Origin of the sequence: Brachybacterium sp. (assembly GCF_052095815.1) — a bacterium.
Taxonomy (GTDB): domain Bacteria; phylum Actinomycetota; class Actinomycetes; order Actinomycetales; family Dermabacteraceae; genus Brachybacterium.
Window position 1 is genome coordinate 112,029 of sequence record NZ_JBQDLF010000003.1, and the last position, 50,565, is coordinate 162,593.

Sequence of the window (50,565 nt, forward strand, 5' to 3'; positions counted from 1 at the left end):
GTGCCGGACGGACGTGAGAACACCGACGATTCGGCGGCACGGGATGCAGGATCCCGAACGGCCGTTGAGGATACCCTGTCACGGTGGACTGCCCCTGGTGGTCATCGACGCGCACGTGGCATCCGAGAGGTGCCCCACGAGGAGGAATCGACATGAAGACAGCTGTTGTCGCTCTGGGCAAGATCGGGCTGCCGCTCGCGGTGCAGTTCGCCGATTCCGGCCACGAGGTGGTCGGGGTCGATGTGAACCCGCGCCAGGTCGAGCTGATCAATGCCGCGACCGAGCCGTTCCCGGGTGAGGCGCATCTGCAGGAGAAGCTCTCCGAGCTGGTTCCGGCCGGGAAGCTGAGGGCCACCACCGACTACGCCGAGGCGATCCCTGGCGCGGATGCGGTCGTGATCGTGGTGCCGCTGTTCGTGAACGACACCACCTGGGAGCCCGACTTCGCGTGGATGGATGCCGCGACGCGGTCCCTGGCCGAGCACCTCACCCCCGACACCCTCGTCTCCTACGAGACGACCCTGCCGGTCGGCACGCTGCGCACCCGCTTCGTGCCGATGATCGAGGAGATCTCCGGGCTGAAGGAGTCTGTGGACTTCTTCGCCGTGTTCTCCCCCGAGCGGGTCCTGACCGGGCGCGTGTTCGAGGACCTGCGCAAGTACCCCAAGCTGATCGGCGCGATCAGCGAGGCCGGCACGCAGCGGGCCCGCGAGTTCTACGAGTCCGCGCTCCAGTTCGATGAGCGCCCCGACCTGAACAAGCCCAACGGCGTGTGGGATCTCGGCTCCCCCGAGGCCAGCGAGCTGGCGAAGCTCGCCGAGACCACCTACCGGGATGTGAACATCGGGCTCGCCAACGAGTTCGCGCTGTTCGCGCAGGACAACGGCATCGATGTCTACAAGGTCATCGAGGCGTCGAACTCACAGCCCTACTCCCACATCCACCAGCCCGGCATCGCCGTGGGCGGGCACTGCATCCCGGTCTATCCGCGGCTGTACCTGTCGACCGATCCGCTGGCGGAGACGGTCCGCACCGCCCGCACGCTGAACGCATCGGTCCCGGCGAAGCTCGTGGAGCGGGCCGCGAACCTGCTCGGCTCGCTCACGGGGATGAAGGCCGTGGTGCTCGGCGCGTCGTACCGCACCGGGGTGAAGGAGACCGCGTTCTCCGGTGTGTTCCCCGTGGTCGAGGCGCTGCGTGAGCATGGCGCCGAGGTCGCGGTCCACGACACCTACTACGACGACACCGAGATCGAGGGCTTCGGCTGGGCGCCGTACCACCTCGGCGACGCCGCGGATCTGGTGATCGTCCAGACCAACCACGCCGAGTACAAGGACCTCACCGCAGCGGACGTGCCCGGGATCAAGCTGATCGTGGACGGCCGCAACATCACCACCGCCGAGAACTGGCAGGGCACCCCCCGCCTCGTCCTCGGCGACGGCTCCGCCTCCACCCACCAGCGGACCGACCAGGCCTGAGCCGATGGATGCCACCGACATGATCCTGGCCCTCGGCCCCGGCCTCGGGGTGGGCAGCCGGACCTTCATCATCCAGCTCCTCCTGGTGCTGGGCATCGTGGCGATCGTCGCCTGGCTGTTCATCAAGCGTGGCGCCAAGCAGCTCGCGGTGCGCCGCCTGCTGATCCTCGCCTTCGCCGCATTCGCCGTGGTGACAGTGCTGTTCCCGGGAGCGCTCAGCCGGGTCGCGAATATCGTCGGGGTGGGCCGCGGCGCTGACCTGCTCCTCTATGCGACGGTGCTGGTGCTGCTGGGCTTCCTCGCTCTGCAGGAGGCCCGCACCAAGGCCGCGGAGAAGCGCACCACGCACCTGGCGCGCCGGCTCGCGCTGGACGAGGCTGAGCAGCCCTGGCAGTACCGCGAGCGCGAGCTCCGCACCCCCCGCTCGGAATGAACGGAGAAGAGCGCACCTACCTGCCTTTTCTCGACGTCACCCGGATCCTCGCCGTCCTCGGCGTCGTGGTGATCCATGTCGTCGGCGGAGGGGTCGGGGCCGGTGAGGCGGGCCTCGGGATCGTCGCGCTCGACATGGCGTTCAAGTGCGCCGTGCCGATCTTCTTCATGATGTCCGGGGCGCTGAGCCTCGACCCTCGAGCACATCGCCACGGCCCCGCAGAGTTCCTGCGCCGCCGGATGACACGCGTCGTCCCGGCGCTGGTCGTCTGGTCGGCCTTCTACCTGGTGGTGATCCGCGGGCTGGTGTCGGGGAGCCCGGTCGGCTCCTTCGCGGAGCTGGTCGACCTGATCATCACGGGCGAGACGTACACGCACCTGTACTTCCTCTTCGCGATCGCAGGCCTGTACCTCATCACCCCGTTGCTGGCGTCGTTCCTCGCGGACGATGAGGGTCGGCGAAGCTGGATCGTGGGGCTGTTCGCAGCGAGCTGGACCGTCCTGGTGACGGTCGCCGGGCAGGCGGGAGGACGCGGGTCGATCTCGATGGTCCCGGTCGCCGCCGGCAGCCTCACGTTCTTCCTGCTGTACACCGGGTACTTCGTGCTCGGCCGCGCAGTCCTGGTAAAACCGATCCCCCGCTGGGCGGGGGCCCTCGGCCTGGTGACGGTCCCTGGCTTCATCGCCCTGATCACCTGGCTGTTCGTCGCCAGTCGAGGAGCTGCCCCGACGTGGGTCGCGGTCCTCGCCCCCGTCTACGGGTCGCTGCCCGTCGTCGCCTACTCCGTCGTGCTGATGGCGTCCGTCTCCAGCCTGTGCGCTGGCTGGCGGGTCTCCGAACGCACCGAGCGGAGGCTCCGCACCCTCGGGAACGCGACCTTCGGCATCTTCCTGGTGCACTTCGCGGTGCTCGTCGTGCTGCGCGAGGTGTTCCCGGTGCTCGATGTCTACGATGTCGGCCCGATGGCTCTCACCTGGACGCTCACCGTGCTGCTCTCGACCGTCATCGCGCTGATCGGTCAGCGGACTCCGCTGTTGAGGCGGATCTTCTGATCCTCCGCCCGGCAGATACGCTGGCTTCGTCCCACCACTGCCCAGTGGTGGGGCCTCCAGGTCCGCGCCCCGAGTCCTACTCCAGGAGGAAGCCCGTGCTCTCCATTCGTCGTGGCTTCTCGGTCACCGGGGTCCTCCCCCTTCGCGCATGATCGATCTGCTCTGGTTCTCCTGGGCGGCCGCCTTCGCCCTGGTTCTCGCCTACCTGCCGGGCGTCGTCCTCGCTCGCGCGCTCGGCATCGCGTGGCGCGCCGCCGCAGCCGTCGCACCAGCGGTGACCGCCTGCGTCTTCGGCAGCGGCGCGATCGTCGTCGCATTGATCGGGATGCCGTGGAATCTGGTGTCCGCGCTCCTGATGACGGTGCTCGCCGGCCTCGTGCTCTGGGGACTGCGGCTCGCCATCGAACGATGGCTGCGCTCTGCACGAGCCCGTCACGGCCAGGGGTCGGACCTGCACACCGCACCGGCGGGCACCTCCCGTCCGCTGCTGGTTCGAGGGCCTGTCTCTCTGCTGGTCCTGGCCGCTGCGACGGCTCTCGCCGTGGTCCCGATCCTGGCCTCCTTCGGCTCACCGGGGCAGCCGCTGCAGAGATGGGATGCGCTGTTCCATCTCAGCGCGCTGCAATGGATCCGGGAGACCGGCTACGGCTCGACCCTGAGGTTCGCCTCACTCTCGACGACCGACGGCTCAGGCGGGGTCTACCCCGCGGCGTTCCATGACATCGCGGCACTGGTGCCGCTCGCCCCGACGCCCATCGTCCTGAACGCCGCGACCCTGATGCTCGCCCTGGTGCCCTGGGTCTACGGCATCATGTTCCTGACCCGTATGCTGTGGCCACGACTGAGCTGGGGACCGCTGGCTGCGGGCACGGCCGCCGCGATCGCCCCCGCGGTGCCGCTGAGCGAATGGATCCATCTCGCGGCCATCCCCAACCTCGTCGCCTCCGCCTTCCTGCCGGGCGTGCTCGGGGTGACCGTCGCCGGGTTCCGCGCCCTGCGCTTCCGTCTCTCCGGGCACCACGGAGAGACGGTGCTCCCGCTCGTGGTCGCGGTCGTCCTGGGCGCTGTGGGACTGGGCCTGATGCATCCGAACGTCTTCATCGCGCTGTGCCTGCTGATCACTGCTGCGGCCCTGGCCGGAGCCGTCGAGCAGCGCCGTCGACGCCCGCGCCTCGCACGCTTCAGCGCTGTGGTGGTCCTGCTCGGGCTGCTCCCGGTCCTCGTGATCGCCGTGCTCCCCGCCTCCGGGGTCGCCGGCGACTTCGTCGGGGGGCTGGTGATCTCCCCCCTCCGCGCGGTGGGCGAGATGTCTTCCGGACTGCTGACGGTGTGGGCGATGGCGACCGGGCCGCTGCTGTGGCTGCTCGGTTACCTGGGGGTCTGGGCACATCTGCGGCGAGGCAGCGCGGTGCTGCCGGTGGTGCTGCTGGTGCCGCTGGTGCTGTACATGGACGCCGCGATCGACTCCTCGCTGCGCCTCTCGGCGCTCTGGTACAGCGGTCAGGACCGCATCTCGATGCTGTTCACCCTGGTGGTGTGCCTGCTGGTGGTCCCGGGGCTGGCCCACCTCGACCGTCAAGTGCGCAGGATCGAACGACCTGCCCAGCAGTTCCTGAGGATCCTGGGCCTGGCCGCCTGCGTGCTGCTGGCCGCCTCGACCATCGGGCCGCGCCTGGAGTACGCCGGGCGGAACCTGGATCTGGATATGACCGGGAGAGCCCGCTACTTCGACGCCGAGGAGTACGCGATGCTCCAGGAGGTCGGGGCCATGATGGACACCGACAAGGTGCTGCTGGCCAGTCCCTTCTCCGGCGGCGCTCACCTCTACGGGATGACAGGCCAGACCGTGCGTTTTCCCGCGGCGGGGATGCGCCCCAGTTCGACGGATGAGCAGCGGATGGACGATGTGCTCGCCGCTCCCGAGGATCCAGCCGCCTGTGCGCGGCTCGAAGACGCGAACATCGGCTACGTGTACGCAGATCAGCGACCGTACAACGTGGGCGGCAGGTTCACCCGCCTGGACCAGGCGAGCCCGGCGCTGGGGACGGTGATCGGCCGCACCGACCACTCGATCATGATCGAGATCGACTGCGCGGCCGACTAGTCGTCTAGAAGACCAGTCGTTCGGAAAACCAGTCGTTCGGAAGGCCAGTCGTTCGGAAGACCAGTCGGTCAGAAGAGCGGCGCGAGCGCCGTGACCGCGCGGTCCCCGCTCGCGTCGAGGCTTGCGTCCTGCTCGGTCCAGCGACGCAGCAGTGCGGGATCCGGGCGGTCCTCGCCCGAGAGCGCGGCCCGCATCGCCGCGGCGACCGACTCCGCGTCGTAGGGGGTCGACCAGCCCAGGCCGTTCTCCTCGACCAGGCGGTTGCCGTAGCCGTCACCGGACTGGATCACCGGGATCCCGCAGGCCGTGGCAGCGAACATCTTGGTGGCGACCGCGAAGTCGTAGCCCTGGCCCGGGGTGACCGAGCTCAGGGAGGCGACGGAGCCTCGGATATAGGCGGAGATCTCCTGGGCGGGCAGGCGACGACGGAACTCGACCCCGTCGAGCCCTCGGTCCCGGGCCCGCTGCTCGAGCTCGTCCCGGTGCGCACCCTCGGAGAAGAACAGCATCCGCAGGCCAGGATGATCAGCCCGCACTCGCTCGTACGCGTCCAGGAAGATCCCTGCGCCGTGCCACTCGGACACGGTCCCGGTGTACACGAAGTACGGACCGGGCTCCTCCGCGCTCGGCCCCTCCGGCGTGAAGTCGTCGATGTTGATGCCGTTGCCGACGACTGCCACCGAAGCCCGCGGCCCGATCAGCTCGATGATCCGATCGTGGACGCCCTGCGAGGTGGCCAGCAGCACGCTCGCGCGGCGCCAGACCAGCTTCTCCATGACGCGGACCGCCTTCCGCACGATCCACGGGACACCCTCGACGGTGCCGGTCGCATCCGCCCACACATCGGCGGCGTAGTACGCATAGGGCACCCGTCGCAGCGCGGCTGCGGCCATCACGGCCAGTCCCGTGGTGGGAGGCGGCTCGGAGACGACGCCGGCGAGGTCACGCTGGGCCAGCAGACGGAAGAACAGCGGGATATCGAAGCTCAGGTAGGAGACGTACCCCTTGACATGCCCCTGGCGGTCCCGCTTGACGGGCCAGCGGGAGACCTCGGAGACCCGGTCAGGGATCTGCTTGAGCCCTGGCGCGGTGGTGGTCATCACGCGCACGGTGTGCCCTGCGCGCTCCATCGCCCGCACCAGCGCCTCGTTGCGGGATGCCGCGGGAGTCGGTTCAGGGGCGAACAGCCGGGTGGCGACGACGAACGTGCCTCGAGTCAGGGGGGAGTGCTTCGACACCACGTGGTGACCTTCCGTTCTTGTCATCCGGGTCATCCGGGCCCTCCTGGGCCGGTTCACCGTAGCACCCTCGAACGCGGCTCCGACGGTCGGTGCACGCCGGGCGCGTCTATACAATGAAAGGCGTGTCCGAGCCCGAGATCCTCCTCATCAGCCTCTCCCCCATCCACCGTGATTCACGCGTCCTGCGGCAGCTCTCCGTCGTCGCTGAGTTCGGTCGGGTCACGACGGTCGGCTACGGTCCGACGCCCGAGGGTGCGAGCGAGCACATCGAAGTTCCCGACCATCTGAAGACCCTCCCCCAGGATCTGCCCGGCGTGGCGCTCCTGGCAACGCGGCAGTGGCGCAGGGCAGCGCCCGCCGCCCCCGCCATCCGGTGGACGATGCGTGCGCTCGAGGGTCGCCGATTCGATGCCGTGGTCGCCAACGAGGCGCGGATCCTGGCTCTCGCCGACGCCGTCGCCCATGGTGCGCCGATCTGGGCGGACATGCACGAGTGGGCCCCCGAGGAGCGCACCCATGTGCTGTCCTGGCGACTGCTCGTCGCTCCCCTGATGGACTACCTGTGCCGCACCTATCTGCCGCGCAATGCTGCGGTGACGGCAGTGGGCGGGAGCATCGCCGAGCTCTACCGGGAGCGATACGGGGTCGCCGCCCGCGTGATGCGGAACGCCTCCCGGTGGCAGGAGCTCGCCCCCTCGCCGGTGCTCGAGGACCAGGTGCGCCTGGTGCACTCGGGATCCGCCGTCCCCGGGCGGAACCTCGAGCTCATGCTGGACGTGGTCAAGGCGCTGCCAGCCCGCTTCAGCCTCGACCTCTACCTCGTGCCCGCCAATGACGGTGGTGCGTATATGCGTGCGTTGCACGCACGGGCTGCCGGCGACGCGCGCATCCGCTTCCACGATCCGGTGGCACCGACCGAGCTCCCGGAGGTCCTGAACCAGTACGACCTCGGCGTCTTCTGGATCGAGCCCTTCAACACCAATGCCCGCCTGACGCTGCCCAACAAGCTCTTCGACTTCGTGCAAGGCCGTCTCGGCGTCGCCATCGGCCCGAGCGAGGAGATGGTGCCGGTCGTGCGTGAGCACGGGCTCGGGCCCATCGCCGAGGGCTTCTCCGTCGAGCAATGCAGGGCATCACTGGCATCGATCACCGCGGAGGACCTCCGGGGTTGGAAGAACGCGTCCGACACCGCCTCCCGCGAGCTCAGCTTCGAGAAGGACGCCGAGGTGGCCCGAGACATCATGCGCGGCCTGCTCCAGGGCTGAGCTGACCCCATCCAGGAGAAGACCGTGTCCTCACTCCCCCGCGTCGATCAGATCACCGATTTCCTCCGGAACCGCTCCGTGCAGGTCCTCGGTTCTGCGAGCCCGATCGGAGGTGCAGGGCGTGCAGTGGCCGAGCGCGCTGGCGGCCGCGCCGGGCGCACCTTCACACGCAGTGCGCAGGCCTTCGCCGAACTTGAGGGCGGGCACCAGATCCCGTGGGATGACCTCCTCCCCCTGCTGACCGAGCTGCTGGCCCTGGCCGACAACGCCCTGGCGCGCGGCCGTCACCAGCAGAGTGTGACATGGACGAACCTGGCCATCCTGCTGGCCTATCACCGTTCCACGCATTACGGGCCCCTGCATTCACCGCTCGCGCTGCGCACCGACGAGTTCCTCGCGCCCTTCCGCGACTCCGCCGCCGGCAGGGCGATGCTGCTCGAGGCGGATCCCGCACCGGCCCCCACCGGGGGGACGCCACCACGCAGCAGAGGGGATGGCCAGCCGCTGCGCGTGCTGATCCTGTGCCATTCCTCCTGGACCTTCATCCGCCGCGTCGAGGAGGATCTCCACGAGCACGCGGGCATCGAGTTCCGCACCGTGGACGTCTCGCAGCTGCCGCTCGCGGAGCGCCCCACCCACGGGCTCGTGATGCGCCAGCGGAGCACCTGGAACCGCTCGGGCCGCCTCCATCCGGTGCCCGCCGCACTCGAGGAGCCACTCGCGTGGGCGGACACCGTCTTCGTCGAATGGGGGGTGCAGCCCTTCGCCTGGTTCAGCTTCCTGGATCTCTCGGCCCATCAGGTCAGGACCGTCGCCCGGATCCACCGCTTCGAATGCCTCACCCCGTACCCTCTGCTCGCCCGCGGTGGCGCCTATGACGCGATCGGCTTCGTCTCGCCTCCGCTCCGCACCATGCTGGAGGCCGTTTCCCCGCGCATCCGGCAGGCACCGCAGCGGCCCACCTTCCACAATGTGCACAGCCTCGAGGCCTTCGCCCCGGCAGAGGATCGCCGACGGTTCGAGCTGGTGCAGATCGGCTGGGCCGTCCCGACCAAGGACGTCGCGCTCTCCCTCGAGATGCTCCGCAGGCTCCGCGCCGAGGATCCGAGATACGTCCTGCGACTGGTCGGCCCCACTCTGGAGCAGACCGCCATCGCGAGCACGGCCTCCTGGGCACAGGACATCGCCGCACAGATCGAGGAGCTCGGCGAGGGGGTCATGGTGGACGGATACCGTTCCGATGTGCCCGAGCTCCTGGCTCGGACCGGCTTCATCCTGTCCTCCTCGGTGAGCGAGGGGACGCACGAGTCCGTCGCCGAGGCCGCCGCATCCGGCTGTGTGCCGGTGGTGCGCAACTGGCCCGAGATCGCTCCCTGGGGCGGCGCCGAGATGGTGTATCCCGCGGACTGGATCATCGAGGACGTCGAGTCCGCAGTGGACCGTATCCGATCCCTGAGCACTCCGGGCGCCTTCGACGCCGAGGCGGAGCGGGCCCGCGCCTGGATCCGGAGCTCCCGGCAGCCGGACGCGATCCGCGCCGATTACCTCTCGTTCCTCCAGGGCTAGGAACCGAGCTCCTCCACATAGGGCTGGATCCGCTTCTCGCGGTTCCACCAATCCTCACCCGGAGCCTCGACCGGCCCGCACGCATCGATCCGCCACAACCGGGCGTCGCCGCCCTCGTCGAGGAGCGTGAAGCCGTCGGAGGTGTCCACGGTGTAGAAGCCGGGCATCACCTCATCGCGCTCGCTGTAGTTGTACTCGTAGCTCACGTCCTGGTAGAAGTACCCGATCCCGTAGAACTCCAGGACCTCGCATACCCGTGGGTCGGTCTCGATCTCGTCGAAGTTCTCCATCAGGAAGATGCCGTCCTCATCGACATCACGCACGTTCATCTGGGTGAAGACCGACTCCACCTCCGCTCCGACCGGCAGATAGGCGACCCCGGATGCCGGATCGCCCACCACGACGGAGCCCTCAGGCAGGTCATCGCCGATCCTTTCGAGCAGAGCGGCCTCCTCCGCGGAGGCGACAGGCCGCGGAGACGTGGACCCCACACCGACCTGCCGTGCGCCACCCGTGGTGATGTATCCGGTGCCCAGCAGAGCCGCGCTGATCGCGCCCCAGGCCCAGACCTGTCGCAGCCGTATCGGCACCCTCCTCAGGCCGGACGGCGCGGCAGGCTCCCGCCCATGAGCCCAGAGCACCACCGCCGCGACGGCCAAGGGCAGTATCACCGCCTGGATCGCATAGAGCCGGAAGGTGTCGGCGTACCAGAGACCCGCGAGGGCTGAGAGGACCGGCACCGGGAAGTAGGAGCCGATGATGATCGCGATCTGGAGGGCCCATGCCCACACGATCCAGCGCTGGTCGCGGCGCCGCGAGAGAAGGGCGATGCCCACCAGCAGGAGGGGGATGTAGACCAGCGCAGTGAGGACGCCCGCGGGATTGGAGACGTCGGTCGGCCAGTTCGCGATCATGCTGACGCCCTTGAGCGTGACATCGTTCCATTGCGCGATGCTCTCCCGCATCAGGAAGCTGCGCACCTGATCCGGGACGAGCAGCAGGAGCACCACGACGATCACGACCGCGGCCAGAACGCTCGCCAGGATGGTGCGCGCCCGCGGCGACATGCTGCGTCGCACCACGCTGTGCGCCCTCGTCCCTTCGAGGATCAGCAGGGGAAGTACGATCATGACGAAGCTGAAGAAGACGGAGGGGTGTGTGCGCCCCAGCCCTCCGGCCGCGGCGAGCATGATCGTGAGGTCGAGCAGGAAGGTGGCGGGCCGGCGCCGGAACAGGCCCCAGCGGCAGCGGCGCAGGAACATGATGAGGACGACGAGCAGACCGGGGAGCATGGCCACCGCCAGCTCATTGGGCCAGAAGGACTTCGTGAACGCGAGACCGCCGGGGAAGGCCGGGAGGATGCCGGCGGCGATCGCGCCGACCGCGGTCGCGAGGAGCTGTCGCCGGAACACGATGCGCGCCAACAGGGCGCTGCTGACCACGAAGAGGATCGGCGTCACCAAGTAGGCGACCAGGTTGGCGGCCGGCACGATGCCCACCAGAGGCACGGCCAGGACGGTGATCGCATGCCAGACCGTCGGATAGGTCACGTGCCGCACCTGCACGCCGTAGGTGTAGTCCACGGCGGCGAACATCGAGACCGATCCGGTCTCTCCGATCGAATTGAGCACGTTGTAGTGGTACATGGGGTCCACCCGTGGGTTCGGCACGGCGGGGTCGATCATCAGCATCGTGGGGATCCACATGCTGGCCATGCCCAGCACCAGAGCGCCCGCCAGGATGAGGACGTGGGACCGGGAGAGCTGGAGCAGGTGACGCCTCACGGAGTGCCCGGTGGCATTTCGGCGCCAGCGCGCCTTCCTGCTCAGCAGGTACCGCAGGAGCAGCGCCACGCCCCAGAGCAGGAGCATCAGCACCAGGTAGGACAGGGCGTGGTATCGGAGACCGAGCGTGTGCAGCATGACTCCGCCGATGCCCAGCAGGCTCGCCGTCAGCAACGGCCCTCCGGCGAGCGCGACGCTCAGTCGGGTGCGGAGGATGACCAGCGCACCGACGCCGGGAAGGTAGAGGGCGAGCACGAGGAGCGCCGCGACGGGTAGCAGCGCCATCCAGTCCAGAACGAGCTGCAGAGTCATGCGCCGGGGCCACCCGTCAGCGTCTCCTGGACCGTACCGGCCCTGACGGCCCAGCTCTGCTCATGCCGCACTTCCTGCACCCGCTCGGTGCAGCGCTCGAGTTCCGCGGGATCGCGAAGGAGACGCTCCAGCAGCTCGATGATCGACTCCCTCTCGTAGGCAGCGGTGTACCCGATCTCGAGGCCCTCCACGATCTCGCCCGCGAGCGTGTGCTCAGAGGCGAGGGTCGGCTTGCCATAGCCGAGGTACTCGTACAGCTTCATCGGCACTGCGAATTTCCGATACTCGTTGGGCTCGACGAGCAGGAGGCACGCCGAGACTCCGTCGTAGAGCTCTGCGAGCTCGCCCGCATTGGCATGCACGACGTGCACCCGTTCGGTGAGCAGCGGGAGATAGCGCTCGCGATGCGCCTCCCACGCGGTGGGCGGGACCACCATCGTCAGGCTCACCTTCTCGACCCGCTGCAGTGCGGCCAGGCACTCGTCGATCTCATGGCCCGGCCCGACCCCGCCGATATACAGCAGGTGCAGACCCTGCCCCGGCTCGGCATCCCGGATCTGCGCCCCCGGCGGCAGCTCGGTGCACCGCGATTCCGGCGCGGGGATGACCGGCCCCATCGACTTCGACGGCAGGAAGAAGTGCGCATCGAACGCTCGCAGAGCCAGGAGGTCGAAGCGGTATCCGGCCTGCATCACCAGGCGTCGCAAGGGTGCGACGCTCGCCTGCTTCTCGGGGTAGCGCCAGTACACATCACGATAGAACTGGCCGAAGGGGATGCCAGCTCGTGAGCACCACGCCAGCAGCAGCGCCTCCAGAACCGGGGAGATCCCGTGAAAAGCACTCGTGGACAGCAGATTCGGCTGGGTCGAGTTCTCCGAGTACACGAAGGAGAGTTCCTGCCCTGCCCGGCGGCGACGTCGCAGATCCGCGAAGTCGCGGCGGCGCTGCACAGGATCCCCGGTCATGAGATGGACGCGGTGGCCGTTCGCCTTGAACGCCTCGAGCATCATGTTCGGACGCTGCCGACTCGCGGTCGTCGGTGAGGGGGCGAGGACATAGGGGGCATGGAAGACCATTCGCGGACCGACGGCCGTCGCAAGTGCCCGCTGCGAGAGCGCATCGAGTGCGGCGGCCCACTCCTCCCGGTTCTCTGCGGCGAGGGTCTCCAGATGGGGCAGCACCCAATGGCGCCGCAGCTGAACCCCGACATCCGGGGTCGCGGCCACTGCGACGGCCTCCAGGAGCGCATGGCCGAGGATCTCCCTGTCGCGCCGGCCGCTCGGCACGGTGTCGTGCTCCTCCGCGGCGACGATGAGGTGCGGGATCCCGGAGAGCACCGAGAGGACCTGCGCCGCGCTCGCCGCAGGAAGCTGTGCCTCGGCCACAACCAGGTCGGGACGGAGGAAGCCCTGAGCACGCAACGCGCGGGGCAGCACCCGCCGGAGCACTCCCGGCAGCTGGCCACGGAGGGGGCCGCTCAGCAGCGGAACCTGGACGCCCAGCACCTCGATGCCGGCGTCCGTCGACAGCTGCGGGGCCGAGCGAGCCCGTCGCAGCAGCGGCGCAGCACGCAGATGGAGGACAGCGACCTCGTTGCCCTGGGCCTGCAGCGCGCGGGCCCGCTCGATGACGGACGCCAAGGAGAGCGGCCCGGCGGAGTCCGTTCGAGCAGCAGTGATCATGAGGATGCGCATAGAGCAGCCCTTCTGACGGTTCTTGTCTGTCATGACGCGTGCGCCGCTTCGTGAGGGCGTGCATCGAAACGGCGCGCCGCCACCAGCGCCATGCCGAGCAGGCCGACCAGCAGCAGGGCCATGACCCCACCGACGATTGTCAGGGTAGTGACGAGCGGCAGAGTGGAGAAGTACAGCAGGCTCAGCGGCGCGGCGGCGAACACGATCGAGAATCCGAGCAGCCAGATCTGGTTCTCCGTCACCACGAAGAGCGTCGAGATCGGGGAGGTCACCAACTGCATGGCCAGCCATGGTGTCAGTGCTCGCGCGATCTCGCCGGAGAGATCCCATTGCGATCCGAACACGAGCAGGAAGAACCATGGCGAGACGAGGTAGATCAGCCCGAACGGGACGATGGAGATCAGGATGGCGCGGATCATCGTGGCTTTCACCAGGGGGTACATCTCGCCGGGCTTCACCGTGGACATCTTCTGGAAGAAGACCTGGGAGATCGCGCCGTTCATGAGCCCGATCGGCACCTGCAAGATGCTCCAGGCACGGCTGAACTGGCCCACCGAATCCAGTGCCACCAGGCCGATCATCAGCGGGATCCCGTTCAGCCGGATACCGTCGATCAGTGCGTTGGGCAGATTCAGCAGCGGCATCTTCTTGTAGCGCCGCAGGAGATCCAGGCTGCTCGGGGTGTCCTCCGGGATCGGTGCGAGCAGCTCCTGGGACTTCCGCCGCAGATTGAAGAACGCGAACGCGGGTCCGATCGCCGTGCCGATGATGAGCCCGGGCAGCGTGGTGAAGCCCGCGAGGCCGGCGGTCACCTGCCCACCGCTGGACCCGGCCATCTGCTGGATGCGGTTCCGCGAGATCGTGCGGTAGTCCTTCTTGCGGTTGAACCAGTACTGGAGCACCGTCACCTGAGCCAGGAAGAAGATGGAGAGGCCCACCAAGGGCATCCAGATCGCGAGCTCCCGGCTCCCGTAGATGTCCACGATGAGGTCATGGAGCAGGAACGCCGCAAGAGATGCCCCAGCGGCGAAGAACACGTTCGAGACGGTCCCGATCTTCGCGATGCGGCGCGCCGAGTCGTCGTTGTCAGGCAGCACGATGGTCAGATCCATGCGCAGCGAGGCGATGGTCGCAACGATCGACACGATCGATCCGTAGATCGCGAACTGGCCGAAGGTCTCCGGGGTGAAGAGTCGTGCCGTGATCATCGAGGCGCCCAGCGCGATCATCTGAGCGATCGCGGTCCCCGAGGCGAGCGTGGCGATGTGCCGGAGCGTGGGGTACTTCTGCATCAGACGCTGGAAGCGGTCGACGAGCCAGCCCTTCTTCGCCATCAGGTCGCCCCCTCCACGTCGATCGGCCGGGGCAGGGCCGTCGGTTCTGAACATCGCCATGCTAGGCGACGGTCTCGGTAGGATCAGGACGCCTGCCGCGCACCGAGGGCAGATGTGACCAAGAAGAGACGAGGCCGGGATTGACCACGACGCATGAGAGCGCGCACGTCGCGCTCACCACCGCTCTGCTGGCGATCCCCCCTACCTACTTCGTCACCGCGCACGCCGAGGCACTCCTCCGCCGCCGCGCGCCATATCGCTTCCATGCCGTGCCGCTCGCGGCCTCGATCGAACCGGGAGAGACGGTCATCCCCGCCACGGCCGCCCTCGACCTTCCCGTCTCCTACCGCGCCCGCGCCTCACTCGCCAAGCTGGCGATGCCGCTCCAGACCGCGGTGCTGATGCGACTGCAGCCTGATCTGATCCATCAGCACCATGGGACCTGGAGCAGCGGCGCGATCCGGGCGGCCAGGGCGATGGGCACCCCCCTGGTCACCACCTTGCACGGGACCGATGTCGTCCATGCAGGTCGTGTGGGGCCGCGCGGGCTCCAGCGGGTCCACGCGCGCGAGGTGCGTCGCGCCTTCGAGCATTCGCAGCTGCTGCTCGCTGTGAGCGACCATCAGCGCAGGCTGGCTGTCTCCGCCGGTGCGTCGTCCGAGCATCTCCATGTCCATTACCAGGGCATCGATACCGACTTCTTCACCCCTGCCCCGGCGGCCGACACGGAGGATCGACCCGCGCGCCTCCTCTATGTCGGCGGCCTGATCCCGCAGAAGCGTGTCGACCTCGTGATCCGTGCCTCCCAGGAGCTCTCACGAGATGTTCCCCACGAGCTGGTCATCCTCGGCGAGGGGCCCCTGCGCCGGACGCTCGAGGAACAGGCTGCGGGCAGCGCTCACATCCGCTTCGCAGGGCGCACCGATCGTGACGGGGTGCGCGAGCACATGCGTCGGTCCGACGTGCTCCTCCTGCTGTCCCACAGCGAGGGGGCCGGGCTGGTGATCCTCGAGGCGCAGTCCTGCGGGATGGCCGCGGTCGTCAGCGGCGACGATGGCAAGGCGGAGATGGTGGACGATGGAGTCACCGGAGCGGTCCTCAGCGCAGATCCGCAGCCGGCAGACGTCGCCCAGGCGCTGCGCCAGTGGCTTCCGGACGGGCCGGCGATGCGGGCGCAGATCGGTGAGGCTGCCCGGAGCTTCGTGATCCGTGACCGCAGCGTGGATGCAGGAGCCGCAGCGCTGGCAGAGCACTACGGCACCCTTCTGCGCTGACGCATATGAGCAGCGAGGCCGTCCCGGAACGGATGCGTTCCGGGACGGCCTCGCGGCTATGTGTCGGGTCGACTCAGAGTTCGACGACCTTCGCGTTCTCCGCGCTCTCGAGCACGGCTTCGACGGTGCGGACGGTGTGCAGGCCCTCGCGCATCGTGACGATGTTCGAGGTGTCCCCGTTGATCGCGTCGCGGAAGGCCTGGTGCTCGGTCGCGAGCGGCTCGTGGCGCTGCAGTGCGTAGGTGATCGAGTCACCCTCGCTGACCCCCCGGAACGACGCCATCGACTCCCACATGTTCGTCGCCGCGTCAGCATTCGCATGGAAGGTGAGATCTGCGTTCAAGGTGTCACCCACCAGCGCGCCCTTCTCCCCTGTCACGACGGTGACCCGCTCCTTGAACGGCGTCAGCCAGTTCACCAGGTGATTGGTGATGGTGCCGTCCGCCAGCCGGCCCGCGACCGAGACCATGTCCTCGTCCTCACGGCCCGAGCGACGAGTCGAGGTCGCCGCGACCGAAGCGTACGGCGACTGCGCGACCCAGGCGGTGAGGTCCAGGTCATGGGTGGCGAGGTCCTTCACCACCCCGACGTCCGCGATCCGGGCCGGGAACCCGCCCTGCCGGCGGGTGACGATCTGGTAGATCTCCCCCAGCTGTCCCTCGGCGATCCGCCGACGCATCTCCTGCAGCGCAGGGTTGTACCGCTCGATGTAGCCCACCGCTCCGACCAGGCCAGCCTGCTCGAACGCGGCGGTGATCTCCTCGGCCTCGCCGATGTCGAAGGCCAGCGGCTTCTCCACCAGGGTGTGCACGCCCGCCTCCGCGAGCGCGATCGCGACATCGCGGTGGAACTGGGTGGGCACCGCCACCACTGCATAGTCGATACCGGCGGCGATCAGCGCCTCCACATCCGGGAGCACCTCCAGCCCGGGCGCCGCACCATGGGGATCGCCGTGGGCATCCGCCGCTGCAACCAGCTCCACGCCCTCCAGCGCGCGGAGGTTCCGCGCGTGATGGCGCCCCATCATCCCCAGCCCGATCAGCCCGGCTCGCAGCGGCTTCTTCCTGCCCAGCATGCTCATGCCCCCGCCTTCGCCACAGTGTTCACAGCCGCCACGATCCGCTCCCGATCCAGCTCCGAGATGCTCGGATGCACCGGCAACGACAGCACCTCCTCCGCCAACATCTCCGTCACCGGCAGATCGACCTCAGTCTTGAACGTCTCCAGGCGATGCACCGGGGTCGGGTAGTACACCCCGCAGCCCACCTTGTGCTCCTCCCGCAGAGCAGCCGCGAAGGCATCCCGCTCCGCCGCCGTCGCGCCCTCGATCCGGATCGTGTACTGGTGATACACATGCGTCGCACCCTCACGCACCACCGGCGTCACCACACCGGTCAGATTCGCATCGAAGAACCGTGCGTTCTCCTGCCGCGTCGCCGTCCACGCCGGAAGCTTGCCCAGCTGGACCCGCCCGATGGCCGCATGGATATCCGTCATCCGGTTGTTGAACCCGGCGACCTCGTTCGCGTACTGCTTCTCCATCCCCTGGTTGCGCAGCAGCCTCACCTGACGCGCGATCTCCGGCGTGGCGCAGGAGACCATCCCACCCTCCCCCGAGGTCATGTTCTTCGTGGGATACAGCGAGTACATCCCACCCTGCCCGAAGGTGCCCACCTGGGCACCCTGCCAGGTCGCGCCATGGGCCTGCGCCGCATCCTCGAACACCCACAGACCATGCTTCGCCGCGATCGCCAGGATCTGGTCCATCGGCGCGGGATGCCCATACAGGTGCACCGGCTGGATCCCGACCGTCCGCTCCGTGACCGCCGCCTCGATCGCCGCGGGATCCACCGTGAACGTCTCCGGATCCACATCCACGAACACCGGGACACCGCCCGACACAGCCACCGTGTTCGCCGTCGCCGCGAAGGTGAACGACGGCACGATCACCTCATCACCGGGCTTCAGGCCCAGCGCCAGCATCCCCAGATGCTGACCCGAGGTGCCCGAGTTCACCGCCACCACCTCACGGCCACCCGCCAGCGCGGCGGAGAACTCCTGCTCGAACGCCGCGACCTCCGGTCCCTGCGCCACCATGCCCGAGGCCAGCACGCGATCCACTGCGTCCCGCTCCTCCTGGCCGATGATCGGCTTCGCCGGCGGGATCATCGTGAGTTCGCTGTTCATGCGGGGAGTCCATCCTGTCCATCGGGGTCGGTGAGGGTGGCCGGGCGCGGCGCGTCGGCCAAGGGTGAGGAGGCGAGCAGCAGCCCGCCGGTGGAGTCATCGTGGATGTACCACTCGCCCGTGGTGGGGCATATCCAGGCATCGGTCCCGTCGGAGGAAGGGATCAGCTTCTCGCCGGAGCGGCCCACCCAGCCGAGGCGCCGGGCCGGAACGCCCGCCACCAGCGCGTGCGGGGGGACGTCCTTGACCACGGTGGCGCCCGCGGCGACCATCGCCCAGGCACCGATGGTCACCGGAGCCACGCAGACGGCGCGGGCTCCGATCGAGGCGCCGGTCTCGCAGGTCACGCCGACGGGCTCCCAGTCGGAGGCGGACTTCGGGGTGAGATCCGGGTTGACCGCTCGCGGGAAGTGGTCGTTGGTGAACACTGCGGCGGGGCCGACGAAGACGCCGTCGGCGAGCTTCGCGGGCTCGTACACCAGCGCATAGTTCTGGACCTTGCAGCCGTTGCCCATCTGCACCCCGGAGCCGATGTAGGCACCGCGGCCGATCACGCAGTCCGTCCCGAGCCGGGCGCCCTCGCGCACCTGGGCAAGATGCCAGACGGAGCTGCCGTCGCCGATGGTCGCGTCGTCCGAGATGTCGGCCCCCGGGGCGACCCGGTAGGCAGGGGTATCGCTCATGGAGCCGACGATACCGCGAGCACTGGCCGATGATCGGGAGGAACGCCCTGCGATGCAGCGTGATGGGAGAACGTGCACACGATCCTCACCGCGTTCTCACCTGGCGGGCTGAGTCACCGCGAGGCGCGCAGCTTCTCCCCCTTGGCGAGCGCGACCTCTCGCAGCTCCGCCTGGAAGGCGATCATCCGCTCCCGGAGGCGCTCCGCTTCCTGATCAGCGCCGGCGGCGAGGATCCGGGCCGCGAGCAGTCCGGCGTTGCGCGCTCCGCCGATGGAGACGGTCGCGACCGGCACCCCGGCGGGCATCTGCACGATCGACAGCAGGGAGTCCATGCCGTCGAGATGCTTCAGCGGCACTGGCACCCCGATCACGGGCAGGGGGGTGAGGGAGGCGAGCATGCCGGGCAGGTGGGCGGCGCCGCCTGCTCCGGCGATCACCACCCGCAGCCCGCGCTCGGCGGCGCTGCGGCCCCAGGTGACCATGTCCTCGGGCATCCGGTGGGCGGAGATCACCTCGACGGTGGCTCCGATCTCGAACTCGGCGAGCGCCTCCTCCGCGGCTTTCATCACCGGGTAGTCGGAGTCGGAGCCCATCACGATGCCGACCAGCGGGCGGAGGGTGTTCTCGGTCATCGGGTCTCTCCTGAGGTCTCGACAGTGAGGGGCGCGCCGGTGGCGGGCACTGCGGTGGCGGGCGCGCCTGTGGCAGGCGCTGCGGTGACGGGCGCGGGCCCGTCGATGATCAGTCGTTCGGCCCGGTGGGCGCGCTCGAGCAACTCGTCCGCGTCCGTGCCGGTGAGGGTGACGTGCCCGATCTTGCGACCGGGTCGCACGGACTTGCCGTAGAGGTGGATCTTCAGCTCCGGATCGGCGGCGAGCGCGGCGTGTGCGCCGGGGGCGAGGTCCTCGGCAGCACCGGCGAGCAGGTTCACCATCACCGAGACCGGTGCGACCGGGGTGGTGGCGCCGAGGGGCAGATCGGCGACCGCTCGCAGGTGCTGCTCGAACTGGCCGGTGATGGCGCCGTCCATGGACCAGTGGCCGGTGTTGTGGGGACGCATGGCGAGTTCGTTGACCAGCACCTGACCGTCGGCCGTCTCGAACAGCTCGACAGCGAGCATGCCGGTGACCCGGAGGTCTTCCGCGATGGCGAGCGCGAGGGCCTGGATCTGCTGCTGGCCCTCCGCATCGAGGCCGGGCGCGGGTGCGACCACCTCGTAGCAGACCCCGTCCTTCTGCACCGACTGGACCACGGGGTAGGCCACGGCCTCTCCTCCGGGGCGCCGTGCGACCTGGGCGGAGAGCTCGCGGGTGAAGGGCACCAGCTCCTCGGCGAGCAGTTCGCCGTGCTCGGCGAGCCAGTCCTGGGCCTGGTCGGCGCTCTCGATGATCCTCACCCCGTGGGCGTCGTAGCCGCCGCGGGGGGTCTTGATCACGATCCGGCCATCGCTCTCGGCGAGCGCGTTCTCCAGGTCCGCCACGGAGCTGATCCGCCACCAGCGCGGGCAGGGGTGGCCCAGCGCGGTGAGTCGCTCGCGCATCACCAGCTTGTCCTGGGCGTGGAGGAGAGCCGCAGGGCCGGGCCGGACCGCGGCGAGCCCGGCACCCTCGATGCGTTCGAGGATCTGTGTGGGCACGTGCTCGTGGTCGAAGGTGATCACGTCGACCTCGGCGGCCAGGTCACTGACCGCCTGCTCGTCGTCATGCCGACCGATCCGGACCTCGGCGGCGACGGCCGCAGCGCTCTCCGCAGGGTCAGTGGCCAGCACCGGCGTGGTGAGGCCCAGCTCGATCGCGGGGCCGATAATCATCCGGGCCAGCTGCCCGGCGCCGATGAGGCCGACGCTGCGGGCACCCGTCGGGCTCTCGGGGGTGGCCGCGGCATCGGGGGCGGCTGCCGTAGTGGGAGCAGTGGTCTGCTCTGGGCGGGGCGGGGTGATCGGCACGGCGGCCAGTGTACGAGGTCAGCTGCGTGAGCGCGGGCGGCGCCGGACCACGGACCCCTGGGGGAGGGAATCGAGGTCGTCCCCACCGGAGCGCTGCCGCTGTGCGGCGCTGGGCGTCATGTCGGCGCGGACCCCGCGGGCGGCCTTCGCGAGCCGTCCGCCGCGATGCTCGCGAGGGGCTCTCGCGCCCCGGCCGCTGCGCTTCTCCTCGACGTCGTCCTCGCCGCCATCGTCACCGGGTGCGGAGATCAGGAACACGCCGAAGGTGGTGGGGCTCTCGGTGAGCAGCTCGAGGCGCCCGCCGTCGTCCTCGACCAGGGTGCGTGCGAGCGCGAGCCCCACGCCGGTGCCGCTCGAGCTCCGCCCGGAGACGGCGCGCTCGAAGATCCGGGCGCCGAGCTCGGGATCGATGCCACCACCCTCGTCGGAGACCTCGACCACGGTCGAGTGATCGTTGCGGCGCACCTTCACGGTGGTGCGCCCGGCGCCGTGGGCGAGTGCGTTCTCCACCAGGGTGGCGATCACCTGGGTGAGCGGACCGGTCGATCCCCAGACTGCGGCGCTGCGCGGGACCTGCACCCGCAGCTCCCGGTGGGCACGCCGGTACGCCGGGGACCACTCCTCGCTCTGCTGGGTGAGCACGTTGCGCAGCTCGACCACGCCGGGGGTGCGGCGTTGGGAGGAGCGCGGGGCGTTGATGAGGTCGTGCACCACCTCGGTGAGGCGGTCGATCTGCTCGAGGGAGATGCGGGCCTCCTCGCGCACCCACTCCTCGGAGCTGGTCGCGAGGATCTCGTCCAGGCGCATCGACAGCGCGGTCAGCGGGGTGCGCAGCTGATGGGAGGCGTCGGAGGCCAGCCGGCTCTCCGCCTCGAGGCGTTCGTTGAGCATCGCGCCGGAGCGGGCGAGCTCCTCGGCGACGTCGTCGATCTCGGCGATCCCGGAGGCGTGCCAGGGGCCGCGGGAGCGACCGGAGCCCATCTCTTCGGCGCGCTGGCTCAGCCGGGCCAGCGGCATCGAGATCCGTTGCGCCTGCCACAGCGCCACGGAGACGCCGATGGAGAGCGCTGCGAGTCCGGCGACGGTGATCAGCACCCAGGCGCTGGCGGTGTGCGCGCGCACGTCGGACTCCGGGATGTACACGGCGACCGACTGTCCGGAGGCGCCGTTGGTGGTGACCCTCTCCGACTTGCCCTCCGGGGGGTCACCGGCGGTGTAGGTGGTGCCGTCGTGGGTCACCGTGATCGCGATGTTGAGGTCCGTCTGCGCGTCGACATGGCGCTGGAGCAGCGCATCGTCGATCTCGAGGCCCTCCTGGAGCCGTGCCTCGGTGTCGATGCGCACGAGGTCGACGATCTGGTTAGCCTGGTTGGTGAGGCTCTGCCGTGCCAGCGTCAGCCACGAGTAACCCAGCGGGATGCCGAGCATGAGCACGGCCAGGAGCACGGTGATGATGGTGGCCTGCAGCACTCGCTGCCGCACCGGTCAGCTCTCCGCGCCGGTCTCGAAGCGGAAGCCCACTCCCCTCACCGTGGTGATCCGGCGGGGATCGGTGGCGTCGTCGCCGAGCTTGCGACGCAGCCAGGAGACGTGCATGTCCAGAGTCTTGGTGGAGCCCCACCATTCGGCGCCCCACACCTCGCGCATCAGATCGTCGCGGGTGACGACGCTGCCGGACTCCCGCACCAGCACGGTCAGCAGGTCGTACTCCTTGGCGGAGAGGCTCAGCTCCTCGCCGTCGGCGTAGGCGCGGCGGGCGGAGACATCGAGCATCACCCCGTTGACATCGAAGCTGTCACCGGAGTCCTCCATCGCCTGGGAGCGCCGCATGAGGGCCCGGATACGGGCCTGGAGCTCGCCGAGGCGGAAGGGTTTGGTGACGTAGTCGTCGGCGCCGGCGTCGAGGCCCACCACCGCGTCGACCTCGTCGGCGCGGGCGGTGAGGATCAGGATCGGAGACTCGAGCCCGCCCTTCCGCAGTCGACGGGCGACCTCGAGACCGTCGAGGTCCGGCAGCCCGAGATCGAGGATGACCAGGTCGATCGGCTCGGGTCCCGCCGCGATCGCGAGCGCGTCCATCCCCCGTGATGCGCGGGTCACGGTGTAGCCCTCCCGGTCCAGTGCGCGGGAGAGTGGTTCGGCGATGGCCGAGTCGTCCTCGACGAGTAGCAGTCGTGTCACGCGTTCCATCCTACGACGATGCCGGCAGGGGCCGCCCGACCCGGGGTGCGGGCCGGGCGCCTGGCCATCATCCCAGCTCCCCTCACAGCGCTGTCGCGAGCACGGCGGGCCCGGGTTCCCGCGCCGACCAGGGGCGGCGGCTCACAGGCCCATGTCCAAGGGCGTCGAGCGGTCGCGTCGCATCTCCTGGACGTGCACGTTGCCGATCCCGTGGAGCTCGACCTCTTCACCGTCGGAGAGCGCGAACCCGCCGGGCAGTGCCTGGCTCACCGCCGCGGCAGTGTCCGCATCGACCAGCACGGATCCCGGCCGCGCCACGGACTCCATGCGTGCGGCGAGGTTGACGGTGGGGCCGAACACGTCCCCGTATCGGGAGAACATCGATCCCCAGGCCAGTCCCACCCGCACCGGCGGAAGGTCGGGCGAGGCGGTGATGGTCTCGGCGAGGCTGACTGCGATCTGGGCGCCGTCCTCGGGCGTGTCGGCGAGGAACATGATCTCGTCGCCCACCGTCTTGACCACCCTGCCACCGCCTACAGAGATGAGGTCCCGGCTCACCGACTCGAAGCGGCCGACCATGTCGGCCAGCTCGGCACCGGGCAGATCCTGGGCGAGGCGGGTGAACTGGACCAGGTCCGCGAAGCCGATGGCTCGGTGGAGCGGGAACAGCTCATCGGTGTCGCGGTGCAGGACCTCGCTGCCGGCACGGGCCGCATAGGCGGCGAGCTGCCGCCGGAAGGTGAACATCACCTGAGATTCGAAGACTTCCAGCAGCTCCGGGATCGAGTCGAGCATCTGCTGACGGGCCTGGGCGTCGTCGAGGCCGTCGGCATACTTCGCCTCGTCCACGAGGGCCTCGGTGATCCACATCGCCAGTCGGCCCATGTGGAAGCCCAGTCCGCGGGAGATGCTCGCGAAGGCTCTCTCCGTGATCACCCCCTCCTCGACGATCGCGGCGAGATCACCGATCGCGTAGGCGTCCTCCTCGGTGAAGACGACGGTGTCCTCGTCCACCGGGGTGAAGCCCAGCGAGCGCCAGTACACGGAGGTGAGGCGTTCGGGGATGTCCTGCTGATCGGCGAGATCCCGGCGCGAGTACTTGCGCGGGCCCTGCAGCAGCACCTTCTCGAGGGCGCCGACGCTGCGGCGCACAGCGGCGAAGCGCTTGTTGAGGTCGAGGATCTCCCGATCATCCAGCGAGGCCTGTCCCGAGCCGGACTCCGAGAGGTCCGGCAGCTCCGCAGTCTCCACCGGGACGCTCTCCACGGGGATGTCCTCCAGAGGGATCTTCTCGACCGGCATGTTCTCGACAGGCATGTTCTCCACGGGGGCGCTCTCCACAGGCTGGTTCTCCACAGGCTGGTTCTCCACGGGCTCGTTCTCCACCGGGATGGCTCCTTGCGGCACCGACGAAGGCTCACGGGGAGCGGCGCTCCGCTCCTGTCCCGCGATGCGCTTCAGGTCTTCCATGCCTCCGGTCACGTGACGTGCTCCTCCTGCTCGATGTCCTTCAAGTTCTGACTGTGGTCACGGGGACTGCCCGGGCCTCAGATGCCTCACATCACCGACATCCACGGCCACCTGCCCGACGCCTTTGCGATCGACGACCAGCCTGCCGGAGCCGTCCACCTTCGTGGCGAGGCCGTGCCAGGAGCTCGATCGATCTCCCCCCGTGTCAAGATCCCCCAACGGATCGATGCGCACATGACGCCCCAATGTGAGGCACGTCATAGTGTAGCGGTCGTGGGTCCCTGAGCGGACGCCGTCTCCCCCTGTGGACTCGAGGCGAGCGAGCTCCTGAGCGAGCGCCGTCACCAGCGATCTCTCGAGCCGCTCCCGCAGCTCCTCATCATGCAGGCCATCCGGCAGGTCTTCCGGCAGGACAGTGCTGCCTGACACCCTCGTCGGGCGCAGACCGCCCGCTCCCCGCAGCCAGGCCGCGCCGGGCACGACGGTGCCGTCCTGCTGACGCACCGGCCCGCGCAGGTTCAGACCGATGCCGACCAGCACCGATTGCGCCCCGCGCCCTTCGACCAGGATCCCCCCGAGCTTCCGACCATCCGCCGTGTGCAGGTCATTGGGCCACTTGAGGCCGATCTCCTCAGTCGCCCGCAGGCCGAGCACCTCGCTGAGGGCGGAGACCGCGGCCAGCCCGGCTGCCAGTGGGAACCACCCGCGGGCGGCGGGTGCCAGGTCGCTGCGGTGGGCGTAGGTGAGGGACAGGCTGGACCCCTCGGGGCTCGCGAAGGCTCGGCCGAGACGCCCCCGGCCGGCCGTCTGCCGGCGGGCGGTGAGCGCGAAGGGCGGCGCCAGCCCCTCGGTCAGGCGGCGCGCCGCCTCGTCCTGGGTCGAGGTGACCGTGCCCTCCCGCAGGATGGCGGGCTGCGCCTCTGCGGGCGGCCGCGCGGCTGCGGGCGGCTGCGCGACTGCGGGCGTTTGCGCAGCGGGCGTTTGCGTAGCTGCGGCGGGCTCCGCGCCTGCAGGGGGCTGCGCGGCTGCGGGGGGCTGCGCGGCTGCCGGGGTCTGCGCCGCCGCCGGGTCTCGCGACCCGGAGCTGCCGGGCCCCGCTGCGCCGGCTGTGCTCGTCATACCGCTCCTCGTCGTGCCGCTCATCCTGCCCCCTGGTGTGCACCTCGCTGATCTCCGAGCCGCCGCGCACGCAGGTGCCGTCTGCAGGCGTGAGCGACCGCCGTCGGACCTCCGTAGCGTAGTATCCCGATGTCCATCCGCCGGATCACTACGCGGCCTTGCAGGCCGCAGCAGGAGGCTCCGTGACCGACGCTCCGCGGCCGCTCACCACCGCCCAGCGACTCGAGGACCTGCGCGAGCGTGACGCCGCTGCGGTCTCCGCCGCCGATGAGCTCGCGGTCCAGAAGCAGCATGCCCGGGGCAAGAAGACCGCCCGGGAACGGATCTCAGACCTGCTGGATGACGGCTCCTTCGTGGAGACTGACCGCTTCGTGCGCCATCAGGCCCGCAGCTTCGGGATCGATGCCAAGCGACCTGCCGGGGACGGCATCGTCACGGGCTACGGCACGATCGATGGCCGCCAGGTGTGCGTGTACTCACAGGACTTCACCGTCTTCGGTGGCTCCCTCGGCGAGGCCCATGGTCGCAAGATCCAGAAGATCCAGGACCTCGCGCTGAGCACCGGCGTGCCGATCATCGGCATCCTCGACGGCGGCGGCGCCCGCATCCAGGAGGGTGTGGCCTCGCTCGCGATGTTCGCCGGGATCTTCAAGCGCAACACCCGCGCCTCCGGAGTGATCCCTCAGATCTCGCTGATCATGGGCCCGGCCGCCGGCGGCGCCGTGTACTCCCCGGCGCTGACGGACATCATCGTGATGGTCGAGAAGACCTCCCACATGTTCATCACCGGCCCCGACGTGATCCGCACGGTCACCGGGGAGGACGTCGGCTTCGAGGAGCTCGGCGGCGCGCGCACCCACTCCTCCCGCTCGGGAGTCGCCCACTACATGGCGCCCGACGAGGCCGAGGCCATCGAGTACGTCAAGGACCTGCTCAGCTACCTCCCGGCCAACACACTGAGCCCCGCTCCCTCCTTCCCGGTGCGCTTCGAGCAGGACCACACCCCGGCGGACACCGCCCTGGACGCCCTGGTGCCGGATTCGCCGAACCAGCCGTACGACATGCTCACGGTGCTGCGGGCAGTGCTCGACGACGAGGAGTTCCTCGAGGTCCAGCCGCTGTTCGCTCGCAACATCCTGGTGGGCTTCGGCCGCGTCGAGGGACACAGCGTGGGCATCATCGCCAACCAGCCCTCGCACCTGGCAGGCACCCTGGACATCGACGCCTCCGAGAAGGCGGCGCGCTTCGTGCGGCTGTGCGATGCGAACAACATCCCGGTGCTGACCTTCGTGGACGTGCCCGGGTTCCTCCCCGGCACCGATCAGGAGTACGGCGGGATCATCCGCCGCGGCGCGAAGCTGCTGTACGCCTATGCCGAGGCGACGGTCCCGCTGATCACCGTGATCACCCGCAAGGCCTACGGCGGCGCGTACATCGTGATGGGTTCGAAGGAGCTCGGCGCGGACATCAACCTCGCCTGGCCCACCGCACAGATCGCTGTGATGGGCTCCCAGGGCGCGGTGAACATCCTCCACCGGGGCGATCTGCGCCAGGTGGCCGAGCAGGGCGGGGACGTCGAGTCCGAGCGTAAGCGCTTCGAGGCCGAGTACGACGAGCAGTTCGCCAACCCGTACACCGCCGCCGAGCGCGGCTGGATCGACGGCGTGATCCGTCCCGCCGACACCCGGCTGGAGGTGGCCCGGGCGCTGCGCGCGCTGCGCACCAAGCGGGACACCCTGCCCACCAAGAAGCACGGGAACATCCCGCTGTGACAGCCCCGCAGACCACGACGGACCCTGCCGGCAACCAGCAGGGAGGCCCCCCCGGCACCAGCCCGGTGCGTCCCTCGGATGTCCGACTCGTGCAGGGATACCTACGCGACGACGAGCTCGCCGCGATCGCGGTGGTGATCTCCGCAATGAGCGTCACCAGCCGCCTGGAGGCTGAGGAGCGCACCCTCGCCGAAGGCCAGGGCGCGGGCGCCGGCGCGTGGGCCGACCCCGTGCACGGCCATCCCCGTGCCCACGGTCTGAGGGGTCTGCCCTCCCCCGCAGCCTGGCAGTTCTCGGATCGCTGAACCGGCTGAACCGGTCGCGCTCCGCACTAGACTGCGGCGCATGCCTGAGCCTGCTTCCGCCGCCCCCGTGCGCACTGCCTCCGCCCTGGACCGACTGGCCGACGAGTACGTCGAGCTGAGCGCCCGTCTGGACCCTTTCCTCGCCACCTCGCTCGGCATCTCCGGGTACGACACCGAGGTCACCGACTACTCCCCGGCCGCTGTCGATGAGCGCACGGAGGCCGCGCGGACCCTGTTATCGCGAGTCGCGGAGATCCCCGACCAGGACGCGGTGGACACCGTCACCCGCGCCGCACTCAACGAGCGGCTGGGCCTCGAGATCGAGCGCGCCGAGCAGCGGCTGGACATCTCGGCCGTCAACAACCTCGCCTCCCCGCTGCAGTCCCGCGATGTGCTCGATCAGATGCCCACCGAGACTGCCGCCGACTGGCATGACATCGCCCAGCGCATGCAGGCGATGCCGCACACGCTGAGCACCTGGGTCCAGTCGCTGCAGGAGGCCGCGAGCCACGGCGTCGTCTCCTCCCGCCGCCAGCTCCTGCTCGGAGCGGAGCAGGCGCGCGGCTACGCCGCCGAGGACGGCTTCTTCGCCGGCTTCGCCCGGGATGCCGTGGGCGACGACACCCAGCGCGCACGGGTCGCGGAGGCGGCGGGCACCGCCGCCCGCGGCTATCTCGACCTCGCGGACCAGCTGGAGGCGCTCGCCCCGCGCGCCCCCGAGCGCGACGCCGTCGGGCGAGACGCCTACGCCCTGGCCTCCCGTACCTTCCTGGGGACCGACATCGACATCGACGAGACCTACGCCTGGGGCATCGAGGAGCTGCGCTCCGTGGTCGCCGAACAGGAGGAGGTCGCCGAGCGCATCAACGCCCGTGCCGGCACCGGCGGAGGTCGCTCAGTGGCCGCGGCCAAAGCCGCTCTGAACGCCGACCCGAGCCGGATCCTCCACGGCACCGAGGAGCTGCGCAGCTGGATGCAGGACCTCAGCGACCGCGCGATCGAGGACCTCGCCGGTACCCACTTCGACATCCCTGAGCCCCTGCGCCGGCTCGAATGCAGAATCGCCCGCACCGGCTCCGGCGGCATCTACTACACCGGCCCCAGCGAGGACCTCACCCGCCCCGGCCGAATGTGGTGGGACGTCCCGACCGGAACCACCGAGTTCCACACCTGGCTGGAGACCACGACCGTCTACCACGAGGGGGTCCCCGGGCATCACCTGCAGGTCGGCACACAGACCCTCCAGGCGAGCACGCTGAACCGCTGGCGCGCGATGATGTGCTGGGTCTCCGGCCACGGCGAGGGCTGGGCCCTCTATGCGGAGCGGCTGATGGACCAGCTCGGCCATCTCTCCGATGACGGCGACCGGCTGGGGATGCTCGATGCACAGCGCCTGCGCGCAGGCCGGGTGGTGCTGGACATCGGCCTGCACTGCGGGCTGTCGATGCCGGACGGGCTCGCCGGCTCCGCGGGAGGTGCCTGGAGCTTCGAGAAGGCCTGGGACTTCATAAGCGCCCACTGGGGCGTGACCGAGGCCGAGCAGCGCTTCGAGCTCAACCGCTACCTGGGATGGCCCGGTCAGGCCCCCTCCTACAAGATCGGGCAACGGGTCTGGGAGCAGCTGCGGGCCGCGACGAGCGAGCCCGCCCGAGATTTCCACCGACGTGCCCTGCAGCTGGGCAGCCTGCCCCTGTCCGTCCTCGAGGAGGCCCTGCGATGACCCACTCCGATCCCCAGCCCGAGAACGACGTGCTCTCGCCGTCCGATCACGATCCGCTGCTGCTGCTCGCCTCCGCCTCGGCGGGACGGCGCGCCACCCTCCGCGCCGCCCGCATCGAGCACACTGCGATGCCGGTCGACCTCGATGAGGAGGCGATCCTCGCCGGCGCTCGCGAACGGGCTGCCGCATCCGGCGATCCGGAGGATCAGCTCACCGCGGAGGAGGAGGTGCTGCTGCTGGCTCGGGAGAAGGCCCTCGCGGCAACCGCCCGCAGCGAGGGCGGCTATGTGGTGCTGGGCTGCGACTCGATGCTCGAGCTGGACGGCGAGGTGATCGGCAAGCCGTTGACCGCGGAGCGCGCGCGGGAGCGCTGGCAGGCCATGCGCGGGCGCTCCGCGGTGCTCCACTCCGGGCATTGGATGGTCGACGACCGCGACGAGGAGGACGGCGGCACCGGCGCGACCTTCGGCGCGACGGCGAGCTGCCAGATCAGCTTCGCCGCGCTCAGCGACGAGGAGATCGACGCCTACATCGCCACCGGTGAGCCGCTCGGGGTGGCCGGCGGCTTCACCCTCGACGGTGTGGGAGGCCCCTTCATCGAGCGCGTCGACGGCGACCCGCACGCCGTCGTCGGCCTCTCCCTGCCGCTGCTGCGCAGGATGCTGGACGAGATCGGCCTGGGCGTGCACCAGCTGTGGGGCGAGATCTCCGTCGGCGGCCCTGCGGGCCCTGGCGCCGTCTGAACGCCCGCGGTACTAGACTCGGCCACTGCTGACTCCCGGAAGGAACCCTCCCCAATGCCCGCACGCTCCTCCAAGCCCCGCCCCCTGTCCACGGTGCTCATCGCCAACCGTGGAGAGATCGCGGTGCGGGTCGCACGGGCCTGCCGGGACGCCGGGCTCCGCTCCGTCGCCGTCTACGCCGATCCCGACCGTGACGCTCTGCACACGCAGATCGCTGACGAGGCCTACGCGCTGGGCGGCAGCACCGCCGCCAGCTCCTACCTGGTCGTCGACAAGATCCTGGACATCGCGAAGCGCTCCGGCGCCGACGCGGTCCATCCCGGCTACGGCTTCCTCTCCGAGCGCGCCGATTTCGCGCAGGCGGTGATCGACGCCGGGCTGACCTGGATCGGCCCGCCCCCCTCCGCCATCGAGAAGCTCGGCGACAAGGTCTCCGCCCGGCACATCGCGCAGAAGGCCGGGGCTCCGCTGGTCGCCGGTACCAAGGACCCGGTGCAGAACTCCGACGAAGTCGTCGACTTCGCCCGCGAGCACGGCCTGCCGATCGCGATCAAAGCAGCATTCGGCGGCGGCGGGCGCGGGCTGAAGGTGGCGCGCGAGGAGTCCGAGGTGCGCGAGCTGTTCGACTCGGCAGTGCGTGAGGCCGTCTCCGCCTTCGGCCGCGGGGAGTGCTTCGTCGAGCGCTTCCTGGACTCCCCCCGCCACGTCGAGACCCAGTGCCTGGCGGACATGCACGGCAACGTCCAGGTGGTCTCCACCCGTGACTGCTCGCTGCAGCGCCGCCACCAGAAGCTGGTCGAGGAAGCACCTGCGCCGTTCCTCAGCGACCAGCAGAATGCCCAGCTGATCTCCTCCTCGAAGGCGATCATGCGGGAGGCGGGCTATGTCGGTGCCGGCACCTGCGAGTTCCTGGTCGGCAAGGACGGCACCATCTCCTTCCTCGAGGTCAACACCCGGCTCCAGGTCGAGCATCCGGTGACCGAGGAGATCGCAGGCGTGGATCTGGTGCGCGAGCAGCTGCGCATCGCCGCGGGCGAGCGCATCAGCGACCAGGATCCTGTGGTGCGCGGGCACTCCTTCGAGTTCCGGATCAACGGCGAGGACCCGGGCCGCGGCTTCATGCCGGCTCCCGGCAGGATCCAGCGCTTCGACGCGCCCTCGGGCCCGGGCGTCCGGGTCGAGACGGGGGTCCGTACCGGGGACGAGGTCTCCGGTGCCTTCGACTCGATGCTGGCCAAGCTCATCGTCACCGGAGCCACCCGCCAGGAGGCGCTCGAGCGCTCCCGCCGCGCGCTCGCGGAGTTCACGATCGAAGGGATTCCGACGGTCCTCCCCTTCCACCGCAAGGTGGTCGAGGACCCGGCCTTCGCTCCCGAGGATCCCGAGCAGGCCTTCACCGTGCACACCACCTGGATCGAGTCCGCCTTCGACAACGATCTGCCGGCCGCACCGCTGCCCACTCAGCCTGAGGAGGCGGAGGATCGCGAGGCCGTGGTGGTCGAGGTCGACGGGCGCCGGGTCGAAATCAGCCTTCCCGCTTCGCTGCGTGCACCGCAGGCAGCGGTGCGCCAGCGTCGCAAGCGTCAGCACCGGGCTTCCGGTGACGGCACCGCTGCCAGCGGCAACAGCGTCTCCGCGCCGATGCAGGGGACGATCGTGAAGGTCGTCGCCGAGGAGGGGCAGACGGTCTCCGACGGCGATCTGCTCGTGGTGCTCGAGGCCATGAAGATGGAGCAGCCCATCTCCGCGCACCGCTCCGGCGTCGTCAAGGGTCTGAATGCGGAGATCGGCGCCACGGTCTCGGCAGGCGCCGTGCTCTGCCAGATCGACGACTGACACCCCCACCCCGCGCAGTCCACCGCTGCCCGCGAGTCATGAGCGCCCTGCTTCCGTCGGTGGAAGCAGGGCGCTCGTGACTCTGGGGCAGCTCAGGCCCCGGCTGACTCGGGGGCAGTTCAGCCCTCGGCGTCGAGCAGCCGCTGCCGGGCCACCTCGGCCAGGGAGCCGGTGAGCGAGGGATAGACGGTGAACGTGCCGGCGACCTGTTCGGCGGTGAGCCGGTGGGCGACGGCGAGGGTGTAGGGCAGGATCAGCTCGCTGGCCCGCGGCGCGACGACGACCGCGCCGACCACGGTGTGGGAGCCGGGACGCACGATCAGCTTCACGAACCCCTCCGTGATCCCCTGCATCTTCGCCCGTGGGTTGGTGTCCAGACCCAGCACCAGCACTTCCCCGGCCGTCTCTCCGCTGAGCACCTCCTGCTCGCTGACCCCGACCACCGCGATCTCGGGGCTCGTGAAGATGGCCGAGGAGACCTGGGCCGCGATCAGCGGGGAGACCGCGTCTCCCAGGGCGTGATGCATCGCGATCCGGCCCTGCATCGCGGCGACGGAGGCGAGCGGGTACACGCCGGTGCAGTCCCCGGCGGCGTAGATCCCCCGCACCGAGGTGCGGGAGACGCGGTCGGTCTCGATGTGGCCGGAGTCCTTCACCCGCACCCCAGCCGTCCACAGTCCCAGGTCTGCGGTCCAGGGGATCCCTCCGAGGGCCATCAGCACATGGCTGCCAGAGATCTCCTCGCCGGAGGTGAGGGTGACGAGGACCCCGTCATCCGTGCGCCGCGCGGTGGCGGCTCGCGAGCGGGAACGAACGGTGACGCCGCGACGTGCGAAGGCTCCCTCCAGCACGTCGGCGGCGTCCGCGTCGCTGCCGGGCAGCACCTTCTCTCGGGAGGAGACCAGGGTGACCTTGGTGCCCAGCGCCCGATAGGCGCTGGCGAACTCGGCGCCGGTGACCCCTGAGCCGACCACGATCAGGTGCTCGGGCAGGCAGTCCAGCTCGTACAGCTGGGTCCAGTTCAGGATCCGTTCGCCGTCGCACGGGGCGCTGTCGAGCTCTCGTGGCCGGGCGCCGACGGCCAGCAGGATCACCTCGGCCTCGTGCTGCGCGATCCGCTTCCCGGCGGGGTCGAGGACCTCGATCCGGTCCGGGCCGTCCAGGCGGCCGCGCCCCTCGACGATCGTCACCCCGGCCTCCTGCAGGCTCGCGCGGATGTCGGCGGACTGGGCCGCGGCGAGATCGCGGACGCGCCGGTTGACGGCCGCGAGGTCGACGTTCAGGGTGTGGGCTGTGGGTGCGGCACCGGTGTCGGCATCGCGGATGCCCAGCTGCTGGGAGCCGGCGACCTGGTCGAGGACGTCGGCGGTAGCGATGAGCGTCTTGGACGGCACCACATCGGTGAGGACTGCGGCACCGCCGATGCCTCGCTCCTCCACCAGGAGGGTCTCGGCCCCGTGCCGGGCGGCGGTGAGGGCGGCTTCGTAGCCACCGGGGCCGCCGCCGATGATCACCACCCGGGGCCGCCCCCCGGTGTGGGGAAGACGTCGAGGGTCGGAAGGCAGGGCTGTGCTGGGGTCGCTCACCCCGCCATTGTGGCAAAGCCGGGGCCGGTCAGGGGCCGGTTCGAGCTCAACCGAGCATGAGAACACCGGAACACGGCAGTGCGCAACCGTGTCTCGCCTCCGGGACCGGCTGCGGTGCCCCGCGACCCGCTTCTCTGCGCTACCTTCTGTCCATGACTGCTTCTGCATCCGATCCGTATCTGCTCGCCCGCGACGCCGCCGCTGCCATCGCCGAGGCCAGCGGGGTCCCCGCCCACGATCTCGCGCTGGTGCTCGGGTCCGGCTGGGCCGAGGCCGCCGATCTGCTCGGCGAGACCGTCTGGCAGGGCGACGCCACCACCATTCCCGGGTTCCGGCCGCCCGCGGTCGCCGGTCACGTCGGCACGCTGCGTTCGGTGCGCGTCGAGGGCACCGGGGCCCGTGCTCTGGTGCTCGGAGCGCGCACGCACTTCTACGAGGGCGCAGGCGTGGACGCCGTGGTCCACGGTGTCCGCACCGCAGCCGCGACCGGCGCCCGCACCATGGTGCTGACCAACGGCTGCGGCGGCATCGATCCCTCCTGGACTCCCGGCACCCCGGTGCTGATCCGGGACCAGATCAACTTCACCGGGTCCACTCCCCTGGTGGGCGCGAACTTCGTGGATCTCACTGACCTCTACACGCCGGCGCTGCGCGAGATCGCCCGCGAGGTCGACGAGAGCCTCGCTGAGGGCGTGTACATGCAGTTCTCCGGCCCGAGCTACGAGACTCCGGCGGAGGTGCAGATGGCCAAGGCCATCGGCGCGAACCTGGTGGGCATGTCCACCGCGCTCGAGGCGATCGCCGTGCGCGAGGCAGGGATGGATCTGCTCGGGATCTCCCTGGTCACCAACCTCGCCGCCGGGATCAGCGGCGAGGCCCTGAGCCACCAGGAGGTGCTCGAGGCGGGCCGTGACGCCGGCCCGCGCATCTCGCAGCTGCTGGCAGAGACGGTGCGCCGCATCACCGGCGCTGCGGGCGAGACCGGCGCGACGAGCGGGTCCGGCGGCGCGGCATGAGCTTCGACGCCGACCTGCGCCTGCGGGTCAAGGCGTGGATCCAGGACGATCCTGATCCCGCGACACGCGCAGCGCTCTCGAGCCTGCTGGAGCAGGCGGGAGCCGGCAGCGAGATGGCGCAGGACGAGCTCGCCGACGCCTTCGCCGGGGATCTCCAGTTCGGCACAGCCGGGCTGCGAGGGCGGATGGCGCCGGGCCCGAACCGGATGAACCTCGCGGTGGTCTCCCGTGCCGCCCGCGGGCTCGCCGACCACCTGCTCGATGATCTCGAGCTTCCGCAGCCGCTGGTGGTGATCGGCTACGACGCCCGCCACAACTCCGAGAACTTCGCACGCCGTTCCGCCGCGATCATGGTCGCCGCCGGCTGCCGGGTGCAGCTGCTGGAGCGCTTCGGCCCCACCCCGCTGGTGGCCTTCGCGGTGCGGCATCTGGAGGCCGACGCCGGCATCGTGGTCACCGCCTCCCACAATCCCCCGGCGGACAACGGCTACAAGGTCTATCTCGGGGGTCGCGCCGCCGAGCCCGACGGCCGTGGCGTGCAGATCGTGCCGCCGTCGGATGCCCAGATCGCCGCGCGCATCGCGGCCGTCGGCCCCGTGCCCGGGATACCGGTCGCCGAGTCCGGCTGGGAGCTGCTGGGCGAGCAGCTGCGCGAGGACTATCTCGCGGCGATCTGCGCGCTCCCCTCGACCAGCGGGCCCCGCGAGGTGCGGATCGTGCACACGGCGATGCATGGCGTGGGCACGGAGATCGCGCTGGCGGCGCTGCATCGCACCGGGTTCACCGAGGTGCATCCGGTCGCGAAGCAGGCCGATCCCGATCCCGACTTCCCCACCGTCGCCTTCCCGAACCCCGAGGAGCCCGGCGCGATCGATCTCGCACTCGAGCTGGCCCGCACCCTCGAGGCCGATGTGGTGATCGCCAATGATCCCGATGCCGACCGCTGCGCCGCCGCGGTGCTCGATCCGCACCTGGAGGACTGGCGAATGCTCACTGGCGATGAGCTGGGGGTGCTGCTGGGCGACCACCTGGTGCGCCGGCACGGCTACGGCGGCGTGCTGGCGCGCTCGATCGTCTCGAGCCGTTGGCTGGGCAGGGTCGCCGAGGCGGCAGGCCTGGAGGCTGCGGCGACGCTGACCGGGTTCAAGTGGATCACCCGGGCGCCAGGGATCGCCTACGGCTATGAGGAGGCGATCGGCTACTGCGTGCTGCCGGAGGTGGTGCGTGACAAGGACGGGCTCTCGGCGGCGCTGATGGTCGCGGAGATGGCGGCGCTGGCGAAGGCCGAGGGCACCACACTGGTCGGTCGGCTCGACCAACTCGCTGCAGAGCATGGCCTGTATTCGACCGCGCAGCTGTCGATCCGGGTCGAGGACCTATCGCTGATCGGCGCGATGATGGAGCGGCTGCGGGCTGCTCCGCCCGCGGCGCTGCTGGGCTCACCGGTGCTCGAGAACCAGGACCTCTCCCAGGGGTCGCTGGAGTCCACCGGCCTGCCGCCGACGGAGGGCGTGCTGCTGCTCAGCGAGGACGACACCCGGGTGGTGGTGCGACCCTCCGGGACCGAGCCGAAGCTCAAGTGCTATCTCGAGCTGGTCACGAACGTCCCCGACGGGGCCACCGCTGCGGAGATCGGAGAGATCCGACGCCGGGCCGGGGAGCGGCTGGAGCAGCTGAAGGACGAGCTGCGCCTGGTGCTCGGCGCCGTCTGAGCAGACCCGGCAGACTCTCTCGGGCCGCAGCCCGGGCCGCCGCCGCGTTCATGGCGGGGCCCGGGCTCAAGGCTCCGGGACCGCCGCCGCGGGCGGGACCCGGGCTCAGAGCCCCTGGTCCCGCCCTCGGGCACGTGACCTACGGCGTGACCTGGCGGCGATGGCCAGACCTGGCGGCGAGGACGGCGACGAGGACTGCGATAAACAGCGCGACCGCGGTGATCACGCCGGCGTGCACCAGCAGCCACCCGACGGGGATGCCCATCACAGCGACGACCTCCGTGGTGGTGTAGGTGGGGATCACGTCCTCCGCCTCGGGATCGGCGGTGAAGGTGAAGTCGGTGGTGAAGGAGTCCGGTTCTCCGTGCACCTCGAACTCGGTCACCATGCGGTACTCCACCGCCCGCTCGTCGTTCTGGTCCACCTCGCCGAGGTCCTCCCCCACCAGTTCCCGCAGGGTCGCATCGGACCAGGTCCAGCCGTTGCTCGTGGGTGATCCGATCCACGGCAGGTTCACCTCCTGCTGCGATGCGGAGGAGTCGGCACGGCGCATGGCCATCTCCCCGAGCACGAAGAGGTGCACCGTCTGGGAGGTCTCCGCCGCTTGGGAGAAGCGCATCGGGTAGACCAGCTGCTCTGCCTCGAAGTCGAAGCGCAGCGGTTCCACATCGCCGCTGAGCACGGCGTCGGCCGCGTAGCGGACGGCGGTGAAGGTCCATCCGTCCGCAGCATAGGGGTGGATCAGGGCCGAGAGCTCCTCGGACAGGGCGTAGCCGTTGTCCGTGAGCCAGCTGCGCACCCCGTCGGCTTCCCCGCCGAGCACCGCCACCTCGTAGTTGCCGATCCGCTCCTGGGAGTGGACGGTGGGCTGCACCCCTTGGGTCATGCCTTCGCCTGGCGCACCCCCGCCCGCTCCCGCACCGAACGGGTTCCCGCCCCAGAAGTCGTACTCGATCACCTCACGGGGCGCGGTCGCGACCGCCATCTCCCGCAGGGTCCCGGACTGGGCGGCGCTGACCTCGGGCACCGACGGAGTGGGCATCAACAATGTCGAGCCGACGCGTTCGGCGTCGAGCGCGAGGCCCATCACGATCGTCTCCACGCCATCACGCAAGGAGAGCACCGCGGTCTCCTTCATGACGTTGGCGCCGTCGGGCCTGTCCGCCGGGTCGACGAAGCCGCCGCAGGCGCAGGCCGCGGCCGGGGACGCAGCCCCGAGGACCAGCTGCGCCAGGAGCAGGGCGCCCGCGAGCAGACCGCAGAACCAGCGGCGCGAGTTCCGGCCGGTCGCGAGCGCCGCGCTCATCCCTCAGTACCCCGATCCGGCGCCGCCCTCGAGGATCGCCCTCGAGGAGGACAGCCCCAGCCGGCTGGCGCCGGCGGCGACCATCGTCTCAGCGGCCTCACGGGTGCGGATCCCGCCGGAGGCCTTGACCCCCAGCCTCTCGCCGACGGTGCTGCGCATGAGCTGCACGGCGTGCTCGGTCGCGCCCCCGGCGGGATGGAAGCCGGTGGAGGTCTTCACGAAGTCGGCACCGGCGCTCTCGGCGGCCCCGCAGACGGCGACGATCTGCTCATCGGTGAGCGCGGCGGACTCGATGATCACCTTGAGCACCACCGGAGCCGGGGCGGCTTCGCGCACGGCACGGATCTCCTGCTCGACGGCAGCGAACTCGCCCGCCCGGGCGAGCCCGACGTTGATCACCATGTCGACCTCGTCGGCGCCCTTCGCCGCGGAGTCGGCGGCCTCAGCGGCCTTCACGGAAGGGGCGTGCTGCCCCGACGGGAAGCCGCACACGGTGGCGACCTTGACGGTGGTCTCGAGCGGGAGCATCGAGGGTGAGACGCAGATGGAGTAGGTGCCCAGCTCCTCCGCCTCGCGCAGCAGCGCGGCGACATCCTCCGTCGTGGCCTCGGGCTTGAGCAGAGTGTGGTCGATGAGACCGGCGAGGGTCTGGTTGTCGATGTTGGTCATGCGCTGATCTTGGCAGACCACCCCTGCCCGCCGCATCCGGGACGGCGACGATCCGGTCACGATGGGCCCCCGCCCGTTCTCCGCCGCCCTGGTCGGTCCCGGCTTCGCAAGGCGTCCCGACGCACCGGGATCTGGTCACGATGGGGCACCGCCCGTGAGGTGCGCGCGCGGCCCGGCCTTTAGACTGGCGCGCTGTGACTGCTCCTGGATCTCGTCCCCGCCCGCCCCGGCGCATCGTCCTGCTCGCCGGCCCCTCGGGCAGCGGGAAGGGCGAGCTCTCGCGCCGCTCGGGACTGCCGGTGCTCGCGCTGGACGAGTTCTACCACGACCTCGACGAGCCTGGTCTGCCGCGCCGCTACGGGATCGTGGACTGGGATGATCCGGCGTCGTGGAACGGCGGGGCCGCGCTCGAGGCGCTCACCGCCCTCGCCCACGACGGGAGCACCGAGGTGCCCGTCTACTCGATCGCCGCGTCGCGTCGCCTGGACACCCGCCGGCTCGATGCCGGGGACGCCCCGCTGATCATCGCCGAGGGCATCTTCGCCGCGGAGCTCATCGGGCCGCTGTCCGCGGCGGGGCTGCTGGCCGACGCGCTGGTGCTCGAGCGTCCCACCCCGGTGGTGTTCGCGCTGCGCCTGGCACGGGATCTGAAGGAGCGGCGCAAGCCGCCGCACACACTGCTGCGGCGCGGCTGGTCGCTGGCTCGCGAGCAGAGCACCGACATCGCGCGCTGGAGAGCGGCGGGGATGCGCCCCGAGGGGCTCCACCGCGGCACCCGCTGGCTCCATCACCTCACCGCCTGCGCGGAGGCGGAGCAGCATCAGCATCCGAGCACCCCGCGCCACGATCTGCTGAGGATCACCGCGGTCTGCTTCCTGCGCGAGGGGGCGGAGGGCCCACAGGTGCTGGCGGTGCGCAAACGAGGCACCGGCTCGTACATGCAGGTCGGCGGCAAGCTCGAGGTCGGAGAGTCCGCACTCGAGGCGGCGGTGAGGGAGGTCGATGAGGAGCTGGGCGTGCAGCTCGCGGAGACCGATCTGGCACTGCTGGGCGATTTCGAGGCGGTCGCGGCCAATGAGCCGAACACGATGGTGCACGCCACCGTCTGGACCACCCGCGTGCCCCTCCCGGGGCCGCTCGCGGTGCGCGCCGAACTCGCCGACCACCGGTGGGTGGATGTCGAGGAGCCGGGGACCGGGGCGCGCCTGGCCCCGCTGATGGTCGAGCACATCCTGCCCGCCCTGCGCGCTCTCTGACGCGCGCTTCGCGGCTCGGACATGCGCCGACGCCGGCGCTCTTGGGGAGCACCGGCGCCGGTCACGCCTCGCCGCGTCACCTCAGGCGATGCGGTCCTTCACAATCCTGCGCGCCGGAACCGACGTCCCGGGAGCGGCGAGCGTCCAGGACCCGGTGATCGACTCGACGGCGCGGGGCATCCGCTCAGCGGTGTCGGTGTGCAGACGGGCGAGGACGTCCCCCGCCTTCACCTCGTCACCGATGTGCGCGGTGATCTCGACCCCGGCCGCGGCCTGCACGGCCTCGCCCGGGCGGGAACGGCCGGCGCCGAGCCGCCAGGCCGCAACACCCACACCCATCGCATCGAGCCCGGTGACCACGCCGTCCTCGGTGGCCCGGAACTCCTCGACATGCTTCGCGACCGGCAGCGGGGCGTCGACGTCACCGCCCTGGGCGGAGATCATCGCGCGCCAGGAATCCATGGCGCGGCCGTCGGCGAGCGCGGCCTCGACATCGGGATCGAGCACCCCGGCGGCCTCGAGCATCTCGCGGGCCAGGGCGCAGGTCAGCTCGACCACGTCGGCGGGTCCGCCGCCGGCGAGCACCTCGAGCGACTCGCGCACCTCGAGGCCGTTGCCGGCGGTGCGGCCCAGCGGCGCGGACATGTCCGTCAGCAGGGCGACCGTGCGCACTCCCGCGTCGGTGCCGAGAGCGACCATGGTGCTGGCGAGCTCACGGGCGTCTGCCTCATCCTTCATGAACGCGCCGGCGCCGGTCTTCACGTCCAGGGTGAGCGCGGCGGTGCCTTCGGCGATCTTCTTGGACATGATCGAGGAGGCGATCAGCGGGATCGCCTCGACGGTGCCGGTGATGTCGCGCAGGGCGTAGAGCTTCTTATCCGCGGGGGCGAGACCGGAGCCGGCCGCGCAGATCACGGCGCCCACGCTCTCGAGCTGGCGCATCATCTGCTCGTTGCTGAGGTCCGCGCGCCAGCCCGGGATCGCCTCGAGCTTGTCGAGGGTGCCGCCGGTGTGGCCGAGGCCGCGACCGGACAGCTGCGGCACCGCGACGCCGTAGGAGGCGACCAGGGGCGCCAGCGGCAGGGTGATCTTGTCCCCCACGCCGCCGGTGGAGTGCTTGTCGGTGGTGGGCTTCGAGAGCGCGGCGAAGTCCATCCGCTCACCGCTGGAGATCATCGCGTGCGTCCAGCGGGCGATCTCGGCGCGCTCCATGCCGCGCAGGAAGATCGCCATCGCGAGCGCCGCCATCTGCTCCTCGGCGACCACACCGCGGGTGTAGGCGTCGACCACCCAGTCGATCTGGCCGTCGTCGAGGCGGCCCCCGTCTCGCTTGGTGTGGATCACGTCGACCACGTCGAAGGGCTCGACGACGGTCTGTGCAGGGCTCTTCACGGGGTTCTCAATCATGGGTGCTCCTCGGGTCGGGTCGGGGGCCGCGGCGCTGCGCCTGCAGCCGTGCTGGGGCGCCCAGCGGTGGGCCGGATCAGGTCAGGACAGGAGGTCGGCGGGTCCGAAGGCCTGGGGCAGCACGGCGTCCATCCCGCGCGGTCCCTCAGGGGTGAGGATCACGAGGTCGGGAGCGGCGTGTTCCGAGAGCAGCTGCCGGCAGCGGCCGCAGGGCATGACCACCTGGCGCTCCTCGCGGGTGCGCTGCTCGTCGCCGCCGACGCAGACGAAGCGGCGCAGCCGTCCGCCCCCGCCGGCGATCAGCTCGCTGATCATCCCGCACTCCGCGCACAGGGTGACGCCGTAGCCGGCGTTCTCGACGTTGCAGCCGCGCACCAGGCGGCCGTCCTCGGTGAGGCCGGCCGCCCCCACCCGGAAGTGGGAGTACGGGGTGTAGGCGCGCTCGGCGATCTCCCGGGCCACGGCGAGCAGCTCGTCGAACTCGGCGTCGTCCGCGCTGGCATGGTCGCGCTCGGGGATCCCGCGCTGGGCGGGTTCGCTGTTGCTCATGCGGCCGATGCTCTCACTGCTTGATGTACGGCTGGCCATCGGCCGCCGGCACCCGCACCCTGCCCACGACACCGGCCACGGCGAACAGCGCGACGATGTACGGGAGCATCAGCAGGAAGTCGCCCGGGATGGAGACTCCGCCCGCTCCGGCGGACATCGTCCCCAGGCGCAGCTGGAGCGAATCCGCGAAGGCGAATGTGAGCGCCGCGAGCAGCGCCCCGATGGGATGGTAGCGGCCCAGGATCATCGCGGCGAGCGCGATATAGCCCTTGCCGGCGGACATCTCCTCGCCGAACGCGACCCCGGTGCCGATGGTGAGGGTCGCCCCGCCGAGGCCCGCGACCGCGGAGCCCAGCAGCACGTTCTTCCAGCGGGTGAGGTTCACGGCGATGCCGACGGTGTCTGCAGCCTTCGGATGCTCGCCGACGGCGCGCACGCGCAGCCCCCAGCGGGTGCGGAAGAGTGCGACCGTGAGTCCTGCGACGATGATCCACATGAGGTAGACCAGGATGTTCTGCTCGAACAGCGCTCGACCGATCACCGGGAGGTCCGCCAGCAGTGGGATCCGCAGCGTGGGCAGCCGCATCGGGGCGTTGAACGTGCCGGGGTTGTCGCGCATCACGGTGCCGAAGAAGAACGAGGTGATCCCGATCGCGAGCACGTTCAGCACCACGCCGACGATGATCTGCTGGACGTGATAGCCGACCGCGAACAGGGCGAGCATCGCGCCCATGAGCAGGGCCACGATCGGTGCCGCGAGCAGCCCGATCCAGACGTTCCCGGTGAGCGAGCCGACCAGCGTTGCGCCGAAGGCGCCAAACAGCAGCTGCCCCTCGATCGCGATGTTGATGACTCCCGCGCGTTCGGAGAGCACTCCTGAGAGCGCACCGAACGCGAGTGGGACGGCGAGCACGATGGTGCCCTGCAGCAGGGTGGTCACATCGAGGGTGCGCTCCGAGATCACCCAGGTCATGAACGCGAGGATCCACGCCACGGCGAACACGGCGAGCAGACCGATCCGCGCCTTGGCCGAAGGCCGGGCACTGCGGGCCTGCAGCGCCCACAGCCCGGCGGAGGCGAGCAGCGCGATGACGGACAGCGCGACCGCAGCTCCCATCGAGGGCACGGTCACCTCATCCGGAACGATGCCGAGCGGGTTGAGGTCGCTCTCACGGGCGAGGACGTAGGCGGATTCGACGGCGGGGATCCCCCGGAGGCCGAAGAAGAACAGTGCGATCAGGCCCATCACCGTGGTGGTCGCGGGCAGATGCCACCAACTGGTGGGGCGGATGTCTTCGAAGGTCCGCTGAACGGCGGAATCATCGGTGATGACCACGGGTGCGGTGCTCATCGTTCCTCCTCCTGTGCGTCGGTGGCGTCCTCGGACTGTTCCTCCAGTGGGGACGACCCGCCTTCGGAGGATGTGCCGGTCCCCTTGGCCAGATCCCGGCCTGGTGGCCCTCCGCTGGCCCCGGGGGGCGGGGATGCCGTCTCGGCGGCGGTGGCGGGATGATCAGCTGTGCTGGCCCCGGAGCTGCGATCGGTCGATGTCTCGACCGTGCTGGACGCGAAGTCTGCGGCGTCGGAGGCTGCAGCGGCGGCACCGGACGCGACTGCGGCCATCTCCGCACCGGTCCGGGCCCGACGCGCGTTGCGAACTCGTGCACCGGCGCCGGGATGGTCGATGCGGCGCAGACCGATGAGCGTGCGCACGAGGGGCGGTGCGGCGATGAATAGCACCACCAGCACCTGGATCACCTGGACCAGGTCCAGCGGGACACCCTGATTGGATTCCATGAAGCGCCCTCCGGTGGACAGCGCGGCGAAGAGCAGGCCCGCCAGGACGATACCGACCGGGCCCGAGCGGCCCAGCAGCGCGACGGTGATCGCATCGAAGCCGATGTTGCCGGCGACGCCCTCGGTGAGCCGCTGCTCAGTGCCGAGCACGTGCACGGCCCCCGCAAGGCCCACCAGAGCGCCGGCGACCGCGAGCACCAGGAAGGCAGTGCGAGCCGGGGAGATGCCGGCGACCTGCGCCGCCCGTGGGTTCGAGCCGACGGCCCGGAAGTGGAATCCGATCGTGGAACGGCTCATCAGCCACCACAGCACCACGGCGGCACCGGCGGCGATGAACAGACCCGCGTGGAGGCGGAAGCCGGAGCCCAGCAGCTGCGGCAGCACCGCATTCTCACCGATCGAGGGGGACGTGGGCTGGGACTGGTTCGCGCCGGTGAACGCTGCCGTCTTCAGCGCGAAGAAGAGCAGATAGGTCGCAATCCAGTTCAGCATGATGGTGCTGATGACCTCGTTCGCGCCGAAACGGGCCTTGAGGAAACCTGCGATCCCGCCCCATACGCCGCCGGCGAGAGCGCCGACCACCAGGCACACCAGCAGGTGCACGCCGATGGGGAGTTGGAAGGAGAAGCCCACGTAGCCGGCGGCCATGGCGCCGACGATCAGCTGACCGGTGCCACCGATGTTGAACAGGCCGGCACGGAAGCTGACGGCCATGCCCGCCGAGGCGATGATCAGCGGGGTCGCGACGGTGAGAGTCTCCGTGAGCGGGCGCAGCCCGGCCGAGAGCGCAGGCACCAGCACATAGGTGCCCGAACCACCCGCCTCACGGACCCGCTCTGCGGCCTTGGTGTAGCCGGGAGCGTCGAAGATCGCTCCGCGGAACATCGCACCATAGGCGTGGGTGACGGACTGCCAGATCGCGCTCAGGGCGTCGCCGGGCCGGGCGAAGAAGTAGCCGAGGGTCTGCCGGACCTCCTGATCGGCGATGATGATCAGCACGGAGCCGATGAGGAAGGCGAAGACGAAGCTCATCACGACCACCAGCAGGTCGCCACGGGCGATCTTCTGCAGGGTTCTCGCCAGGGCGGTCTCGGCGGTCTGCTCCGGCGGCGGCGGGGTGTCGGTGCTGCCGGCTCCGATGCCGGGAGCAGAACCGGTCACGGCGGCGTCCACAGCGCTCATCGGTTCCTCCCCTTGCGCTCGTCCCTCGCAGTACGTCGATGAACGGCGCTCATCACGCGATGTCTCCTTCGTCGGCGAGCTGGGAATCAGTGGTGCGGGCGCCCGAGGCGACGGCCTCCCGGGCAGCCTCAGCGGTGTAGCCAGCCATCATCAGTCCGAGGACATCACGGTCCTCGTCCCCGGGGACGATCCCGAGGATGGCTCCGCGGTACATCACGGCGATGCGGTCCGCGAGCTGGGTGACCTCGTCGAGCTCGGTGGAGACGATCACCACCGGGGTCCCCTTGTCTCGTTCGTCGAGGATGCGACGGTGCAGGAACTCGATCGAGCCGACATCCACGCCGCGGGTCGGCTGGGATGCGATGAGCAGGGAGAGCTCACGATTCAGCGCCCTCGCCATGACCACCTTCTGCTGGTTGCCGCCGGACAGGGTGGAGACGGCGGAGACGGGAGACTCGGTGCGGATGTCGAACTCCGGAATCAGCCGTTGGGCGTTGTCCCTGATGGCGCGCAGCTTCATCGCGAGGGCGCTGCCGAAGGGCGGGCGGTCGTGCTGGTCCAGCACGAGATTCTCGGCGACGGAGAAGTCGGGGACCAGCGCGTCGTGGGTGCGGTCCTCGGGCACGAAGCCGACGCCCGCGTCGAGCACCTGCTTGGTGCTGCGACCGACCAGTTCCCGGCCCTCGAGCTTCACGGAGCCGTACACGGTGTCCTGCAGCCCCAGCAGCGCCTCGGTGAGCTCGGTCTGGCCGTTGCCCTGCACGCCGGCGATCGCGAGCACCTCCCCGTGGCGCACCTCGAAGGAGACGCCGTCCAGGGTCCGGGTCCCCGCCGCGTCGGTGACCCGCAGATCGGTGACCTCGAGGGCGACCTCTCCCGGTGCGGCTTCGTTCTTTTCCTGTGCCAGGGAGACCTGGCGGCCCACCATCAGCGAGGCGAGCTCGGCCTGATCCGCGCTGGGGTCCGCCTGGCCGACCACCTTGCCGCGACGGATCACAGTGATGCGGTCGGAGACCGCCTTGACCTCACGGAGCTTGTGGGTGATGAAGACGATCGAGGTGCCCTCGTCGCGCAGCTGACGCATGATCGCCATCAGCTCGTCGGTCTCGTGCGGGGTGAGCACGGCGGTGGGCTCGTCCAGCACCAGCACCTCGGCGCGGCGGCTGAGCGCCTTGATGATCTCGACCCGCTGCTGGGCGCCGACGGGGAGGTCCTCGACCAGCGCGTCGGGATCGAGATCGAAGCCGAAGCGGGCGGAGATATCCCGTACCAGCTTCCTCGCGGCGGCGAGGTCGAGCAGACCGCCCTTGGTCGGCTCGTGGCCCAGCACCATGTTCTCGGCGACGGTGAAGACCGGCACCAGCATGAAGTGCTGGTGGACCATCCCGATGCCGGCGTCCATCGCGTCCCCGGGGTCGGAGAAGGAGACGAGCTTCCCGTCGATCACTATCTGGCCGCCGTCGGGCCGGTAGAGCCCGTAGAGCACGTTCATCAGGGTCGACTTGCCGGCCCCGTTCTCCCCCAGCAGGGAATGGATCTCCCCGGGTTCGACGACGAGGTCGATGGCGTCATTGGCCACGAAGGTCCCGAAGGTCTTCGTGATCCCGCGCAGTTCGAGCTTCACAGCACTCGCTTCCATCGGTGCCGACCGGTCCTCCGGCCGAGCGGGGTGGGACACGATACGCGGTCCCCGCCCTCATGGACGGGGACCGCGCAGCGTTCAGCGGATCAGGCCGCCGCGGGAGTGGCCTTGGACTCGACGACCACGTTGCCGTCGATGATCTCCTGCTTCAGGGAGTCCAGCTCGCCGCTGAGCTCATCGGAGACCGTGTCCTCGTGATCGTGGAACGGTGCCAGGCCCACGCCGCCGTTCTCGAGGGTGCCCACGTACGCAGTGGCGTCGAACTCGCCACCCGCAGCACCGGTGATGACGTCCTCAGCTGCGGTGGTCATCTCCTTCATGACAGAGGTGAGGATGACCGACTGGGCATCGGGGTCGGAGGAGTTGGTCTCGTACCCGTCGGCGTCGACCCAGATCACCATGCGGCCCTCGCTCTCCTTGGCAGCGGCGAGGGTGCCGGCGCCCACGGGGCCGGCCACGGGCATCACGATGTCCGCGCCTGCGTTGTAGAACTCGTCGGAGACGGCCTTGCCCTTGGACTGGTCGTCGAAGTCACCGGTGAAGGAGCCCTGCTGGGACTCCTTGTCCCAGCCGAGTGCCTGGACGTCGGTGCCGTGGGTCTCGTTGTAGTGCGCGACGCCGTCGACGAAGCCATCCATGAAGATGGTGACGGTGGGGATGTTGACGCCGCCGTAGGTCGCGACCTTGCCGGTCTCGCTGGTGCCTGCGGCGAGGTAACCGGCGAGGAACGCGGCCTCAGCGGTGTTGAACTCGATCGGCTTGACGTTCTCGAGCTCGATCGGCGCACCGTCCGCGTCCTGCGCGGTGGAGTCGACGATCGCGAAGTCGGTGTCGGGATTCGCCTGAGCGGCCTTGCCGGTGGCGGGCGCCAGCAGGAATCCGACCGTGATGATCAGGTCGCAGCCCTCGGTGACCATGTTGTTGATGTTCGGCTCGAAGTCAGAGACCGTGGTCGACTCCGCGGTGTTCGTCTCGATGCCGAGGCTCTTCTCGGCTGCGAGAAGGCCGTTGTAGCTGGACTCGTTGAAGGACTTGTCGTCCCAGCCGCCGGCGTCGGAGACCATGCAGGCCTTGTAGTCGCTCGAGGCGCCGCCGGCATCGCTGCCGCCGCCGCTCCCTGCGGTCTCCTCGGGGGCGGTGCCGCAGGCGGCGAGGGTCAGGGCGCCGGCGCCGACCAGGGCGAGGGCACGCGTGATGCTCTTCATGAAGGTTCCTTCGGTCTAATGAGGGGCCGGATCGCCCCCTGGGGTCCGTGGCGACAACGCTGTCGCCGTGCGATCTGGACCATATCCGCGCGGAGCACCCGTGTGAGGCCGCTTCGGTCCCAGTCCGTGAACCGTTATGAAATCGACGCGGATGTGACGTATACGCGAACACAGAGCGAACCCTCGAGGTCCGGCTCGGAATCAGGACAAGCCCAGCCCGGCCCAGCCCGGGCCGGGCCGGGCCAGGCCGGGCCAAGCCAGGAGGGAGGTCAAGCCAGGAGTGGGGCAGGCCAGGCCCGGGGCCAGGCAAGAAAAGAGGTCAGAGCAGGAACGTGTCAGCCTCAGGAGGGGAGCAGGTCCCGCTGCACGCAGGCCGCCGCGAGCACCGAGGCGCCGATACCGATCGCACGCTCGTCGATCATCAGGTCCCCCATATGGAGGTCGAAGGTGCGGCCGCCCGGGGTGCGGGTGCCGAGCCGGGCCAGCGCGCCGGGCACCTTCTCGAGGTACCAGGCGAAGTCCTCGCCGCCCAGCGACTGCGCGGTCGGATCGAGGTTCTCACTGCCGAGCACGCCGCGCACCGCGGCGGCCAGCACCTCGACGCTGGAGGGACTGTTGGAGACCGGCGGCACGCCGCGATCATGCATGACCCTGGCGTCGACGCCCCAGGGACGCACGAGGTCCGCGAGCACGGATTCCAGCAGCTCCTCAGCCTGGTCCCAGGCGTCGTGGTCCAGGCAGCGCAGGGTCCCCTCGAGGGTGCCGCTGCTGGGGATCGCATTGAAGGCGGAGCCGGCGTGGATGCTGCCCCAGGTGAGGTTGACGCCGGAACGCGGATCCATGCGACGGGTGAGCGCGGCTGGCAGCTGGGTGGCGATGGAGCTGAGCGCGTAGACCAGGTCCTGGGTGAGGTGGGGCCGGGAAGTATGACCGCCGGCACCGCGCACCATGATCTTCACCGGATCGGTGGCGGAGGTGATCGGGCCGGACTTCAGCCCGATGTGGCCGACGTCGACGCCCGGGTCGCAGTGCAGGGCGAGGATCGAGTCCACGCCGTCCAGCACGTTCTGGCCGATCAGCTCGAGGGCGCCGCAGGGGTGCATCTCCTCGGCGGGCTGGAAGACGAGCCTGACCCCTCGCTGCAGGCCGCCGGCCTCTGCCACCCGCACCAGGGCGGTCGCAGCGCCGAGCACCGCGCTCATATGGACGTCGTGCCCGCAGGCGTGGGACACCCCGTCGACGGAGGAGCGGAACGCGACGGTGCTCAGCTCCGGGATGCCGAGCGCATCCATGTCGGCGCGCAGGGCCATCAGACCGAGGGAGGGATCGTTGCCCGGGATGTCGCAGAGCAGGCCGGTGTGCGCCATACGTCGCGGAGAGAGGCCGAGCACACTGAGCTGCTCGACGATGTAGTCCGTGGTCGCGTGCTCCTGATGGGAGAGCTCGGGGTTCCGGTGGAGGTGGCGCCGAACCTCGCGGAGGTCGGCGGACTTCTCGGCCACCGTCCGGGCGATCAGGCCCTCCGGCCCCAGCATCGACCGCTGCTGCGCGGTCCCCAGCAGCACCTGCTGCGACTGCTCCACCTGTGCACTCCCTGCGTCTGTTCGGGATGGCCATCGGCGAGGCTCACCGAGGTCCAGCGCCGTTCGCGGTGGCCGTTGCGGGCGGTCGACGTCAGCGCAGGTGGCCCAGCCCCCGCTCTTCGAGACGGGCGACGAGCGTGGTGAGGTCCTGCGCCTGTGCGTCGGCGAGCACCAGCAGCGCGTCCTCGGTGTCGACGATGCTGATGCCGTCCAGCCCGACCAGGGCGATGTGGCGATCCGTGGCACCGTACACCGTGGCCCGCGAGGAGACGGCATCGACCTCGGCGCTTCCCAGCACCCGGACATCCCTCGCGTCCAGAGGCCCGTTCCCGTCCTCCGTACGGAGGCCGGCGCCGCCGACTCCCCGGGAGCCGTCCGTGTCCCTGGCGCGCAGCTGCCGGGCGAGCGCCCCGAAGTCTCCGACGTCATCCCAGCCGAAGCTGGTGGGCACCACCACGACCTTCCCCTCCGCGGCGAGCGGCTCGGCCAGCGCATGGTCGATCGCGATCGAGGTGAGTCGGGGCCAGTTCCGTGCGAGCACCTCGTCGTACCGTTCGGTGCCGTGCGCAGCGGCGATCTCGCGGACCCCGCGCGCGAGCGGCGGGATCTGGGCAGCGAGCTCGTCGAGCAGCACGGAGGCGCGCACCACGAACATGCCGGCGTTCCAGAGGAAGCGCCCGGTTGCCAGGAACTGCTCGGCACGCTCGCGATCCGGCTTCTCCACGAAGCGTGCGACGGGCAGCGCGCCGCTCGTCGCGAGCTCAGGGTCTTCCTGACCGGCAGGTCCCGGCGTGGACTGCTCGATGTAGCCGAATCCGGTGGCCGGGTGGGTCGGACGGATCCCGAGGGTCACCAGGTATCCGAGTTCTGCCGCCTCCCGGGCGCTGGCCACGGCGCGGCCGAACGACTCCTGGTCGTCGATCAGATGATCAGCGGCGAAGGAGCCGATGACCGCCTCCGGCTGCTCCCGCTCGACGAGGGCTGCGGCCAGCGCGATGGCGGGCATCGAGTTGCGCGGTGAAGGCTCCGCCAGCACGACCGCCGGCATGCCGAGCTGGTCCAGCTGCTCGCGCACCGCCGCCTCGTGACCACTCCCGGTGACCACGATCGGCGGCTGGTCGGTGAGCGGCTCCAGCCGCGCCACGGTGCTCTGCAGGAGGGAGCGACCCTCTCCGGTGAGGTCCAGCAGGAACTTGGGGCGGGAGCGGCGTGAGAGCGGCCACAGTCGGGTGCCGGCACCACCGGCGGGGATCACGGGAACGAAAGGAGCCTGGGGCATCGTGCCAGCGTATCCGCCCGGCGATCCCAGACCAGGGCAGCCCCCACCACCATCACGGGACCCGCCGCACCGCACAGCAGCGGCCCTGCCTGGTGCTACGCTGGCAGGGCCCCTGTCGGGGGCGATGATGATGTCGCCGTGTCGTGAAATGGTCGCCTGCGCGGCGCCCAGGACGCGAAGGTCGCCCGAGCTCTGCCCGGGCGCGCCACGCGCCTCTCTCCATGGCATCTCGTCAACGTTCCCGGCTTCATCCCGACGCTTCTGGAGGATCTCCGTGGCTTCAGCCCAATCCGGGACGCTCTATCGCGGACGCGAGGGCATGTGGTCCTGGGTCGCCCACCGCATCTCAGGAATGCTCATCTTCCTGTTCCTGCTGGTGCACGTCCTGGACACCGCTCTCGTCCGTGTCTCCCCCGAGGCGTACAACGAGGTGATCGGGCACTACAAGACGGTGGTGTTCGGCCTCGGCGAGGTCGGCCTCGTCGGCGCGATCCTCTTCCACGCTCTCAACGGCCTGCGCATCATCCTGGTGGACTTCTGGTCCCAGGGGACCAAGCGCCAGCGCAGCCTGTTCTGGGGTGTGGTGATCGTCTGGGCCATCCTCATGGCCGGCTTCCTCCCCCGCCACCTCATGCACATGTTCGGAGCGTGACCATGAGTGCACAGACCGGAACCTCTATCCCGGATCCCACCACCCGCTATCGCCGCACCGGCCAGCGCGGGATCAACGCCGAGATGCTCTCGTGGATGTTCATGCGAGCCTCCGGCGTGCTGCTGGTGATCCTCGTCTTCGGCCACCTGTTCGTGAACCTCTGGCTCGGCCAGGGCGTCAAGGGCATCGACTTCGCCTTCGTCGGCGGCAAATGGGCCAACCCCTT

40 protein-coding genes and 1 pseudogene are annotated in these 50,565 nt (G+C 70.0%); 17 read left to right on the forward strand and 24 right to left on the reverse strand.

Going from position 1 to position 50,565, the window contains the following annotated elements:
- The first annotated feature begins 152 nt into the window (after positions 1-152).
- The 4 genes from ACTH43_RS02290 (at position 153) to ACTH43_RS02305 (ending at position 5,067) form a co-directional block, all read left to right on the forward strand.
- Positions 153-1,478 carry a nucleotide sugar dehydrogenase gene (locus tag ACTH43_RS02290; RefSeq protein ID WP_441443305.1) on the forward strand — a complete coding sequence of 442 codons (1,326 nt, stop codon included), beginning with the start codon at positions 153-155 and terminating at the stop codon, positions 1,476-1,478.
- Positions 1,479-1,482: 4 nt separating this feature from the next.
- Positions 1,483-1,911, forward strand: a complete 429-nt coding sequence (locus ACTH43_RS02295) for a DUF2304 domain-containing protein (protein WP_441443306.1) — start codon at positions 1,483-1,485, stop codon at positions 1,909-1,911.
- On the forward strand, positions 1,908-2,963 hold the full coding sequence (locus tag ACTH43_RS02300) for an acyltransferase (RefSeq protein ID WP_441443307.1): 1,056 nt from the start codon (positions 1,908-1,910) through the stop codon (positions 2,961-2,963). The genes ACTH43_RS02295 and ACTH43_RS02300 overlap by 4 nt, the downstream gene beginning before the upstream one ends.
- Before the next feature lie 148 nt (positions 2,964-3,111).
- The gene (locus ACTH43_RS02305; RefSeq protein WP_441443308.1) at positions 3,112-5,067 is read left to right on the forward strand and encodes a DUF6541 family protein; all 1,956 of its coding nucleotides are present in this window, start codon (positions 3,112-3,114) and stop codon (positions 5,065-5,067) included.
- Between the two features lie 68 nt (positions 5,068-5,135).
- Here the strand turns inward: ACTH43_RS02305 and ACTH43_RS02310 are convergent, their stop codons facing one another.
- On the reverse strand, positions 5,136-6,305 hold the full coding sequence (locus tag ACTH43_RS02310; RefSeq protein ID WP_441443309.1) for a glycosyltransferase family 4 protein: 1,170 nt from the start codon (positions 6,303-6,305) through the stop codon (positions 5,136-5,138).
- A 125-nt stretch (positions 6,306-6,430) separates the two neighbouring features.
- Between ACTH43_RS02310 and ACTH43_RS02315 the strand changes: the two genes are divergently transcribed.
- Both ACTH43_RS02315 and ACTH43_RS02320 read left to right on the forward strand, forming a co-directional pair.
- Positions 6,431-7,573 carry a hypothetical protein gene (locus ACTH43_RS02315; RefSeq protein ID WP_441443310.1) on the forward strand — a complete coding sequence of 381 codons (1,143 nt, stop codon included), beginning with the start codon at positions 6,431-6,433 and terminating at the stop codon, positions 7,571-7,573.
- Positions 7,574-7,597: 24 nt separating this feature from the next.
- The gene (locus tag ACTH43_RS02320; protein ID WP_441443311.1) at positions 7,598-9,139 is read left to right on the forward strand and encodes a glycosyltransferase; all 1,542 of its coding nucleotides are present in this window, start codon (positions 7,598-7,600) and stop codon (positions 9,137-9,139) included.
- Here ACTH43_RS02320 and ACTH43_RS02325 read toward each other — a convergent pair.
- The 3 genes from ACTH43_RS02325 to ACTH43_RS02335 are packed head-to-tail and all read right to left on the reverse strand — an operon-like array spanning position 9,136 to position 14,323.
- Complete coding sequence (locus ACTH43_RS02325) at positions 9,136-11,235, reverse strand: DUF6541 family protein (protein WP_441443312.1); 2,100 nt, start codon at positions 11,233-11,235, stop codon at positions 9,136-9,138. The genes ACTH43_RS02320 and ACTH43_RS02325 overlap by 4 nt on opposite strands.
- Positions 11,232-12,917 carry a hypothetical protein gene (locus tag ACTH43_RS02330; protein WP_441443313.1) on the reverse strand — a complete coding sequence of 562 codons (1,686 nt, stop codon included), beginning with the start codon at positions 12,915-12,917 and terminating at the stop codon, positions 11,232-11,234. The genes ACTH43_RS02325 and ACTH43_RS02330 overlap by 4 nt, the downstream gene beginning before the upstream one ends.
- Before the next feature lie 41 nt (positions 12,918-12,958).
- Complete coding sequence (locus ACTH43_RS02335) at positions 12,959-14,323, reverse strand: lipopolysaccharide biosynthesis protein (RefSeq protein WP_441443314.1); 1,365 nt, start codon at positions 14,321-14,323, stop codon at positions 12,959-12,961.
- An 80-nt stretch (positions 14,324-14,403) separates the two neighbouring features.
- Here ACTH43_RS02335 and ACTH43_RS02340 point away from each other — a divergent pair, with 80 nt between their 5' ends.
- The gene (locus ACTH43_RS02340) at positions 14,404-15,537 is read left to right on the forward strand and encodes a glycosyltransferase family 4 protein (protein ID WP_441443315.1); all 1,134 of its coding nucleotides are present in this window, start codon (positions 14,404-14,406) and stop codon (positions 15,535-15,537) included.
- 73 nt (positions 15,538-15,610) lie between these two features.
- Here the strand turns inward: ACTH43_RS02340 and ACTH43_RS02345 are convergent, their stop codons facing one another.
- The 9 genes from ACTH43_RS02345 to ACTH43_RS02385 all read right to left on the reverse strand — a co-directional run bounded on the left by ACTH43_RS02345 (position 15,611) and on the right by ACTH43_RS02385 (position 25,122).
- On the reverse strand, positions 15,611-16,618 hold the full coding sequence (locus ACTH43_RS02345; RefSeq protein ID WP_441443316.1) for a Gfo/Idh/MocA family protein: 1,008 nt from the start codon (positions 16,616-16,618) through the stop codon (positions 15,611-15,613).
- Complete coding sequence (locus ACTH43_RS02350) at positions 16,615-17,724, reverse strand: DegT/DnrJ/EryC1/StrS family aminotransferase (RefSeq protein WP_441443317.1); 1,110 nt, start codon at positions 17,722-17,724, stop codon at positions 16,615-16,617. The genes ACTH43_RS02345 and ACTH43_RS02350 overlap by 4 nt, the downstream gene beginning before the upstream one ends.
- Positions 17,721-18,407, reverse strand: coding sequence for an acyltransferase (locus ACTH43_RS02355; RefSeq protein ID WP_441443318.1), 687 nt, complete (start codon positions 18,405-18,407; stop codon positions 17,721-17,723). Before ACTH43_RS02355 ends, ACTH43_RS02350 begins: the two co-directional genes overlap by 4 nt.
- A gap of 113 nt (positions 18,408-18,520) precedes the next feature.
- Positions 18,521-19,039 (reverse strand): 5-(carboxyamino)imidazole ribonucleotide mutase, encoded by a 519-nt coding sequence (purE, locus tag ACTH43_RS02360; protein WP_441443319.1) that lies wholly within the window; start codon positions 19,037-19,039, stop codon positions 18,521-18,523.
- Positions 19,036-20,352, reverse strand: coding sequence for a 5-(carboxyamino)imidazole ribonucleotide synthase (locus ACTH43_RS02365; RefSeq protein ID WP_441443320.1), 1,317 nt, complete (start codon positions 20,350-20,352; stop codon positions 19,036-19,038). Before ACTH43_RS02365 ends, purE begins: the two co-directional genes overlap by 4 nt.
- 18 nt (positions 20,353-20,370) lie before the next feature.
- The gene (locus ACTH43_RS02370; protein WP_441443321.1) at positions 20,371-21,834 is read right to left on the reverse strand and encodes an ATP-binding protein; all 1,464 of its coding nucleotides are present in this window, start codon (positions 21,832-21,834) and stop codon (positions 20,371-20,373) included.
- Between the two features lie 3 nt (positions 21,835-21,837).
- The gene (locus ACTH43_RS02375) at positions 21,838-22,533 is read right to left on the reverse strand and encodes a response regulator transcription factor (RefSeq protein WP_441443322.1); all 696 of its coding nucleotides are present in this window, start codon (positions 22,531-22,533) and stop codon (positions 21,838-21,840) included.
- A 141-nt stretch (positions 22,534-22,674) separates the two neighbouring features.
- Positions 22,675-23,919: an adenylate/guanylate cyclase domain-containing protein gene (locus ACTH43_RS02380; protein WP_441443323.1), complete on the reverse strand. Its 1,245-nt coding sequence runs from the start codon at positions 23,917-23,919 to the stop codon at positions 22,675-22,677.
- Positions 23,920-24,060: 141 nt separating this feature from the next.
- Entirely contained in the window at positions 24,061-25,122 is a 1,062-nt protein-coding gene (locus ACTH43_RS02385; protein WP_441443324.1) for a biotin--[acetyl-CoA-carboxylase] ligase, read from the reverse strand.
- A gap of 182 nt (positions 25,123-25,304) precedes the next feature.
- Between ACTH43_RS02385 and ACTH43_RS02390 the strand changes: the two genes are divergently transcribed.
- Genes ACTH43_RS02390 through ACTH43_RS02410 form a run of 5 tightly spaced genes read left to right on the forward strand, consistent with a single transcriptional unit; the run spans position 25,305 to position 31,498 of the window.
- Positions 25,305-26,894 carry an acyl-CoA carboxylase subunit beta gene (locus tag ACTH43_RS02390; protein WP_441443325.1) on the forward strand — a complete coding sequence of 530 codons (1,590 nt, stop codon included), beginning with the start codon at positions 25,305-25,307 and terminating at the stop codon, positions 26,892-26,894.
- A complete protein-coding gene (locus ACTH43_RS02395) occupies positions 26,891-27,199 on the forward strand; it encodes a hypothetical protein (protein WP_441443326.1) in 309 nt (102 codons plus the stop codon). The genes ACTH43_RS02390 and ACTH43_RS02395 overlap by 4 nt, the downstream gene beginning before the upstream one ends.
- Positions 27,200-27,239: 40 nt before the next feature.
- Entirely contained in the window at positions 27,240-28,919 is a 1,680-nt protein-coding gene (locus ACTH43_RS02400) for a DUF885 domain-containing protein (RefSeq protein WP_441443327.1), read from the forward strand.
- Positions 28,916-29,662: a Maf family protein gene (locus ACTH43_RS02405; RefSeq protein WP_441443328.1), complete on the forward strand. Its 747-nt coding sequence runs from the start codon at positions 28,916-28,918 to the stop codon at positions 29,660-29,662. The genes ACTH43_RS02400 and ACTH43_RS02405 overlap by 4 nt, the downstream gene beginning before the upstream one ends.
- A gap of 54 nt (positions 29,663-29,716) precedes the next feature.
- A complete protein-coding gene (locus ACTH43_RS02410; protein WP_441443329.1) occupies positions 29,717-31,498 on the forward strand; it encodes an acetyl/propionyl/methylcrotonyl-CoA carboxylase subunit alpha in 1,782 nt (593 codons plus the stop codon).
- Between the two features lie 119 nt (positions 31,499-31,617).
- Here the strand turns inward: ACTH43_RS02410 and ACTH43_RS02415 are convergent, their stop codons facing one another.
- Positions 31,618-33,084 carry an NAD(P)H-quinone dehydrogenase gene (locus ACTH43_RS02415; RefSeq protein WP_441443330.1) on the reverse strand — a complete coding sequence of 489 codons (1,467 nt, stop codon included), beginning with the start codon at positions 33,082-33,084 and terminating at the stop codon, positions 31,618-31,620.
- A gap of 152 nt (positions 33,085-33,236) precedes the next feature.
- Between ACTH43_RS02415 and ACTH43_RS02420 the strand changes: the two genes are divergently transcribed.
- Together ACTH43_RS02420 and ACTH43_RS02425 are read left to right on the forward strand one after the other, a co-directional pair.
- Entirely contained in the window at positions 33,237-34,100 is an 864-nt protein-coding gene (locus ACTH43_RS02420; protein ID WP_441443331.1) for a purine-nucleoside phosphorylase, read from the forward strand.
- Positions 34,097-35,812, forward strand: coding sequence for a phospho-sugar mutase (locus tag ACTH43_RS02425; RefSeq protein ID WP_441443332.1), 1,716 nt, complete (start codon positions 34,097-34,099; stop codon positions 35,810-35,812). The genes ACTH43_RS02420 and ACTH43_RS02425 overlap by 4 nt, the downstream gene beginning before the upstream one ends.
- A gap of 139 nt (positions 35,813-35,951) precedes the next feature.
- Here ACTH43_RS02425 and ACTH43_RS02430 read toward each other — a convergent pair whose 3' ends face one another.
- Both ACTH43_RS02430 and deoC read right to left on the reverse strand, forming a co-directional pair.
- Positions 35,952-37,118: a DUF2330 domain-containing protein gene (locus ACTH43_RS02430; protein ID WP_441443333.1), complete on the reverse strand. Its 1,167-nt coding sequence runs from the start codon at positions 37,116-37,118 to the stop codon at positions 35,952-35,954.
- Between the two features lie 3 nt (positions 37,119-37,121).
- Positions 37,122-37,787, reverse strand: coding sequence for a deoxyribose-phosphate aldolase (gene deoC, locus ACTH43_RS02435; RefSeq protein ID WP_441443334.1), 666 nt, complete (start codon positions 37,785-37,787; stop codon positions 37,122-37,124).
- 194 nt (positions 37,788-37,981) lie between these two features.
- Here deoC and ACTH43_RS02440 point away from each other — a divergent pair, with 194 nt between their 5' ends.
- Positions 37,982-39,043, forward strand: a complete 1,062-nt coding sequence (locus tag ACTH43_RS02440; protein ID WP_441443335.1) for an NUDIX domain-containing protein — start codon at positions 37,982-37,984, stop codon at positions 39,041-39,043.
- Between the two features lie 81 nt (positions 39,044-39,124).
- On the opposite strand, the gene ACTH43_RS02445 is transcribed toward ACTH43_RS02440, so the two are convergent.
- The 8 genes from ACTH43_RS02445 to ACTH43_RS02480 form a co-directional block, all read right to left on the reverse strand.
- Positions 39,125-40,450 (reverse strand): thymidine phosphorylase, encoded by a 1,326-nt coding sequence (locus ACTH43_RS02445; RefSeq protein WP_441443336.1) that lies wholly within the window; start codon positions 40,448-40,450, stop codon positions 39,125-39,127.
- 81 nt (positions 40,451-40,531) lie between these two features.
- Positions 40,532-40,999, reverse strand: coding sequence for a cytidine deaminase (locus ACTH43_RS02450; protein WP_441443337.1), 468 nt, complete (start codon positions 40,997-40,999; stop codon positions 40,532-40,534).
- Positions 41,000-41,012: 13 nt separating this feature from the next.
- Positions 41,013-42,350 (reverse strand): ABC transporter permease, encoded by a 1,338-nt coding sequence (locus ACTH43_RS02455; protein ID WP_441443338.1) that lies wholly within the window; start codon positions 42,348-42,350, stop codon positions 41,013-41,015.
- On the reverse strand, positions 42,347-43,978 hold the full coding sequence (locus tag ACTH43_RS02460; protein ID WP_441443339.1) for an ABC transporter permease: 1,632 nt from the start codon (positions 43,976-43,978) through the stop codon (positions 42,347-42,349). The genes ACTH43_RS02455 and ACTH43_RS02460 overlap by 4 nt, the downstream gene beginning before the upstream one ends.
- Before the next feature lie 52 nt (positions 43,979-44,030).
- Positions 44,031-45,602, reverse strand: a complete 1,572-nt coding sequence (locus ACTH43_RS02465; RefSeq protein WP_441443345.1) for an ABC transporter ATP-binding protein — start codon at positions 45,600-45,602, stop codon at positions 44,031-44,033.
- 104 nt (positions 45,603-45,706) lie between these two features.
- Positions 45,707-46,825 (reverse strand): BMP family lipoprotein, encoded by a 1,119-nt coding sequence (locus tag ACTH43_RS02470; protein WP_441443340.1) that lies wholly within the window; start codon positions 46,823-46,825, stop codon positions 45,707-45,709.
- 341 nt (positions 46,826-47,166) lie between these two features.
- On the reverse strand, positions 47,167-48,408 hold the full coding sequence (locus ACTH43_RS02475; RefSeq protein ID WP_441443341.1) for a M20 family metallopeptidase: 1,242 nt from the start codon (positions 48,406-48,408) through the stop codon (positions 47,167-47,169).
- 91 nt (positions 48,409-48,499) lie between these two features.
- Positions 48,500-49,687 carry a mannose-1-phosphate guanylyltransferase gene (locus tag ACTH43_RS02480; RefSeq protein ID WP_441443342.1) on the reverse strand — a complete coding sequence of 396 codons (1,188 nt, stop codon included), beginning with the start codon at positions 49,685-49,687 and terminating at the stop codon, positions 48,500-48,502.
- A 274-nt stretch (positions 49,688-49,961) separates the two neighbouring features.
- Here ACTH43_RS02480 and sdhC point away from each other — a divergent pair, with 274 nt between their 5' ends.
- Positions 49,962-50,339 carry a succinate dehydrogenase, cytochrome b556 subunit gene (sdhC, locus tag ACTH43_RS02485; RefSeq protein ID WP_441443343.1) on the forward strand — a complete coding sequence of 126 codons (378 nt, stop codon included), beginning with the start codon at positions 49,962-49,964 and terminating at the stop codon, positions 50,337-50,339.
- 2 nt (positions 50,340-50,341) lie between these two features.
- Positions 50,342-50,565 (forward strand): annotated as a pseudogene (locus ACTH43_RS02490) (succinate dehydrogenase); the annotation flags it as partial.

Coding starts and splice junctions, on each gene's coding strand:
- ACTH43_RS02345 (WP_441443316.1), bottom strand. CDS start 16,618: ATGAGCATGCTGGGCAGGAAGAAGCCGCTGCGAGCCGGGCTGATCGGG.
- deoC (WP_441443334.1), bottom strand. CDS start 37,787: ATGACCAACATCGACAACCAGACCCTCGCCGGTCTCATCGACCACACT.
- ACTH43_RS02290 (WP_441443305.1), top strand. CDS start 153: ATGAAGACAGCTGTTGTCGCTCTGGGCAAGATCGGGCTGCCGCTCGCG.
- purE (WP_441443319.1), bottom strand. CDS start 19,039: ATGACCGAGAACACCCTCCGCCCGCTGGTCGGCATCGTGATGGGCTCC.
- ACTH43_RS02350 (WP_441443317.1), bottom strand. CDS start 17,724: ATGAACAGCGAACTCACGATGATCCCGCCGGCGAAGCCGATCATCGGC.
- ACTH43_RS02400 (WP_441443327.1), top strand. CDS start 27,240: ATGCCTGAGCCTGCTTCCGCCGCCCCCGTGCGCACTGCCTCCGCCCTG.
- ACTH43_RS02385 (WP_441443324.1), bottom strand. CDS start 25,122: ATGACGAGCACAGCCGGCGCAGCGGGGCCCGGCAGCTCCGGGTCGCGA.
- ACTH43_RS02455 (WP_441443338.1), bottom strand. CDS start 42,350: ATGAGCACCGCACCCGTGGTCATCACCGATGATTCCGCCGTTCAGCGG.
- ACTH43_RS02450 (WP_441443337.1), bottom strand. CDS start 40,999: ATGAGCAACAGCGAACCCGCCCAGCGCGGGATCCCCGAGCGCGACCAT.
- ACTH43_RS02325 (WP_441443312.1), bottom strand. CDS start 11,235: ATGACTCTGCAGCTCGTTCTGGACTGGATGGCGCTGCTACCCGTCGCG.
- ACTH43_RS02425 (WP_441443332.1), top strand. CDS start 34,097: ATGAGCTTCGACGCCGACCTGCGCCTGCGGGTCAAGGCGTGGATCCAG.
- ACTH43_RS02480 (WP_441443342.1), bottom strand. CDS start 49,687: ATGCCCCAGGCTCCTTTCGTTCCCGTGATCCCCGCCGGTGGTGCCGGC.
- ACTH43_RS02305 (WP_441443308.1), top strand. CDS start 3,112: ATGATCGATCTGCTCTGGTTCTCCTGGGCGGCCGCCTTCGCCCTGGTT.
- ACTH43_RS02460 (WP_441443339.1), bottom strand. CDS start 43,978: ATGAGCGCTGTGGACGCCGCCGTGACCGGTTCTGCTCCCGGCATCGGA.
- ACTH43_RS02335 (WP_441443314.1), bottom strand. CDS start 14,323: ATGGCGATGTTCAGAACCGACGGCCCTGCCCCGGCCGATCGACGTGGA.
- ACTH43_RS02445 (WP_441443336.1), bottom strand. CDS start 40,450: ATGATTGAGAACCCCGTGAAGAGCCCTGCACAGACCGTCGTCGAGCCC.
- ACTH43_RS02470 (WP_441443340.1), bottom strand. CDS start 46,825: ATGAAGAGCATCACGCGTGCCCTCGCCCTGGTCGGCGCCGGCGCCCTG.
- ACTH43_RS02410 (WP_441443329.1), top strand. CDS start 29,717: ATGCCCGCACGCTCCTCCAAGCCCCGCCCCCTGTCCACGGTGCTCATC.
- ACTH43_RS02295 (WP_441443306.1), top strand. CDS start 1,483: ATGGATGCCACCGACATGATCCTGGCCCTCGGCCCCGGCCTCGGGGTG.
- ACTH43_RS02430 (WP_441443333.1), bottom strand. CDS start 37,118: ATGAGCGCGGCGCTCGCGACCGGCCGGAACTCGCGCCGCTGGTTCTGC.
- ACTH43_RS02355 (WP_441443318.1), bottom strand. CDS start 18,407: ATGAGCGATACCCCTGCCTACCGGGTCGCCCCGGGGGCCGACATCTCG.
- ACTH43_RS02420 (WP_441443331.1), top strand. CDS start 33,237: ATGACTGCTTCTGCATCCGATCCGTATCTGCTCGCCCGCGACGCCGCC.
- ACTH43_RS02405 (WP_441443328.1), top strand. CDS start 28,916: ATGACCCACTCCGATCCCCAGCCCGAGAACGACGTGCTCTCGCCGTCC.
- ACTH43_RS02300 (WP_441443307.1), top strand. CDS start 1,908: ATGAACGGAGAAGAGCGCACCTACCTGCCTTTTCTCGACGTCACCCGG.
- ACTH43_RS02330 (WP_441443313.1), bottom strand. CDS start 12,917: ATGATCACTGCTGCTCGAACGGACTCCGCCGGGCCGCTCTCCTTGGCG.